This is a genomic window from Pararhizobium capsulatum DSM 1112 (assembly GCF_030814475.1).
GTDB lineage: Bacteria > Pseudomonadota > Alphaproteobacteria > Rhizobiales > Rhizobiaceae > Pararhizobium > Pararhizobium capsulatum.
Genome location: NZ_JAUSVF010000004.1, coordinates 1 through 57,671, shown reverse-complemented (window position 1 = coordinate 57,671; position 57,671 = coordinate 1). Strand labels below are relative to the sequence as shown.

The 57,671-nt window shown below is 57.9% G+C and carries 46 protein-coding genes and 8 pseudogenes (1 of these 54 running past the window's edge); 23 read left to right on the top strand and 31 right to left on the bottom strand.

From position 1 onward, the window contains the following. From QO002_RS28615 to QO002_RS28585, 7 genes are all read right to left on the bottom strand, one after another. On the bottom strand, window positions 1–832 hold the 5' portion of the coding sequence (locus QO002_RS28615) for a zinc-dependent alcohol dehydrogenase (RefSeq protein ID WP_307236393.1). The gene continues 197 nt to the left of window position 1, outside the view; the window shows 832 of its 1,029 coding nt (coding positions 1–832); it begins with the start codon at window positions 830–832; its stop codon lies beyond the left edge, outside the window. 2 nt (window positions 833–834) lie between these two features. After that, window positions 835–2,151, bottom strand: coding sequence for a histidinol dehydrogenase (hisD, locus tag QO002_RS28610; protein WP_307236391.1), 1,317 nt, complete (start codon window positions 2,149–2,151; stop codon window positions 835–837). 43 nt (window positions 2,152–2,194) lie between these two features. Next, window positions 2,195–2,995 (bottom strand): ABC transporter permease, encoded by an 801-nt coding sequence (locus tag QO002_RS28605; protein ID WP_307236389.1) that lies wholly within the window; start codon window positions 2,993–2,995, stop codon window positions 2,195–2,197. Further along, the gene (locus QO002_RS28600; protein ID WP_307236387.1) at window positions 2,992–3,936 is read right to left on the bottom strand and encodes an ABC transporter permease; all 945 of its coding nucleotides are present in this window, start codon (window positions 3,934–3,936) and stop codon (window positions 2,992–2,994) included. The genes QO002_RS28605 and QO002_RS28600 overlap by 4 nt, the downstream gene beginning before the upstream one ends. A 158-nt stretch (window positions 3,937–4,094) precedes the next feature. After that, window positions 4,095–5,210 carry an ABC transporter substrate-binding protein gene (locus tag QO002_RS28595; protein ID WP_307236385.1) on the bottom strand — a complete coding sequence of 372 codons (1,116 nt, stop codon included), beginning with the start codon at window positions 5,208–5,210 and terminating at the stop codon, window positions 4,095–4,097. Between the two features lie 35 nt (window positions 5,211–5,245). Then, window positions 5,246–6,295: an ABC transporter ATP-binding protein gene (locus QO002_RS28590; protein WP_307236653.1), complete on the bottom strand. Its 1,050-nt coding sequence runs from the start codon at window positions 6,293–6,295 to the stop codon at window positions 5,246–5,248. A gap of 41 nt (window positions 6,296–6,336) precedes the next feature. Next, entirely contained in the window at window positions 6,337–7,110 is a 774-nt protein-coding gene (locus tag QO002_RS28585) for an SDR family NAD(P)-dependent oxidoreductase (RefSeq protein WP_307236383.1), read from the bottom strand. A gap of 848 nt (window positions 7,111–7,958) precedes the next feature. On the opposite strand from QO002_RS28585, the gene QO002_RS28580 reads away from it, so the two are divergent. Together QO002_RS28580 and curA are read left to right on the top strand one after the other, a co-directional pair. After that, complete coding sequence (locus QO002_RS28580) at window positions 7,959–8,180, top strand: hypothetical protein (protein WP_307236380.1); 222 nt, start codon at window positions 7,959–7,961, stop codon at window positions 8,178–8,180. Between the two features lie 581 nt (window positions 8,181–8,761). Next, the gene (curA, locus tag QO002_RS28575) at window positions 8,762–9,790 is read left to right on the top strand and encodes an NADPH-dependent curcumin/dihydrocurcumin reductase (RefSeq protein WP_307236378.1); all 1,029 of its coding nucleotides are present in this window, start codon (window positions 8,762–8,764) and stop codon (window positions 9,788–9,790) included. A gap of 1,537 nt (window positions 9,791–11,327) precedes the next feature. Here the strand turns inward: curA and QO002_RS28570 are convergent. Next, on the bottom strand, window positions 11,328–11,669 hold the full coding sequence (locus QO002_RS28570) for a hypothetical protein (protein WP_307236376.1): 342 nt from the start codon (window positions 11,667–11,669) through the stop codon (window positions 11,328–11,330). 73 nt (window positions 11,670–11,742) lie between these two features. Next, window positions 11,743–11,979 carry a hypothetical protein gene (locus tag QO002_RS28565; protein WP_307236374.1) on the bottom strand — a complete coding sequence of 79 codons (237 nt, stop codon included), beginning with the start codon at window positions 11,977–11,979 and terminating at the stop codon, window positions 11,743–11,745. A gap of 202 nt (window positions 11,980–12,181) precedes the next feature. Between QO002_RS28565 and QO002_RS28560 the strand changes: the two genes are divergently transcribed. Together QO002_RS28560 and QO002_RS28555 are read left to right on the top strand one after the other, a co-directional pair. Further along, window positions 12,182–12,739, top strand: a complete 558-nt coding sequence (locus QO002_RS28560) for an NADPH-dependent FMN reductase (protein WP_307236372.1) — start codon at window positions 12,182–12,184, stop codon at window positions 12,737–12,739. Between the two features lie 1,844 nt (window positions 12,740–14,583). Further along, entirely contained in the window at window positions 14,584–14,805 is a 222-nt protein-coding gene (locus QO002_RS28555) for a hypothetical protein (RefSeq protein ID WP_307236370.1), read from the top strand. 182 nt (window positions 14,806–14,987) lie between these two features. On the opposite strand, the gene QO002_RS28550 is transcribed toward QO002_RS28555, so the two are convergent. Beyond that, window positions 14,988–15,284, bottom strand: coding sequence for a hypothetical protein (locus QO002_RS28550; protein WP_307236367.1), 297 nt, complete (start codon window positions 15,282–15,284; stop codon window positions 14,988–14,990). A gap of 648 nt (window positions 15,285–15,932) precedes the next feature. On the opposite strand from QO002_RS28550, the gene QO002_RS28545 reads away from it, so the two are divergent. After that, window positions 15,933–16,106, top strand: coding sequence for a hypothetical protein (locus QO002_RS28545; RefSeq protein WP_307236365.1), 174 nt, complete (start codon window positions 15,933–15,935; stop codon window positions 16,104–16,106). Between the two features lie 310 nt (window positions 16,107–16,416). Here the strand turns inward: QO002_RS28545 and QO002_RS28540 are convergent, their stop codons facing one another. Next, on the bottom strand, window positions 16,417–18,564 hold the full coding sequence (locus QO002_RS28540) for a beta strand repeat-containing protein (RefSeq protein ID WP_307236363.1): 2,148 nt from the start codon (window positions 18,562–18,564) through the stop codon (window positions 16,417–16,419). 427 nt (window positions 18,565–18,991) lie between these two features. Here QO002_RS28540 and QO002_RS28535 point away from each other — a divergent pair, with 427 nt between their 5' ends. Next, window positions 18,992–19,345: a hypothetical protein gene (locus QO002_RS28535; RefSeq protein WP_307236361.1), complete on the top strand. Its 354-nt coding sequence runs from the start codon at window positions 18,992–18,994 to the stop codon at window positions 19,343–19,345. A 406-nt stretch (window positions 19,346–19,751) separates the two neighbouring features. Continuing rightward, window positions 19,752–21,029, top strand: a complete 1,278-nt coding sequence (locus tag QO002_RS28530) for a cation:proton antiporter (protein WP_307236359.1) — start codon at window positions 19,752–19,754, stop codon at window positions 21,027–21,029. A 157-nt stretch (window positions 21,030–21,186) separates the two neighbouring features. On the opposite strand, the gene QO002_RS28525 is transcribed toward QO002_RS28530, so the two are convergent. From QO002_RS28525 to QO002_RS28515, 3 genes and pseudogenes are all read right to left on the bottom strand, one after another. Beyond that, the gene (locus QO002_RS28525) at window positions 21,187–21,771 is read right to left on the bottom strand and encodes a hypothetical protein (protein WP_307236356.1); all 585 of its coding nucleotides are present in this window, start codon (window positions 21,769–21,771) and stop codon (window positions 21,187–21,189) included. A 159-nt stretch (window positions 21,772–21,930) separates the two neighbouring features. Continuing rightward, complete coding sequence (locus QO002_RS28520) at window positions 21,931–22,050, bottom strand: ABC transporter (RefSeq protein ID WP_307236295.1); 120 nt, start codon at window positions 22,048–22,050, stop codon at window positions 21,931–21,933. A gap of 166 nt (window positions 22,051–22,216) precedes the next feature. Further along, a pseudogene (locus QO002_RS28515) lies at window positions 22,217–22,804 on the bottom strand (L,D-transpeptidase). A 173-nt stretch (window positions 22,805–22,977) separates the two neighbouring features. Here QO002_RS28515 and QO002_RS28510 point away from each other — a divergent pair. The 3 genes and pseudogenes from QO002_RS28510 (at window position 22,978) to QO002_RS28500 (ending at window position 24,992) form a co-directional block, all read left to right on the top strand. Further along, window positions 22,978–23,733: an SDR family NAD(P)-dependent oxidoreductase gene (locus QO002_RS28510; protein WP_307236354.1), complete on the top strand. Its 756-nt coding sequence runs from the start codon at window positions 22,978–22,980 to the stop codon at window positions 23,731–23,733. Between the two features lie 82 nt (window positions 23,734–23,815). Further along, window positions 23,816–24,391: pseudogene (locus tag QO002_RS28505) on the top strand (ABC transporter ATP-binding protein); the annotation flags it as partial. 208 nt (window positions 24,392–24,599) lie between these two features. Beyond that, entirely contained in the window at window positions 24,600–24,992 is a 393-nt protein-coding gene (locus QO002_RS28500) for a hypothetical protein (protein WP_307236352.1), read from the top strand. A gap of 342 nt (window positions 24,993–25,334) precedes the next feature. On the opposite strand, the gene QO002_RS28495 is transcribed toward QO002_RS28500, so the two are convergent. After that, complete coding sequence (locus tag QO002_RS28495; protein WP_307236350.1) at window positions 25,335–26,204, bottom strand: LysR substrate-binding domain-containing protein; 870 nt, start codon at window positions 26,202–26,204, stop codon at window positions 25,335–25,337. 118 nt (window positions 26,205–26,322) lie between these two features. On the opposite strand from QO002_RS28495, the pseudogene QO002_RS31160 reads away from it, so the two are divergent. The 5 genes and pseudogenes from QO002_RS31160 (at window position 26,323) to QO002_RS28465 (ending at window position 30,939) form a co-directional block, all read left to right on the top strand. After that, window positions 26,323–27,104, top strand: a pseudogene (locus QO002_RS31160) (IS5 family transposase). A 52-nt stretch (window positions 27,105–27,156) separates the two neighbouring features. After that, a complete protein-coding gene (locus tag QO002_RS28480; protein WP_307236348.1) occupies window positions 27,157–27,579 on the top strand; it encodes a tautomerase family protein in 423 nt (140 codons plus the stop codon). A 184-nt stretch (window positions 27,580–27,763) separates the two neighbouring features. Further along, a pseudogene (locus QO002_RS28475) lies at window positions 27,764–27,988 on the top strand (IS5/IS1182 family transposase); the annotation flags it as partial. Beyond that, window positions 27,985–28,365, top strand: a complete 381-nt coding sequence (locus tag QO002_RS28470; RefSeq protein ID WP_307236346.1) for a hypothetical protein — start codon at window positions 27,985–27,987, stop codon at window positions 28,363–28,365. The pseudogene QO002_RS28475 and the gene QO002_RS28470, both read left to right, overlap by 4 nt. Before the next feature lie 291 nt (window positions 28,366–28,656). Further along, window positions 28,657–30,939, top strand: coding sequence for a PBP1A family penicillin-binding protein (locus QO002_RS28465; protein ID WP_370878623.1), 2,283 nt, complete (start codon window positions 28,657–28,659; stop codon window positions 30,937–30,939). Window positions 30,940–31,533: 594 nt separating this feature from the next. Here QO002_RS28465 and QO002_RS28460 read toward each other — a convergent pair. Next, the gene (locus QO002_RS28460) at window positions 31,534–32,211 is read right to left on the bottom strand and encodes a glutathione S-transferase family protein (RefSeq protein ID WP_307236647.1); all 678 of its coding nucleotides are present in this window, start codon (window positions 32,209–32,211) and stop codon (window positions 31,534–31,536) included. Window positions 32,212–32,284: 73 nt separating this feature from the next. Between QO002_RS28460 and QO002_RS28455 the strand changes: the two genes are divergently transcribed. Beyond that, window positions 32,285–33,343, top strand: coding sequence for a LysR family transcriptional regulator (locus QO002_RS28455; protein ID WP_307236344.1), 1,059 nt, complete (start codon window positions 32,285–32,287; stop codon window positions 33,341–33,343). A gap of 256 nt (window positions 33,344–33,599) precedes the next feature. Here the strand turns inward: QO002_RS28455 and QO002_RS28450 are convergent. Together QO002_RS28450 and QO002_RS28445 are read right to left on the bottom strand one after the other, a co-directional pair. Continuing rightward, window positions 33,600–34,202: pseudogene (locus tag QO002_RS28450) on the bottom strand (alpha/beta fold hydrolase); the annotation flags it as partial. Window positions 34,203–34,273: 71 nt separating this feature from the next. Beyond that, window positions 34,274–34,960: a hypothetical protein gene (locus QO002_RS28445; RefSeq protein ID WP_307236342.1), complete on the bottom strand. Its 687-nt coding sequence runs from the start codon at window positions 34,958–34,960 to the stop codon at window positions 34,274–34,276. Between the two features lie 526 nt (window positions 34,961–35,486). Between QO002_RS28445 and QO002_RS28440 the strand changes: the two genes are divergently transcribed. Further along, complete coding sequence (locus QO002_RS28440) at window positions 35,487–36,053, top strand: BA14K family protein (protein WP_307236339.1); 567 nt, start codon at window positions 35,487–35,489, stop codon at window positions 36,051–36,053. Window positions 36,054–36,269: 216 nt separating this feature from the next. On the opposite strand, the gene QO002_RS28435 is transcribed toward QO002_RS28440, so the two are convergent. Together QO002_RS28435 and QO002_RS28430 are read right to left on the bottom strand one after the other, a co-directional pair. Next, complete coding sequence (locus QO002_RS28435) at window positions 36,270–37,232, bottom strand: DUF2950 family protein (protein ID WP_307236338.1); 963 nt, start codon at window positions 37,230–37,232, stop codon at window positions 36,270–36,272. A gap of 24 nt (window positions 37,233–37,256) precedes the next feature. Further along, the gene (locus QO002_RS28430; protein WP_307236336.1) at window positions 37,257–38,666 is read right to left on the bottom strand and encodes a DUF3300 domain-containing protein; all 1,410 of its coding nucleotides are present in this window, start codon (window positions 38,664–38,666) and stop codon (window positions 37,257–37,259) included. A 129-nt stretch (window positions 38,667–38,795) separates the two neighbouring features. Here QO002_RS28430 and QO002_RS28425 point away from each other — a divergent pair, with 129 nt between their 5' ends. Then, on the top strand, window positions 38,796–39,140 hold the full coding sequence (locus QO002_RS28425; RefSeq protein WP_307236334.1) for an MFS transporter: 345 nt from the start codon (window positions 38,796–38,798) through the stop codon (window positions 39,138–39,140). Here the strand turns inward: QO002_RS28425 and QO002_RS28420 are convergent. Beyond that, the gene (locus tag QO002_RS28420; protein WP_370878622.1) at window positions 39,134–39,547 is read right to left on the bottom strand and encodes a BA14K family protein; all 414 of its coding nucleotides are present in this window, start codon (window positions 39,545–39,547) and stop codon (window positions 39,134–39,136) included. The genes QO002_RS28425 and QO002_RS28420 overlap by 7 nt on opposite strands. A gap of 671 nt (window positions 39,548–40,218) precedes the next feature. Here QO002_RS28420 and QO002_RS28415 point away from each other — a divergent pair. Continuing rightward, complete coding sequence (locus QO002_RS28415; RefSeq protein WP_307236330.1) at window positions 40,219–43,290, top strand: bifunctional diguanylate cyclase/phosphodiesterase; 3,072 nt, start codon at window positions 40,219–40,221, stop codon at window positions 43,288–43,290. 170 nt (window positions 43,291–43,460) lie between these two features. On the opposite strand, the gene QO002_RS28410 is transcribed toward QO002_RS28415, so the two are convergent. Then, window positions 43,461–43,592, bottom strand: a complete 132-nt coding sequence (locus tag QO002_RS28410) for a hypothetical protein (protein ID WP_307236328.1) — start codon at window positions 43,590–43,592, stop codon at window positions 43,461–43,463. A gap of 149 nt (window positions 43,593–43,741) precedes the next feature. On the opposite strand from QO002_RS28410, the gene QO002_RS28405 reads away from it, so the two are divergent. After that, window positions 43,742–45,040, top strand: a complete 1,299-nt coding sequence (locus QO002_RS28405) for a glycosyltransferase (protein WP_307236326.1) — start codon at window positions 43,742–43,744, stop codon at window positions 45,038–45,040. 24 nt (window positions 45,041–45,064) lie between these two features. Here the strand turns inward: QO002_RS28405 and QO002_RS28400 are convergent, their stop codons facing one another. Continuing rightward, window positions 45,065–46,066 (bottom strand): ABC transporter substrate-binding protein, encoded by a 1,002-nt coding sequence (locus tag QO002_RS28400; protein WP_307236324.1) that lies wholly within the window; start codon window positions 46,064–46,066, stop codon window positions 45,065–45,067. An 11-nt stretch (window positions 46,067–46,077) separates the two neighbouring features. Continuing rightward, complete coding sequence (locus tag QO002_RS28395; protein WP_307236643.1) at window positions 46,078–48,669, bottom strand: MFS transporter; 2,592 nt, start codon at window positions 48,667–48,669, stop codon at window positions 46,078–46,080. A 406-nt stretch (window positions 48,670–49,075) separates the two neighbouring features. Between QO002_RS28395 and QO002_RS28390 the strand changes: the two are divergent. Both QO002_RS28390 and QO002_RS28385 read left to right on the top strand, forming a co-directional pair. Next, window positions 49,076–49,397, top strand: a pseudogene (locus QO002_RS28390) (tyrosine-type recombinase/integrase); the annotation flags it as partial. Between the two features lie 236 nt (window positions 49,398–49,633). Then, complete coding sequence (locus QO002_RS28385; RefSeq protein WP_307236322.1) at window positions 49,634–49,957, top strand: DUF1294 domain-containing protein; 324 nt, start codon at window positions 49,634–49,636, stop codon at window positions 49,955–49,957. Window positions 49,958–50,225: 268 nt separating this feature from the next. Here QO002_RS28385 and QO002_RS28380 read toward each other — a convergent pair whose 3' ends face one another. From QO002_RS28380 to QO002_RS28350, 7 genes and pseudogenes are all read right to left on the bottom strand, one after another. Continuing rightward, window positions 50,226–51,278, bottom strand: a complete 1,053-nt coding sequence (locus tag QO002_RS28380; RefSeq protein ID WP_307236320.1) for a DUF2332 domain-containing protein — start codon at window positions 51,276–51,278, stop codon at window positions 50,226–50,228. A 214-nt stretch (window positions 51,279–51,492) separates the two neighbouring features. After that, window positions 51,493–51,708 (bottom strand): annotated as a pseudogene (locus QO002_RS28375) (transporter); the annotation flags it as partial. A gap of 29 nt (window positions 51,709–51,737) precedes the next feature. After that, window positions 51,738–52,484, bottom strand: coding sequence for a hypothetical protein (locus tag QO002_RS28370; protein WP_307236640.1), 747 nt, complete (start codon window positions 52,482–52,484; stop codon window positions 51,738–51,740). Window positions 52,485–52,678: 194 nt separating this feature from the next. After that, window positions 52,679–53,242 (bottom strand): annotated as a pseudogene (locus tag QO002_RS28365) (hypothetical protein); the annotation flags it as partial. Between the two features lie 19 nt (window positions 53,243–53,261). Next, window positions 53,262–53,597, bottom strand: coding sequence for a hypothetical protein (locus tag QO002_RS28360; RefSeq protein WP_307236318.1), 336 nt, complete (start codon window positions 53,595–53,597; stop codon window positions 53,262–53,264). A 16-nt stretch (window positions 53,598–53,613) separates the two neighbouring features. After that, window positions 53,614–55,032, bottom strand: coding sequence for a terminase large subunit domain-containing protein (locus QO002_RS28355; protein WP_307236316.1), 1,419 nt, complete (start codon window positions 55,030–55,032; stop codon window positions 53,614–53,616). Then, on the bottom strand, window positions 55,029–55,571 hold the full coding sequence (locus QO002_RS28350) for a terminase small subunit (RefSeq protein WP_307236314.1): 543 nt from the start codon (window positions 55,569–55,571) through the stop codon (window positions 55,029–55,031). Before QO002_RS28350 ends, QO002_RS28355 begins: the two co-directional genes overlap by 4 nt. Window positions 55,572–56,322: 751 nt before the next feature. Between QO002_RS28350 and QO002_RS28345 the strand changes: the two genes are divergently transcribed. Continuing rightward, on the top strand, window positions 56,323–57,671 hold a 1,349-nt coding region (locus QO002_RS28345; protein WP_307236312.1), incomplete at its 3' end, for a calcium-binding protein.

Here is a 57,671-nt window from a genome sequence, read left to right as displayed (position 1 = left end):
TGAGCGCGATTTCGCGCTCGACGAGCATATTCGGGTCGAGATCGATGCGACCATGCGAGATGCCGACCAGTGTCAGTGAACCGCCGCCGCCAAGATGTGCGATAACCCGCATCAGGACCTCAATATTGCCCGTCGCGTCTAAGGCGTAGCGAAGCACCCGTCCGGAAAGCGCGTCGCGAAAGGATTCCGTGTCGAGGGTGACGTTTGAGGCACCGGTCACCCGCGCAACCAGCCTTGCGCGATCCGCGTTGCGGTCGCAGACGAGGACAGGGCCATCATGCAGGTGCGACAGCAGAAGAGCCGCAAGTCCGCCGATCGGACCGCAGCCGACAACGAGAACGGGCTCGCCGGACGGAATCGCCTGCCGTCGCACCGCATGCAGGGCGACAGCCAGCGGCTCGGCCATGGCCGCAATCGCCGGATCCAACGCCGGATCGTGCCTGACCAGCAGCCGTGCCGGCAATGCCGACTGCTCTGCAAAGCCACCGTCGCAGATTTCTCCGACGAAGCCGAGATGATGGCAGATGTTGTGTCGGCCGCTTCGGCAGGCGGGGCATTCGCCGCACCAGAACCGGGAATCGGCAACGACGGTATCGCCCTCAGTAAATTGCGAAACGCCCGCTCCGACCTCCATTACCACACCAGCGAACTCGTGCCCTGCTACGGACGGCGATCGCGTGATCCACTGCCCGGTGCGAAAATTGTGAAGGTCAGAGCCGCAGATGCCTGCTGCGGCAACAGCAACCCGGACCCAGCCGGGGGCAAGCGGGCCGGGGATGTCAATGTCCTCCACCCGGATATCGCCCACTGCATAGAGTCTTGCCGCCTTCATCGTCACAGGTATTCCTTGCGAACATCGGAGACCGCGTGCTCGTGTGAGGAGAAGCCCTCGTAGCGGGCCAGGGTGCGGGCATGTCTTGCAAATTCCGGATAGGCCGACGCCGTGACGTAGCCGATCGACGAGCGCTTGACAAAATCAGTCACCGACAGCGGTCCGTAGGTGCGCGCCCAGCGACTTGTTGGCAGAACTGCATTAGGCCCGAGACCGAAATTGCCGATCGAGACCGGCGTATGCGGCCCCATGAGGATTTCCGCAGCTTCCGTAATATGGCCGAGATGGGCGAAGGCATCGGTCGACAGGATTTCGAGATGTTCCGGCGCATAGTCGTTGACGAAGCGATAGCTTTCTTCAAGCGAGGAGGTGAGCACGATGCCACCGCAGCGGCCGGTGAGCACCGCTTTCGAGAAGGCGACGCGTTGTTCGGTCATGCGGGCCCAGTGATCGGGCAGGGCGGCGAGGGCCTCTTCGGCCACGCGGCGGCTGTGCGTGACGAGGTAGGCGGAAGAATCCGGACCGTGCTCGGCTTCGACCAGAAGGTCTAGCGCCGCCAGGCCGCCCTTCACCGTTTCGTCGGCAAAGATGACCGCCTCGGACGGGCCAGCGGGCAGACCGGGATCGATGGTGCCGGACAAAAGCCGCTTGGCCGCCACCACGAAGGGACTTCCCGGACCGACGATCTTCAGCGCCGGCCTGACGGTCTGCGTGCCGTAGGCCACAGCTGCAACGGCCTGCGCGCCGCCGACTTTGTAAACGTTGGAGACGCCGGCGAGGCGGGCTGCGACCAGTGTCGCGGCATCCACGGATCCATCTGGCGCCGGCGGTGTGACGATAGCAATCTCCGGCACGCCGGCGACCACGGCGGGCACGGCCGTCATCATGGTCACGGAGGGGAATGCGCCCTTGCCGCGGGGAACGTAGAGCGCAACGGAGCGGATCGGCGTGAAGCGGTCACCAGCATAGGCGCCGGGGCGCATTTCCTTTAGCCACATCGGTTCCGGTTTCTGCACTTCGTGGAAGCGGCGGATGTTGTCGATACCGAATCGGATGGCCTCGATGACATCGTCCTCAACCAGATCGAAAGCTGCGTTGAATTCGACTTCCGTTGCCTTCAGGCGGCTCTCGTCCAAATCCGCCTTGTCCAGTTCGCGCGCGTAACGCACCAGGGCGGCGTCACCCTCGACGCGAACCGCCTCGATGATCGGCTTCACCGTTTCCATGAAACCGGAGAGGTCGGTCTCCGACCGGCGCAGGAGCGCTGCGCGGCTTGGCGCATCCAATGTGGAGAGATCGTGAAAGGAGACGTCTGACATGGCTGTTTTCCCGTTTCGCCAGTGCATCGCGCCGGCTTCTGCATCATTTGGATCTGAGGAAGATTTCAAGACCGACGAGGCGATCGAGCAGAACGATCGCCAGCGCCGCGCAGGCGATGAAGACCACCGAGATCGCCGCCAGATCGGGCGTGATGATGGAGCGGATGGAATTGTAGATCTGGACCGGCAGCGTCACGATGCGTGCATCCGTCAAAAGCAGGCTCACCAGAAATTCATTCAGCGCCAGAATGAACATCAGCAGCGACCCGCTGATAACTCCGGGCATGACAGCGGGCAGGGTCACATGCAGGAAGGTGGAGAGCGGTGGCGCGCCGCAGCTGGCGGCGGCGAGTTCAAGATCCGGATCAAGGCTGGAGGCGCTTGCCGTCACGGCCCAGATCATGAACGGCAGGTTGATGACGCAGCAGGCCAGCCCGACGGGCCAGAGCTGGCCCAGCAACCGTGCCTCGCCGAAGATCAGCATCAGTCCGATGCCGGAACCGATGAGCGGGATGGTGAAGGGCAGCAACAGATAGAGCTGGACCGATTTTTCAAAGCGGATCGCATATTTGGCAAGTACGATACCGGCCAGCGTTCCCACCGGGATCGCAACGATGGTGCAGATTGCCGAGACATAGAGCGAACGCAGGAAGGCGTCCCACAGATCGCGCGAGGTGGCGATTTTCTCGTACCATTTCAGCGAAAAGCCCTCTGGCGGAAAGGTGATGATATTTCCGGACGTGAAGGAAGCGCCGAGGATCACGATCGTCGGTGCCGACAGAAGAACGAGCACCGCGACGACGAAAATCCAAAGAACGATGGTTTTGCTCAACGGGACAGTCATCGGCGCCCCCTCCCCATGGCCAGAGTGCCAGCGCCGAACAGGGTGAAGACCAGACCGACAAGGAGCGAGCCGACGGCGACCAGCAACAGCGCCAGCGTCGAGCCCAGTCCCTGGTCCGATGTGCGGAAGAACTGGTCGTAGATAGCGTTGGCGATGAAATCCTGGCTTCCGCCGCCGAGGATGGCGGGCATGGCGAAATCGGTGAGCGACAGGGTGAGCACGACGAGACCCGCACCCACCAGGCCCGGCCTTGCGAGTGGCAGGACGACATGGCGGAAGGTGCGCACCCAGTCGGCGCCGAGAGAGCCAGCCGCAGCTTCCAGCTCTTCCGGAATGGCGGTCAGCGCCGGTGCGAGCATCAGGACAGCGAACGGCAGCATATATTGGACAAGGCCGAAGAGCACGGCCCAATAATTGTAAAGAAGCCTGATCGGCGCGATGCCGACAAGGCCGAGCGCCTCGTTGACCATTCCCTGATTGCCCAGAATGACCAGCCAGCCATAGGCCCGCACCACCTGCCCGATGAAGAAGGGCAGAAAGAGCGCGATCAACAACAGCTTGCGCGTTATCGGCGAGGATGTTTGGACCATCACGTAGGCATAGGGAAAGGCTAGAACAAGCGTCACGGCCGTGACGATCAGCGACCCCACAAGGCTGCGCCAGGCAACGACTGCAAACAGGCTTTCGGTAAAGGCACGCTGGTAATTTGAAAGCGTATAGGTCTCCGACATCAGAAAGGTGGTCGTATCCAGTGTCCGCAGGCTGGCATCGCCGATCTGCCAGAGACCGAGCACCAGCAGGCCGACGAGCAGCAGGGCGGGCGCCAGCATCAGCCACGGTATCGCGCGGCCGAAGCGCGCAGGCCAGACTAAAGCCGCGAAAGCTTCCAGAGCATCCATGATGCGCCAGGTCAGGGGATAGGCCGATTTCGCCGTTCGCATGTCAGTCCTTGATTGGTGGCAGTGTCAGTGCGCCGGAGCGCCTCTTATCTAGCCTTTTGGCCACCTTCTCCCGCAAACGGGGAGAAGAACCCAGTGGCAACCTTTGTCGTTCCCTCTCCCCTGGGGGGAAAGGGCTGGGGTGTGGGACATCCGAGAGGTCAACCCTGCATGATCGCCTTGAACTTCGAGAACCACTCGCTCTCGTTTTCTACCTGCACCTTGGAGGAGATGCGGATCAGGTGCTTGAAGGCATCTTCGGTGGTCGGATAGGAGGGATCATCGACGAGATCGGCCGGCGGCTTTACGCCCGGCACTACGCCCGGCAGACCGAGGCCGTCGAGCCAGATCTGCTGGGCTTCGACCGTCAACGAGTGATTGATATATTCCTTCGCCCAATAAAGCTCGTTGGCCGGCAGGCCCTTGGGGATCCAGAGGCCGTCGGTATCAAACTTGGCGCCTTCCTCCGGCACGATCCACTTGATGTCGATGCCGTTTTTCTTGGCCTCGCGCGCATTGGTGGAAATCGTGCAGGCGGCGTCGATCTCGCCCTTCTGGAACCACGTGGTGAAATCCGGATCTTCGCCGAGCAACGGCTGCTGCTCCTTCATCTTGGCGACGAAATCCCAGGCCGGCTGCATGTTGGCCGGAATGTCCTCCAGCTTGCCGCCGCCGGCGACCTGTGCGGGGAAGTGGAAGCCGATGCCGTCATTGTAGAGTGCGATGCGGCCCTTGTACTTGGGATCGAGCAGGTCCTTCCAGGACTTCGGCGCACCGTTCGGAAACGCTTCCGGGCGGTAGGCAAGTACGTAAACATAACCGTAGGTGTTGACGATTGGATAGCCGTCGAGACCGACCGGCTTTGCAAGATCGGTGGTGTTCTTGAGGTTGGGAAGATCCGACAGATCCTCGGTTACGCCGCGCAGCGCCGATTTCGTGGCGTTGGTGGTCGTGTCCCAGTTGATGTGGATCGGTGGCGCGCGGCCCTGAGCTACGGCCGCCCAGACCTTCGGCTGGATTTCGTTGTCCTCGGTCAGATCGTGGCGGACAGCAATGCCGGTCTTTGCGGTGAAGCTATCGGAGACGCCGGCCTTCAGCGCGTCGACCCAGCTGCCGCCCCAGGCGCGAACGATCAGTTCCTTCGGCTTTTCAGGCTCCTGCGCTAAGGCGCTGGACAGGCCCAGTGACGACAGGCCCGCAGCACCGCCGATCGTCGCCGCGCCCTGTAGGAACCGGCGGCGGCGGATAGTCAAGGATGTCAGTTTATCTTCGCTCATGTTCATTCTCCTCTGGTTTGACCGGTTTCTCCGGCTTACGGCTTGAAGTGCAGGACGTCTCCGGCGGTCCAGCCGAGATGAACAGCGGACCCTGCTTCCAGCTGGCTGTGTGCAGACGGATCATGATCAAAAACCCGCAGCAGCGCATCGCCTAGCGATGCTACCCGAACCTCGTAGACGACCCTCTCGCCCTCGAAGATGGCATCCGCCACGACCCCCTCGACGATCGTATCGGCACCGTCCAATCCGTCGCGGGTCGGCGCGATGCGGATCTTTTCCGCGCGGATTGCCCGGCGTTCGCCGTCCGGCGCATCGAGGAAGTTTGTCACGCCGATGAAATTGGCGACGAAGGCGTTGGACGGGCTTCGATAGGTCTCGGCCGGCCTCGCCTTCTGCTGGATTTCCCCGCCGTCCATAACAATGATCTCGTCGGACACGACGAGGGCTTCCCGCTGATCGTGGGTCACATTGATCGTCGTCACGCCGAGTTCGCGCTGGATGCGGCGGAACTCGAGTTGCATTTCCTCACGCAGTTTCCGGTCGAGGGCTGCGAGTGGTTCATCGAGCAAGAGCAGGTCGGGCTCGAACACCAGCGCGCGGGCAATCGCCACGCGCTGCTGCTGGCCACCCGACAGTTCGTGCAACCGGCGGGTGCCGTAGCCGCCAAGACGCACCATGTCGAGATAGCGCTCGACCCGGGCGGGAATGTCACGCGCATCGCTGCGCCGCATCTTCAATGGAAAGGCGACGTTCTCTGCGGCGGTCATATGGGGGAAAAGGGCCAGCTTCTGGAACACCATGCCGATCGACCGCCGATGCGGCGGCACGGCGCTGACGGCGGCGCCGTTGATGAAAATCTCGCCGCTGGTCGGCCGCTGGAAGCCCGCGATCAATCGCAGCAGTGTCGTCTTGCCGGATCCGGAGGGGCCGAGGATCGTAAGAAACTTTCCCGTTTCGAGATCGAAAGACGCCGAACGCACCGCATGGACGCCGTCATAGACCATGTTCACGGCCTTGACGGATACCGCAATTGCGACCCCCTCCGGTTTTGCCTTGATCGACGATCCCCTAAGTGCAACCTGCATCATGCTTTCCTTGCGCGGCGACAACGCCGCATGTAAAACGTTCAGATCGAGGCGAGGTAGCCGCCATCCACCGGTATGCAATGCCCCGTGACATAACGGGACGCATCGCTCGAAAGGAAGACGACTGCGCCCGCCATGTCCTCCATGGCGCCGAAGCGCCGTTGCGGAATCTTTGCCAGCATCGCCTGTTGCCATGCTTCGTCCTGGTAAAAAACATCCGTCATCGCCGTGCGGAAATAGCCGGGAGCTACGGCGTTGACGCGAATGCCATGCTGCGCCCATTCTGCGGCAAGCGCATGCGTCATGCCCATGAGGCCGGCTTTCGAAGAGCCGTAGGGAACCGCGGTCGGAACACCGACATAGGAGGTCAGCGAGCAGAGATTTACAATGGAGCCGCCAGTGCCGAGCGCGACCATGTTGCGCGCCGCGGCCTGCGCGCAGAAGAACGCACCCTTCAGATTGATTGATACGATCCGGTCCCACAACGCCTCGTCGACATCGAGGGAGGGCCGGATTTCTTCATAACCGGCATTGTTGATCAGGATGTCCAGTCCGTTCAACGCATGCGACGCGGCGTCGATGACGGAAGAGCAGGCATCGACATCCCGAACATCTAGCGCATAGGCAAGGGCCTGTCTGCCCGCGTTGTCGATGCACGTTCGGCTTTCTTCCAAGCCCTTAACGTCGCGCGCAGTAATCGCGACATCCGCCCCGGCGGATGCGAGCGCCTGGGCGATCGCCTGCCCGAGACCGCGGCTGGCACCTGTTACAAGTGCCTTTCGCCCGGTCAGATCGAAGAGTGCCGGTACATTCATCAGGCCCTGCCATTGATCTGCTGTTGTCAGATGCCGAGGACATAGCACCATCTTTCATGATTGTTGTCTATACATATATGTACAAATAATAAGCTTCACCGATTGTGTGGGCAAAAATCAGTCAATTTTGAATCGATGGAAGGAAGACGTATCTATTAAACCGGCCGCGAAACTATGGGGACGGCAGTCGCGATGTCAGGCCACCTGTCAGTCAGATCACGGCATCGTCAACTTAACGGAACATGGAATTTAATGTGCGATGACTGGTCTGGTCTGCCCCCATGGGGTGATCCGGGTTTAGTGTTAGTGCATGCTCGGCCTTGCCGCCACTGCTGGCGTTGAAGCCGGGCCGTTTTGCCGAGGCCACACGATGGCTTCCCTTCGCCAGTCCCCTTGGTGTCCGTCGCGATTATTACTTCATGTTGGCGAACTACTACACATATGCCCCGTCATCGGATTTGAACTCCCTTGGAAATAGCTGTCGTCGCAATGGCACTCATGACCCCCGCGATGGTGACCCCAATCGCACCGATCGTTGCCCTACCGAAGATGGCGGTGAAGATCGGGAGAAAGAGGGGGTCGCGGCGCGCAATCGGATAAAGCGTCGTGGTACGCCGTAGGCTGTATTCCCAGATGTGGCGGAGACAGGGTCACTATATGAGTTGGCATAAAATCGCTCATCTCTCAGCATATGAGCCTCGCATGGACAATAGCGGCAGGCACGGCAATGCCGCCCGCCTGGGTGGTGGCGGGGGTAGTCATGATTGTCCTTTTGTCGGTCTAGTCGGTGGCCATGCGGGCCTCCTAGAAATGGCAGCCTGCGTGGTGGCGGCTTTCGGAGGTGGAGCATGTTTGGGTGGTTGAAGGCCGTTATTTTGACCGCAACGTGCGCCGTAGGTATCGCGTGCGGCGCCTACCTCGCTTGGAAGGAGAACGGCGCGGCGAATGCCGAGGCAAAACTATACGAGCAAACGGCAATGCGATCCGTATGCGGAATGGCCAAGACCGACCCCACGCTACTGGCAATGAAGCAGCACTGCATCGAAGACGGCTACATCACGGAGGACTAGCCGTCCCGCGCAACAGATTTTGGGCAACTGTTCAGCGGCCGGCGCCGTATCAACCAAAAGCCCCTATCGTCTTCCCATCCGTCATAATCATAGATGCACGCCCGCAGAGGCGCCCAGTGACGCACGCAGAACGGCCATTGCAGCAGGCTTCCGATGTCGAGCGACGCTCTCTCTTTGACGCCTTGGGCACTCTACTCGGAACTGCTCGGTGCGCTGAGGCGCGCCGGAGGTTGCGAGATCGGCGGGTTCGCCGCCGCGACTTCAGAATAGTTTCCACGTGACCCATCCGCAACCCTATGACACCCGTGTTCAGTCGCAGAATTGATTGTGGCTGTTGCCTGTGATCTTGGTGTTTTGACCGCTGACGCAGCGGGGGCACTCCTGTCGGAGCCAAGCATTGACGCGAGGCGAGCCCATATGGATAAATTCGGCCGCCGGTAGAAGTCGAACGCTCCGGCATTAGGGTCCTTGCGAAGATCAGATGCAGGGGCCCTTTTTATGTCCGGATCGCGCGCGATCTTGTCTTGGTTACGATGGCCCCGGCGCGATTGATCCTCCACTCGCTCAAGGAGCCACAAATCATGAACGGAAACCAGCGAATATTGCTCGCATCACGCCCGACTGGTGCTCCGACGATCGCCGACTTCACCATCGACACTGGCCCCGTCGCGGAACCCGCCATAGGTCAAGTCCTGCTCAAGATCCTCTACCTTTCGCTCGATCCGTACATGCGCGGACGCATGAGCGCCGCCAAATCCTATGCCGCGCCGGTCGAGATAGGCGCGGTTATGGAGGGCGGAACTGTCGCCCGGGTTATAAAAAGCCGAAACCCCGCTTTTGCAGAAGGTGATGTGGTTCTGTCCCATTCTGGATGGCAGAACTACGCGCTTTCAAACGGAAATGAATTGCGTAAGCTCGATCCAGCCGTCGCGCCCGTCACGACCGCGCTCGGCGTGCTCGGCATGCCTGGGTTCACCGCCTGGGCGGGCCTTGCCAATATCGGTCAGCCGAAGCCTGGTGAAACACTCGTCGTCGCAGCGGCCAGCGGCGCGGTCGGCTCGGTCGTCGGGCAGATCGCCCGGCTGAGGGGTGCCCGCGCCGTCGGTATAGCCGGCGGGCCGGAAAAGTGCGCTTACCTGCAAGACGAACTTGGCTTCGACGCAGCCATAGACCACCGCAGCCCCGATCTTAACGAGCGGCTCGCCAAGGCCTGCCCTCAGGGCATCGACGTCTATTTCGAGACTGTCGGCGGCAAGGTCTGGGACGCGGTTTTTCCGCTTTTCAATCCTTTTGCACGGATCCCCGTCTGCGGCCTCATCGCCCAATATAATGCGCGTCCCGGCCAAGCGGCGCAACAGGACCGGTTGCCCGATGTTATGCGCACCGTCCTGACGAAGAGCCTGCTGATCCGCGGCTTCATCCAGCGCGAGTTCGTCCATCAGCGGGAGCAGTTTTACAAGGAAGTGAGCGAGTGGATCGCCTCTGGCGCCTTGCGCTACCGGGAGGACATCGTCGCCGGCCTGGAGCGGGCTCCCGAAGCGTTCATCGGCCTCTTGGAGGGAGGGAACTTTGGGAAGCTTATCGTTCGCGTGGGCGAAGACGCTATTTGATAAACTACTGAAGGCAGGACGGCAGGACGTCAGGATAACGGACGGCGCTTGGGTGTCCCTCTAATTCTAGCGTGGACGGATGGGGTGTCAGGGCTCTGGGGGCGCTTGTCTGCGGAGGCCTGTGAGCACCCAGCGGATTACCAACCCGATCAGCAGAAGGACGATGGGAGGCGACAGCGCAACTTTGATTGCGTCGATGAATCTCTCCCACCGCTTTTCGCTGATCAACTTCAATTGTGCAGCTTCAGCTTGCTCATGATTGGCTTTCATTAGCCCAAATTGGTCGGCCTCCGACATTGCTGTCGGGAAGAAGTAGGTGGTTGACTTAGGCAGGGTCTCGCTCGTGGCGGCGCGCGCTCCGGTGCAGTTCTCCGATCGGGGCGGAATGAATGGGCGCGAGTGCGAGGGCGGCAACATATTCCGCACAACACCGCAAAAACGGTAAAGTTTTTCTCGCGGGTGCGTTTTCGCACCCTTAAGAAAAACATGTGCTGCCGCTGAAGCCGGTGTGCTGGAATGGACGATCTAGACTTTGAAGGCCGCGCCCGTCAGTCGGGAAAATTTTGGCGAATGTCTAGACCAAAAAGAACAATCACCTTTTCGGAGTGGGCGGGCATGACTGATATCGAGTCCAAGCAAAATCATAGACTAATCGAACCATTCACGCTTGAACAATTTCGGCAGCGATACTGCCTCAGTTGGAACGAGGCCAGAGAACTTTTCGAAAAGGTCGGCCCGTCGGGTGTTGAGCTAAGTCTGTTGATGGCGTCGAAAGGCAGATTGCTTGTTGATTAAGGGAGACTAAATCGCCCGGTCCCAGGCTTTTTCGTGGGTCGGAAGGTTTTTGTACACGAGGTGCGAATGGATGGCGGCGATGCCCTGGCCGGATGGTCCGAGACCGGTCGACACCCCTCCCGGTCTGCTCGGCAACCATACTTATTGATCTCGCGATTACATAACCACAGCGTGACCTTTAGCTTGTGAGTAAGGCGCAGTTGGTTTCGTAGTCAGGAATTGAGGACATTGCCCCCCTTCAGGCTCACGTCAGAAAAGTTCAGTTTGATCGTGTGATAGTGAAAACTATCGCTGGAGAAGATCCCCGTCTTTGCCGGTGTTCTCTCCGCCACCAAATCAGGCGGGGTAAGCCAGTGGGAGCCGCAGCCACTGGCTTTTTAATCTCCATCATTTTCTCAAATTCTGGTTTTAACCGGCCACACGTTTTCGAACGGAAATGTAAATGCCGCCATGCTAAAGCACATTCTTCACATTGTCCTAGCCGGATCGATTGCCATAACAATCGGGCTAATGGTCGTTATTATTTGGGGAAATGGAGAAGGTGCGGGTATGCCTCCATCCACTCACGGAATGATAAACGCGCAGGCGAATTAATGGTGTCGCCTCGCTGCGACGCCGATGGCAATGCGATGCCCACACGACCCTGGGCCTGCGGGACCGTGCCCTGGCAGTCGCTCTACTTAGTCCGTGGGTGATCCACTAACGGCTCCGGCGGAAAGCACTGCAGGGTCATGCTGCATCTTCAGGGTTCCTCGATATGCTCATTCTTTGCGTCCAACACCATCTTGAGCGTGCGGATCGTGTCGGCTGCATCGAGCAAGGCGTCTTTCGCCTGATCGGGCGGTAGTCCCCTTGCTCTGGCCGACGCAGTCTGAAGGTAGATGACGACGTCACGGCTTAGGCGGTTCTGCTCGACGCCGATTTGCTGGCGCATGTCTCGTATCGTATCGATCGACCGATCCAGCAATCGGCTTACCTCGGTCGCGCCCAGCGTCTCGACGTTGTTCGCGACCCTTAAAAGCTCAGCAATGAAGTCGGTGGTGGGGTCATGCCAATGACGCTCCCTCCAACGCAAGCGGTTCAAGGCCGTGCCCTCATCCTGCCAGGCGGCCTGATGCTATTCGATCTGGTCGTTTGCCTCGTACCACTCGTTGGACTCAGCCTTCAAATGTTTCCAGGACAATCCGGGTAACAATTGCAGCTATGTGTTCAAGTTCACTGGAGATTTGCGTTGGGGCAAGCGGTTGCATGCCCAATGCCTTGTCGTTCTCCGACAGCGGAGCGAGGTCGTATTTAAGGCTGAGCGCGATCGCGTTGATTTGGGCAAGATCGCGTAACACCGCTGCGAGGGCTTTGCCTTGGAAGGGGCGATTGGTGTTGGCTGCCTCAATCATTAGCCGTTCCCACAAACACCCCGAATTCCGAACGGGCAAGCCCTCGCAGCTCGCGACCTCGCCGTCAGCAAGAATATGGTTGCCGATATAGCGAAGCGAAACCGTGTGTCAAAGTCCGCCCCACTACCACCTTTCAGGTGGTTCCTCAGCAAGGAACTAACGGGTGACATAAAAGCGATTGCGCATCGCGATCGGTGAATTCATGAAGATACTCGCAATTTCAGGCAGCGCGCGCCGACTGTCCACCAACACTGCATTGTTGAAGGCGATGCAGGGCATGGCGCCTACGGGTATCGTCATCGACGTATTTGATGGCATAGGGGATTTGCCTGTCTTTTCGCCCGATCTCGAAGGGTCTGACGAGCCGGATAGCGTACGGATGTTTAAACAGGCGATTTCGGCGAGTGACGGGTTACTCATTTCCAGCCCGGAATACGTTCGCAGCATCCCCGGCGGCTTGAAAAATGCGATCGATTGGCTCGTTTCAGGGGATCAGGTGATTGGGAAATCCATTGCTCTTGTCCATGCCTCACACCGCGGAGACGACATGTTAAACATCCTGCGAACGGTGCTTGCGACGGTAAGTTCCAATTTCAATGAAAGCCTTTTCTTTCGACTTCCGGTGATGAAGGACACGCCGGAACAGATCCTCGAGAATCTCAAGGCCCCATCCAATCGAGAAAGGGCCGAAAGATTTCTCGCGGACTTCGCTTCCTTCTGTCAAAATCCAGGTGTCAATAGTCCGAACTTCCAACTGTGATGTCGAGAGCGTATCCGAAGGAAGAGAGCCGGTGGCCCCCAACGCCACTGCCTCACCAGAGGAACCAAATCGTTTTGATGTGCATTTTAACACGTTGAAATTGAAAGGAACCCGTCATGAACCGCATCATCTATATCGTTGGACTGATCGTCATCGTCATTGCCGTGCTGTCATTTTTTGGCTTGCGCTAATTGGGGTGAGACCTCGACTAACACGTCCAAGCGTCCAAGCGTCCAAGCGTCCAAGCGTCCAAGAGGGTCGTGTCTCGGCACGACCCCCCGCGTAGGATAGAACCACAAAGATAGATGCCGTGTCGCCGTCCTGCGTGCGTCTTGCAATTTTTTAAGCACCGCCGATTGCGCCTAGCCGTGTCTTGATTAATATCGCCGGTGGAACGGAAGCGCCTGAACAACCTTCTAACCAGTGGCCGTTGTGTGATCCCATCACGCAACGGCCTTTCGCTGCAAGGAGGTTTGGAGCGCCTGATGCTCCGCTTTGAACGCGACCAACGCGTTACGAGAGCGGTCTGGCAATAGCCCAACTCTGTTCAACGCACGGTCCACGGCAGGAACTGCATCAGGGAAGCGAAGTTGTCGAACGACAGTCCCAGCACATGCAGCATATGTCGAGACAGAAAAGCGGATTGGCGCTGTTTGCTGACTTGGACCAACCTCGGTGAGCCTGGAGCGTAAAACCTCCCGATGAGTAAGCCATCCAAGCCAAATCACCGAGGGCCTTCTGCGCATACGCATTATGAAAATTAGCACACGCTGAAGTTTTGCCAAGCCTGCACGCTCGGATGATGAAGAGGTAGGGGAATAGACTATTGGGCGAATTGATCTCCTGCCCGTCAAAGCACAACCTGTGTGGAGGACGAACGCCCCATGGGATCGAGCCTTATTCTGTTAATCCCTTGTTTATTGGTCACGATAGGTCTCTTCACGCAGGGCACCGTAAAGCATATTCCGCCGCTCAAAGGCGGGGAATATTGGGATTGAAAGCAACGCGGCGGCGACAGCTCCCTTCGCGTCAATGTTTTGGCTCCGATCAACAGGTGTAAGACCTCCCCCAATTGGGTGAGGTGTGAATATATCATTTAGCTAAAATACCTCTCATTCTGAGAGATAGCGAGGCGATCGTGGAAACAATTGACGCCGAGTTGGAGAGCGCCTTCTTTGTGTACAATCCGGAGCGCCGAACGATAACGATCGTGCTGGATGATTCCCTCACGGTGCTTGGCCCGTTTAAAAATGAAGACGAGGCATCCACCGCGGCCCTCGAGTTCTGTATGGGACACCACGGTGCCCCTCATCGTTCCTTGAGGCACAAGAGGTTGCGAGCGACGCTCCACTGAGCGATTCCACATTCCATGATGGCGGTTTCCAGAGCCGGAGTTTGCGACCGTACTGGTCCTCATCGCGTGCTGGTCACGCTGCAAGCTCCAACGGGCCGAAATTGAGCTTCTCTCTGAGCCGCTCCCCCCACCGCATAACGATAACCGGTAGCATTCACAGTTGGTTGCGTGGCCTGTTGAGCCGCGGGGTCCGTGCATCGGGCGAGACTTATGTGAACACCGTATCCCTCGTCACCGACAATGTCGCCGTAGCCTTTTGGGCCGTCTATTGCTTCCGGCTTATTTTCCGTTATTCATATACAAACTATCTCCCCATATGTGCAGGGCGACGATGTTTCACGAATCCGATACTTCAGCGGAGTTAACCGATCTAGCCCACGGCAGCCGGTTCGGAGAGTGTGGATCACAGGACCTTCTGGACCGTCTGGGGACAGCCGTCGCCAACGGCAAGGCGGCTCTCAACTTTGATCCACCTATGGATGCATGAGGCATGGAAAAATCCGAAACCGAGAATGCCATCCGCTCCCTGAGTGCGATATGGTTTCGAACTCTGACCGATAAAGAAATGGATCATCCGACCTTCAGATCGTTTAAAGCCTGGCTTCGACAGAACGGGCATGGCCATACCCTCGACTTCCACTCCGCAGGGGGCGCAGATCATGATGCCGAAGTGTGGTTCAACGAGGCGTTGCGCCGGCGTTGGCGGTGGTAAATGCAGACGCAATCTACGCCCGTGGTGAGGCGATATGCTGGCTTCTGTCGCCCAGCGGTCGCTGCGTTCGGGATTCTAGAAGCTCGGCGACCGCCAGCGGGAAGACGTCGGAGCTGATCGAGAGCACCCGTGGTCCAACCCGTTGGCGCAGATCCTTTGCCTCTGGGAGATAGACCTGGATTTCATACGGTGTGATCCGGCGTGGTTATCCGTGCGATTTCCGCAAGAAGTTCATCTTCCGAAGTGAACGGTACAGGCTGGGTCTGACCCTTGCCCGATGCTACCGAAATTCGCTTCTGCTTGAGCCGCTCTTTGCAGATGATCCGATACCGCCGACGCACTTCTACCATGTCGACGTCTCCTTCAATCCAGAGTTCGACCAATGCCATGAAGTCCGCATCGCGGTCGATCGCATGACCCGCAGCTGCTTCCGTTGTTATCAGGTGCTGCATTAACGCGCGGCGACGATCCGTGCTCATTATGTTCTCCGCTTGATCCATGAAAAGTCCCGGCGAAACGCCCCGTGCTTTTCACTGCATGGTGAAAATATCAGGCGACCCTCTTTTTGACAGTCCTCACGATCGGCCGAACGTTCGCCAATCGCCTCGGGGGTCGTTGCGGCCTTGCGCAGGGCGGTCATCTGCATCGACAAAACCGTCAGGCCACGTGGCCAGACTTGACGAACGTCCCGGTCCGTATCCGACAACAATCGGGGGTGGGTTCGATCGTTGCCATGATCGGCCGACAGGAAAAACCCCGCCGTGTGAGGGCGGGGCAAAGTGCCATCCCACACTTGGCTGCAATGTGGGTGAGGGGAGGCGGCGTCCCAGAGAGGGAAACCAGAATGAAACCTTAGGTACCGCGGTGTGGAATGGGAAGCCTGGTTTTCCCGATTCCGGTACGCTGGCAAAAAGAAACCCGCCAAACTGGCGGGCGAGAAACAGAGGTGCGCGTACGTGATACTTATCGCGCTTGGCAACAGTGTGCTTCATGAACTGTAAAGAGCTGGTAAAGGGAGGCGACGTTCTGCGGACGCCCCCCAGCCCGATGTGGCTGCTGGATGTGAGCACTGGCGCCTCGGTTTTCGGGCGTTTGCTCGCTGAATTTTGGCCTGCCAGAAGATTGTTATGGCTGAGGTGAAGACCGTGAGCATCCGCGATGGCAAGAGCCTCCGCAATACACTTCTAGCCCAGGCCGAAAAGGAAGCCGACGACACAAGCGTAGCAATCCACTACGGCGGAGGAAAAATGGGTTATGATGCATTCGTGCTTTTGGGAAAAGTTCTCACCGGGCGCGACTAGGGGGAGGATATTCAATCTCACCTCCCCCAACAACGCTTCAACGCCCAGGATTGAGTTGTCACCTGACCTCGAATGTCGGTTTAAATGATGCCGGAGCGAGGCTTTTTTCAGATCGGGGGTCCTGATGCTCTGCTGATCGACAATGACGATGACTGGGCCCGGCATGCGTTTTCGTGAGCAAGCGGTCCAATATCCGCCAGAAGCGGCGATGGCCAAGACTGGCCAAATGACCGCTCCGCTCCATAAGGACCGAGCGATGCCTCGGCCATACGTCGGTCGGTACGTGACGCGACGTCTACCCCACCACTCATCAGATCAAAACGAAATCTGCGGCAGTCAGTGTCGCGTTGTTGAAAAGCATTGCGAATTGCACGCCAGCGGCTCCCCCATTGCCGTCGGCATCATAAAGCAATCCGCCGGTTTCGTTGTTGTAGACGATATAATCATTGGCATCCTGCGCCTGCGTCGACAGCTTGAAATACGCTGCGTTCAACGCCTCCGTCTCGCTCCCAAGCTTGGTAAAGATAGCGTTGTCCAACTGGAACACATCGTTGTTGGTGGACGTGTTGGAGAAGTCGGTGATGATATCGCGGTTGGTTGCGGCAGTTGGTCTGGTATCGAACACGAAAGCATCGTTACCCGATCCTCCGAACAGTGTATCAATACCCAAGCCGCCAGCCAATTTGTCGGCGCCGCTTCCCCCTTCGAGAACATTGATGCCTGCATTGCCGCGGATGATGTTAGCCAGCGAATTGCCGGTGCCGTTGATCGTTGATGTTCCCGTCAATGTCAGATGCTCGATATTGATCCCGAGCACATAGGTTGCGCTCGACCGGACAGTATCTGTGCCTTGATTGCTGGCCTCAGTGATCGCATCGCCACCGTCGATGATATAAGTGTCGTTGCCGTTGCTGCCAAAGAGACGATCGAAGCCTGTTCCGCCGTTCAGCACGTTTGCCGCGCTGTTGCCGATGATGGTATTGTTAAGCGAGTTGCCCGTGCCGTTGATCGCGTTTGCACCGATCAAAGTCAGATTGTCCACATTGCTGGACAAGGTATGGTCGCCGCTCGACTGCACCAAATCGATACCCTGATTGGCAGCCTCGACGATCGTGTCGCCGCTCTCAGTTATGTAGGTGTCGTTGCCGTTACCGCCGACTAGGCGGTCAATGCCGGTGACACCGTTCAGGATGTTCGCCGCGCTGTTGCCGGTGATGGTGTTGGCAAGCGAGTTGCCGGTGCCGGCAATCGCAGCGCTCCCGGTCAGCGAGAGATTTTCGACATTGGCGTCCAGCTTATAATCGACGCTTGCCTTCACTGTGTCTGTGCCCTGATTGGCAACCTCGACGATGGTATCACCACCATCCGTGATATAGGTGTCGTTGCCACTGCGTCCCACCAGACGATCGATACCGGTTGCACCGTTCAGAGCATTCGCAGCGCTGTTGCCCGTGATGGTGTTGGCAAGCGAGTTGCCTGTGCCGCCAAGTGCCGATAGGCCGGTCAGCAAGAGATTTTCGATATTAGCGCCTAGCGTATAATCGACGCTTGACTTCACTGTGTCTGCGCCTTGATTGGCAGCCTCGACAATCGTGTCGCCGCCTTCCGTGACATAGGTGTCGCTGCCGAGCCCGCCGACTAGTCTGTCCGCTCCCGTGACACCGTCAAGCACGTTCGAACCGCCGTTGCCGGTGATCGTGTTGTCGAAATAGTTGCCGGTGCCATTGATTGAGGCAGTGCCCGTCAGTTTCAGATGCTCGATGTTGTCGCCAAGCGCGTAGGTTACGCCAGATTGCACCGTGTCGGCGCCACCGGCCTCACCCGAGGTGATCTCGGTGGCGACGTCGCCCGCGCCGACGATATAAAGGTCCGCGCCGTCGAGGCCGGAGAGCACATTTGCGCCGGTGTTCAGCAAACCGTTCAATATATTGGCGACCCCATTACCGGTGCCTATGACGCCAGCGGTCCCGATCAGCGTCAGGTTCTCGAAATTAGCGGAAAGCGTACTGGCAACGCTCGAGCGGATGGTGTCGCTCCCCGCGTTCGCTGCCTCGACGATCGTGTCGCCGCCATCAGTGATATATGTGTCGTTGCCAAGCCCACCCTCAAAGCGATCCGCCCCGCCCGCACCATCCAGCACATTTGCTCCGTCATTACCGATAATGATATTGGCCAGCAGGTTCCCCTTACCGTTGATTGCCGCCACGCCCGTGAGAGTCAGGTTTTCAACATTGTCCGACAGAGCCTGCGTGGCACCGGACCTCACCAAGTCGGTACCACCGTTGAGAGACTCGATGATCGTGTCACCCTGGCTGGCGACATAGGTGTCGTCACCGCCGCCGCCGTTTAGCCAATCCTCAAAATTTGAACCTATCATGGTGTCAGCAGCAGCTGTCGAGGTAATCGTTGCGGCCGATGTAAGTGCAGAGCAGTCGATGGTTAGGGAAAAGGTATTCATTCGCGTCGAAAAATCGACTGTGCCGCCCGCATCGGTGAGATAAAACGTGAAGTGTTCTCCAGCCAAATCTATCAAAGAGAAGCTCGATAACTGAGCGATCGACGCGGTTAATGAACGAAACATACTGACGGAGAGAACTTCAAAATTGTTGAACACTATCGTTCCCAAGGTCGGTCTTGTTTGGAACACGGCCCAGACATCAACACTGTCAAGCCCATCACCGCCATCAGCCGTACCACCTGGGATATGGTCCGCCCCGTTATTAGGATCCGAAATGCGCAAGTTATCATTGCCTAACCCGCCTTCGATCTTATCGATTCCGCCGGGATCTCCACCGCCAAAGAACGGGCCATACATACTGTCAAATATATCATCGCCATCAGTTCCAGTGAGGATGTCATCGCCGGTCGTCAGGATGTATGTTGCCATGGAAATATCGTCCCGCCTCAGCATGATATTCTGGGCACGTCCCGGTCCGGAATATCAAAAAGTTAATGATCGTTTCGGCAACCAGCACCGCCACGTTGTTTATTTACGGAAAAGTGCGGATATCATCGATTTCAACTTCTACGGCAGAAGCAAGGAAACACCAATACGTCAAATGACGCACCAAACACCGATTGGACGCAAGGATCTTCGCGCCGACGTGACCGCTTGGCCAACAAAGGGACCCAGTGAGCAGGAGACTATGCTGACGATAGCCACCGATCCTACGCATCTCGGGGCCTGTATCGGCATCACCGAAAGATGGACATCTTCTGTAATGAACTTATGCTGCTAGCTCTAAACGTAATGTTTCTCACGAGGTGTCCAACGCAGTCATTCGTGCCCACACGCTCTCCGCTTTCTCACGACGTGGTCGCCGCCGTTTTTGGCTTGACGCCAAGGGTGCATTCCTCGGGAGAAATGGAAAAGATTGGTCGCATCACGTGCCCGTTTCGACAAACATCTCAAGCGATCAGGTTATCTGGCCGAGGGGGGGCAGCGACAATGCATGCATTGCGCCGAGATCGGGAAAATGGCAAAATTTGTCTTCACGCCCGTTGCGCACTCGCCGTTTCGGCCCTATCGGCAGGGGTCGTTGTTCGCTGTTACCCTTGAATAACAAGACCTGCATTGGCCAGGTGTGTTGTAGCACTGCTTACGTGTAAGCGTATCGCCAATCCGATACAATTCACGGAGCGGTCATGGACCCTTACATCATAACGCTGAGCATCCTGGGGATCGTCATCCTTTTGACCGCATGGCTGCCGATGGTGTTACGGCGGATGCCGTTATCGTTACCGATTTTGTGCATCGTCATGGGCATGCTCCTGGCCTGGTCTCCGTATCCGCTGCTGCCGCCGTTCAATCCGCTGGAAAACCGGGAATTTACGGAACGGATGACCGAAATCGTCGTCATCGTCGCGTTGATGGGCGCCGGTCTTAAAATCGACCGACCGATCGGCTGGCGACGTTGGAGGACAACCTGGCGACTGCTGGGAATCGCGATGCCACTCACGATCGCCGCGATTGCCTGTCTCGGGTACTCTATACTTGGCCTTGGGCTCGCGTCTGCCCTTTTGTTGGGCGCGGCGCTGGCTCCAACAGATCCGGTTCTTGCCAGTGATATCCAGGTTGGACCACCCCGGAGCGGGATCGAAGATGAAGTTCGGTTTGCGCTGACATCCGAGGCCGGCCTGAATGACGGATTGAGCTTTCCCTTCATCCATCTCGCCGTAGCTATCGCGTTGGCCGCCAAAGACGGTTCAGAAGTCTTTCAGCACTGGGCTGCCGTCGATATCGTATGGCGGCTTGCAATCGGGGTGGCAGTGGGATGGGGGGGCGGAAAACTGTTCGGTTGGCTGGCGTTCAAGATCAGCGTGCGAAGTCTGTCGCGGACCAAAGACGGGTTTGTCTCTCTGGGGATAACGTTCACGGCCTATGGAATCACGCAGCTCTTGGGCGGCTACGGGTTCCTCGCCGTCTTTCTGGCTGCGGTGGCTTTCCGTCAAGCGGAAAGAGAGCACGACTTCCATCAGCAGCTCCACGACTTCGCGGAGCAAATAGAGCGGCTTTTAATGATGGTTCTACTCGTCTGTCTTGGAGCCATTGTAGCCAGCGGACCATTGTTCGCAAACATTGACTGGAAGATCGTGACGGTAGCCGTCCTGACGCTCGTGATTGTCCGCCCTGTTCTCGGTTGGCTCAGCCTGATGGGCACGGGTCATACGCTTGGCGAGAGCATGATCATTGCGATATTTGGGATTAGAGGTTTGGGATCGATCTATTACCTCGCCTATGCGACCGGGCAGGCCAACTTCGACAAGGTTGAGACTGTTTGGGCCACTGTCCTCTTAATTATACTCGCTTCCATCGTGGCTCACGGTTTGGCGGTCACACCGACCATGCGATGGATAGATAGAAAAATGGCGCACGCCCGCCGAAGGGGTGCCTTGCCGGCAGGGCCTTTGGGCGAACGATAGAACTCAGGCTTGGCGGGCCTTCCGGTTTGCATAGGGGCGATCGCGTTCGGCTTTACGGGCTGCATCATCTTCCTGTCGCCTCGAGCGTCGACGACAACGATGTCGCCCGGGGCTTAAAGGGAGGCGGGCATCTGCGTTCTTGGATGCCCGTGCGCCATCAACCTGTGTTCATTTCCCGGAGCTTTGTAATGAACTGTTGCGGCCTTAGCCAGATGCCGGGCGCCTTGTAGCCCATATGCCGTGCGATATCCGCAACAAAGGCGTTGCAATTATAAACCGATGCCTCCCAGTGATGGGATTTTGCCTGCAGTTTGCGTATATACGCAATTGTGTCTCTATATTCATCATCAGTCAGCATCACGCGCCAGCTTGCCGACCTGTACTGCTCTTCCAGGTCACCGTCTGTTGCTCCGGTCGAGGCCTGAACGGGTATGAAGTGGCCGACGACATAGGACGCGGCATCAGGAGAAGCTGGGGCAAGTCCTGCGACTTCGGGATTGATCATATTTCCGTTCTTATCCGTCCGGCCGAAAACGACATAGGTGTGGCCGTAGGTGAGCGCATAGCGGGAGCGGAACTCGATGAAATACCGATTTGATTTGTTTTCGGCCGCATTGGTTGGAGCGAGGCCCCTGCCGTTGGACGTATAATGCGGTAACGGTCTTTGATCTTCTGTCTGGCACGATGATAGAACAACCGCCATCACAATAACTAGCGGCACACCGCCTCTTCCAAGCGCCATTAGTAAGCTCCAGATGCAGGCCCTGACGAACACGAGCCCGAAGTCAGCATTAAGTCCACGCGTGCGCTGTGAGTTGCGAAGAAGCACAAGCCTGGCGGTTTATGGTGTACGAAGAGGAAGGGTCAACGTGACCCTTCCTCAAGTATCAAACGCGGTATGCTACTTGTAGACTGCTTCCGCCGGCGGTGGGGCCTTCCCCTTGCCTTTGCCAATCGTCCCACAAGCGCTCAGATTGGCCACGGCAACCATCGCAACGATCACGAATAGAATTCTGCTTATCATGAAGTCCTCTTCTCATAATGGGATAGCTTTCGAAGGCTACACCTTAAAGTTTAGCGACAATCAGCACCCTGAATAGGGCAGATATGCATGAACCATGCAACGAATCTACACTAGCAGATGCATATCAAAATACTCAATCTGGCGATTCAAATGGTAAACAGCGTCAGATAACCACCACGCGTGTACCAACACGAGCTCGAGAGTAGAGGTCGAGAATGTTCGCATTCGTCAAGCGAATACAGCCATTCGAAACTGCGTGGCCTATCGACCACGGAGCGTTCGTTCCGTGCAAGCGGAACAAGGTGTCTTGTCCGTTCTGGTAGAGATAAAGGGCCGCTGCACCGAGAGGGTTGAGTGGCCCTCCCGGTACCCCATCGGCATACTTCGCCAGCCGGGGCTTGCGCTCAATCATGTCTTCGGTGGGCTTCCACGAAGGCCACTCCGCCTTGCGGCCGATGGTGGCCTCACCCTTGAAACTCAGTCCTTCCTCTCCGACGGCAACGCCGTAGCGGGTCGCTTGTCCACCCGCCTCCACAAGGTAAAGGTAACGGCTCGCCGTATCGACGACGATAGTTCCAGGCGGTTCCCTGCCGCTATACGCAACCTCCCGTCGTCAATAGCGGGGATGGATGTCCGGATCCATCGAAAATGCGTAGCGCAATGGCGGCCTATCGTCCGAAGCGCATCCAGAAAGCATCAAAGCCAGGCTACCAAGCACGAGCCCGCGGCGTGTAATATGTGGTCTGTCCATTCCCACCTGCCAAGTGATTCGGTCGATCCCGTTCATTCCTAGTTAGACTACGCCATCTTTTGACAAAACCGGCAACAGCTGGGTGATACCATGCCCTTCCATTTATCCGTAAAACCTTTGCATCAACAATCGTGCTCTGATCGAACATTAGCACATCAACGGGGGCCGAAACGATGAAGCTTTGCCTGGAAGGAAAGGTTGCGATTGTAACGGGGGCAGGTTCGGGAATTGGTGCCGCCGTTTCCCGGCAACTCGCTGACGAGGGGGCCGAGGTTGTCGTTGCCGATATCAATGCGGAAGCGGCAAACGAGATTGCTGCTGCGATCAGGTCAGAGGGAGGCCGCGCCCGTGATTTTGTCGTCGATGTCGGCGACAGTGACAGTGTCCAGAGACTTGTCGATTTTGCGGTCGAGACCTGTGGCGGTTTGGATTTGGCGGTGAACAACGCCGGAATTGATGGAGTTCGCGCGCCAGTCGGAGCCTATCCGCTCGACAATTGGCACAAGGTGATGAATGTCAACCTCAACGGAGTTTTCTATTGCATGAAGTGCGAAATTGCCGCGATGCGTAAGCTGAGCGGCGGCGCAATCGTGAATATGTCTTCAACGCTCGGTTCCGTTGGATTGCCCACCGCAGCGGCATACACCGCAGCCAAGCACGGGGTTGTCGGACTGACGAAAGTCGCTGCGATGGAGTATGCAAGATTCGATATTCGCATCAATGCTGTCGGTCCCGGCTGGATTGAAACGCCACTTCTGTCAGAGCATATCGAGGCGGCGAGTACGCGACGCGCGGCATCACTTCAACCGATGGGCAGGCGTGGAACGCCGGAGGAGGTCGCGGCTCTCGTGTGTTTCCTCCTGTCCGAGCAGGCCAGCTTCATCACGGGGGCGCACTATCTGGTGGACGGCGCCTATACCGCTCACTGAAGAAGAACCAGGCGCGCAAATCGACCCTCAATGGCGTGTTCAGGTGTGAAGACGCGACCTCGCGCATTCTGAGCTCAGTTAATTGCTGCGCTCGATTGCCGGCCTTGAGAGCATCACCTCCGGCGACCTCGTCATCGACGGTGAGCGGATGAACGCCGTCGCTCCCTCCAAGCGCGGCATCTCCATGGTGTTCCAGTCCTATGCCCTCTGTCCGCACATGACCGTCTACGAGAACATGGCTTTCGGCCTGCGTATCGCCGGCACGCCGAAAACCGAGATCGATGCACGGGTGCGCAAAGCCGCCGAAATCCTGCAACTCGACAAATACCTGCAACGGCAGCCCAAGGCGCTTTCGGGCGGGCAGCGGCAGCGGGTTGCGATCGGCCGGGCGATTGTGCGCAACCCGCGCGTCTTTCTCTTCGATGAGCCGTTGTCCAATCTCGATGCGGCGCTTCGCGTTGCTACGCGAATCGAGATCGCGAAGTTGAAACAGAGCATGCCGGATGTGACCATGATCTACGTCACGCATGACCAAGTCGAGGCGATGACGTTGGCGGACCGCATCGTTGTCTTCAAGGACGGTCGCATCGAACAGGTGGGCACGCCGACTAACCTTTACCGGAAGCCCGCGAGCCTGCAGCTAAAAATAGGCGGACCGCGAAAGTGCAAAAAACCAAAGCGGTTGGGTCACGCTGCGTTTGGGGGCACCCATGGTTGTTCAGAAACGATGCACATCTGTATGACAGTTTTGTGAATGTCGAGGGCGGCCTTTTCTTGTCCGTTTATGAGTTTTACGTGAACAACGGGTTCAGATCGAGTTCATAGCGAAACGCTCAAAGTCCATCATCACCTCGAAAGGATGGACTATGAAAAAGATGATTTCAGCACTCGGTGCGGCCGCCATCGCGGCAATAGTCGGATTGACGTCGGTTTTTCCGGCTTCGGCAGCCCCGATCGCACCGACGCGCGTTCAGGTCACTTCCGATGTAGATCTCGTCGAGCACCGCCACAGTGACAATGGCAAGTCGGAATGGAAGAGGCGCCACAACAATCGCCACGACCATGCGGAGCGCCGACATGACCGGAGGCACTATCGCGCAGAAGGGCGCCACAATCGTTGGGACGACCGTGCCGAGTGGCGTCATGAACGTCGCGGCTACTGGCACGGACACCGCGGCTATCGCGAATACCGTCGAGGATACCGTCGCCATAACGACGGCTATTACTACTCACTCGATGTGTTCCAGCTTTTTCTTTAGGCTTATCCCACAAAAAGGGCGGTAGCCACCTCGAAACAGCTTCCCAACAGGAAGAGTAAGCCTGCCAAGAAACTTGCTGCCGAGACGACTGACTTCATACGAAGAAGACGCTGATGCGGGTACCGCCATGGTGGAGAACGGAAGCCCCGCCTCCTTCAAATTAAACTTCGGCGACCTGCAGCCCCGAAAAGGTAGCTTTGCGCCTGCTGCGGTCAACATTGCTTCTTCGTGAAAGCAGACGTAGCCGGCGCACGTGCGGGAGGCGGAAGCGGCGTCCGCCGATACTCGCGGCAGGGGGTGGTCGCAAAACCTGTTGCGCAGTTTTTTCAATAGAACACAAGCCTAACCGTCGGCTATCGCCTCGATGAGCAGTGCCTGGAACTTCGCAACGGCTGGGCTCTGTTCGACGTCTGAGCGGTGCAAGGCGAGTTCGATACGGCCAAGAGCTGGCAGGCCGGATATGGCGGGATCGAGGACGCACAGATGCGACGGTACACCTTCGGCGGTACGCAGGGTGACGCCGAGACCGGCAGTTACCGCGGCCCAGAGTCCGCCAAGACTGGGGCTGGCGAAGGCATGACGCCACTCGATCTCATCATGGTCGAGTGCCTGAAGGGCAGCACTGCGAAACGCGCAGGGCGAATCGAAAGCGATCAGCGGCAGCGGCTCGCCTTCGTCCCGTTTAAAACCTTCGAGCCCGATCCAGACGACGTGCCGTGTAGAGATGATCTCAGCCTGGACGTTGCCCATTCTGCCCCACGTCAAAGCGAGATCAAGGTCGCCGCGCGCCACGCCTTGCGCCAGGTCTGAACCGCGATCGACGCGGGCTTCGACGCGCACCTTCGGATGGGCGCGGGCAAAGCGGCCGAGGAGGGCCGGAAACCATGTCTCGGCGAAATCCTGCGGCAGACCGATGCGTATCCAGCCCTGCATCGCTGAAAGACCGGTCATGGCGCTGCGGGCTTCGTCGTTGAGCTCGAGGATGCGCTTGGCGTAACCAAAGAGAATGTCGCCAGCCTCCGTCAGCGCCAGCCCACGCCCCTGCTTTTGGAACAATGTCTGGCCTGCCTGTCCCTCGAGCTTACGCAATTGCAGACTGATAGCCGATGGCGATCGGCCGAGCCGATCGGCGGCCTTGGCAAAGCTACCGAGATTGACCCCGGTCACGAAGGTGCGCAGCACATCCATGTCGATGTTAACCGGCAAAACCATTCTTTTTTTCCAAACTATACATTCAATAAATCAAAATTTTCAAAACTAGGTCCTGTTGACAAAGTGGGTTTGCAAATCACCTGAAGCATGATTCAACGCTGTCTTTTAGGAGGCTGCTTTGGCTCGTGGCGATCTTTCGGATGTCGAATGGCGGATTATTGAAGGGCTTTTGCCTGCGGAGCGCGGACGAAAATCCCGTCCTGCCCATGATAATCGGCGCTTTCTAAACGGGATGCTGCACGTTCTGCGCGTCGGATGCCCTTGGCGGGATATGCACGAACGATACGGCAAATGGAATTCGGTCTATGTCCGTTTCCGGCGATGGGCTGAGCACGGCGTTTGGGATGCCCTTCTGGAAACATTGGTCGGCCTTGGCCTGACTGACGACTGGCAGCACATGATCGATAGCACCACAGTTCGCGGCCATTCGCAGGCAGCGGGCGCTAAAGGGGGACTCATAAGGAGGCTTTTGGTCGATCACGCGGCGGCTTTACGACAAAAATCCATGCCAGAGCGGACGGTCAGGGACGCCCTCTTGGCTTTATCCTGACGGGTGGCGAGACCTCGGACTACAATGCCGTTCCGGCTCTGTTGGCCATGCCAGTCAACAAGCCCAGGCTATTCCTGGCAGATAAGGGGTATGACGGCGACTCTATCCGGGAAGAGCTTTTGATGCGCGGCATCCGTCCCGTTATTCCGCCAAAAGCGAACCGGAAGAACCCGCCTGCCTGTGACTACCGAGCATACAAGGATCGCAATCGTATCGAGCGGATGTTTAATCGTCTCAAGCAGTTTCGCAGGATCGCCACCAGATACGATAAGACCAGAGCTTCCTTTGAAGCCTTCCTCGCGTTGGCTGCCGCAAAGATTTGGCTACCCTACTTTGTCAACAGAACCTAAGTTGCAGCAGTAATCTGCTCCCGTTAACGCATCCAAAAAAAGGAAAACGCACATGCCCTTCGTCCATATCCAGGTTGCCGGAGCTCATATCGGCACGGGGGAAAAGCAGCAACTGCAAAAGCAGGCCACCTCCTTCATGGTCGATATCATGCGAAAGCGGCCGGATGTCACTGCTGTTTTGGTCGATGTGGCCGAGCCTGGCAGTTGGGCGATCGGCGGCGAACCGGCAACGGTAGCGGCCCATCTCGATGTCAAGGTGACGCGCGGCACCAATACACATGAGGAAAAGGCACGGTTCGTCGCCGAGGTGGCGGCAATGTTCAGGAAAGTTCTGGGGCCTGATCTGCCGATTGCCACCTATGTGGTGGTCGATGAGATCGAGGCTGACGCATGGGGCTATGACGGCGTGACCCAGGAAGAGCGGCGCCTATTGCGTCCGCAGGCTGACGCTGCAGAAACCGCCCGTACCGCATAACGCTTTCAACACCTCCCTACAGTAAGACGGTGTTAGAAGGGGAAGACGATTTGCAGGCGAGCTACAAAGTGCGCAATGGCTTGAGAGCCAATATCTTTTCGGATGGGAATTTCAACGCGCATGTTGGGGTTGTTTTTGTTGCCGGGGAAATTTGAGGATCCTTTTTACACCGAGGATGGCGGATGGTCGCCGCTCCGCCATTGACGGGCGCACGACGCGCCATTCCGGCTATGGGTTCAGCTTGCGTATCCTCAAGCGCATCGAGGAGGCGTTCGGCTGGATCAAGACTGTCGCGGGGCAGGACTAGACGAAGTTCCGTGGTCGCGACCGCGTCGGATGGGCCTTCACCTTCGCGGCTGCCGCCTATGATCTGGTGCGGTTACCGAAACTGATGGCGGTGCCGTCATGAGCGCGGCCTCGAACTGCCGCCTGATTGGCCGCTGGCGGATCGTCGAGGCCGATCTATGGGATCGGGATTATCTCGACCTGGTTGAACCCGCCACGATCACCATCGGAGCCAATGGACATGGAGAAATCGCCTTCGGTGCGATGCAAGCGGGCCTCCAACTCGGCTACAGCACGTCCATGGTCTCCTTCACTTGGGCCGGATGCGACGAAATGGACGAGGTCTCGGGTGACGGTCATGCCGAATTACTCGACGATGGCGCAATCGAGATCGCGTTCGCTTATCACAATGGCGACGAGGCCATCCTGAAGGCCAAGTCAGAGACTTCTTCAACAGCCTGCAAGGAACGTCGGCGCGACCGCGCGCATCCTCAAATCTGAAGAATGCGACCGTTGGAGCGTTGCGACCAGGTATCCAGAAGTCCAGTCTTCGGGCGGTTAATATGCAAGGCATCCAGCGTTTCGGAATTAACTCCAGCACTCTTGTGGTGTGAACAGGTCGCAGACGTTTCCGACGGCTGCCATTACGACCATTGCCCAACCGCAAGAATGGCAATCGTTTCGCAGTGCCTCCCTTCACTACCTCACGTCCAGCGCTAGATTGTGACTACACAAAAGAGCGGCAGGAATGTCGAGCACGATGAAGTCTTCAAAAGCAAAGGCAGTGGCTTAGTGCCTGACACAGGGAAGGCGGACAATCCGCAGACAAATTCCGGGAAAGAAGAACCTTCGCCTCGCGCGGAGGCCGACGCGTCTGCAGATTCCTCCGAATTAGAGAATGAAGCTCCAGACTTTCGACGAAGCGGGCGTGCCGTTCGCGAACTCGCCTGCGCGTTGCGCGACGACCTTGGCGCGATCTGGCGCCGCGCTAGCGCTTGTCATTTGCAAGCGCTTGGCCTTCTAAAGGAACGATCAAAGACCCTCGAAACTGCGCAGTTGCGGTCGAAACTTCAAGGGTTGCTGCGGCGGCTTGGCGCACACGCCGGCAGCAGTTGGTCACTGGTTTCTGGGGCTTACAACAAAGCAGACTCCCAGCGATCGCTGAAATGGGGAAGATGGCGATCCTGGCGCGCTGCTTTCGCTTTGGCTTCGCTGAGCTGTTTTCTAGTTCTGATCGGCATTTTTTTCTGGGCTTTGAAGGACATTCCTTGGCGAGAGATCGCTGACGGATCCCTAAAGCCGACCATCGTGCTCGAAACAGCGAACGGCGAGCCATTGGTCCGACAGGGACCGTTCCAAGGCTCCTATGCAAGCTATGACGAATTTCCTCCGCATCTAGTGGATGCGGTCCTCTCGATTGAGGATCGGCGTTTCCTGGATCATTATGGAATTGACCTGAAGGGAATATCGCGCGCAATTATCCGAAACTTCCAAGCCGGCGAAGTCGTGCAGGGCGGTAGCACGATCACCCAGCAGTTGATCAAAGTCCTTTATCTAGAAACTGACCGGACTGTGAAACGCAAGCTCCAGGAATTGGTTATTGCTTTCTGGCTGGAATGGAAGCTCAGCAAGCGCGAGATCCTGGAACGCTACTTGAATGCCGTCTATCTCGGCGCTGGCGCCACGGGAATGCCGGCGGCGGCGCGCATATATTTCAACAAAGACATTGGCGCTGTGGACATCAGAGAATCGGCAATGCTGGCAGGTCTCCTCAAGGCTCCGAGCCAGCTGAATCCGATCGACAATTTCGAAGGCGCAAAACAACGCACCGTAACCGTATTAGACGCGATGGTTGAAAACGGTAAGCTGAGTGTGGATGAAGCCATGGTGGCAAAAGCGGAATTTGCCGCATTGCAAGTGACGAGTCCTACACCACGTTCCGGCAGTTGGTTTGCAGACTGGGTTTCCGGACAAGCCCGCGAAATCGCGAGTTCCTCACCCGGTTCGATCACGGTGCGCACCACCCTGGTGCCGCCCCTTCAACGAGCTGCGGAGAAAATAATCACCCGTGTCCTTGACGAAGAGGGGAAAGCGCTTGGCGTATCGGAGGCGGCGTTGGTGGCAATGACACCGGACGGAGCCGTTCTCGCGATGGTCGGCGGACGGGACTACAAAGCCAGTCAGTTCAACCGGGCAGTCACGGCCATGCGACAGCCGGGCTCCACGTTTAAACTATTCGTGTATTATGCGGCCTTGAAGAAGGGCTACAGTCTGCGTGATAAGATTATTGACAGGCCCATATCGATCGATGGCTGGTCTCCGGAGAACTCCGGGGGTGGTTTTCGGGGCCGTGTTTCAGTCGCGGAAGCCTTTGCGCGTTCCCTCAACGCTGCTACAGTGGGGCTTGCACAAGACGTTGGCATTGAGAACGTCGCTGCCGCCGCCAAGGAGCTTGGCATAGACGCCCCCCTTACGAAAGGGCCAGCTCTTTCGCTTGGAGCGTCGGAAGTCAGTCTGCTGGACCTGACGGGCGCATACGCATCGGTGCGCGCCGGAATTTCACCTATTGAGCCGTGGGGTATGATCGATTTTCAAGCAGAGGCACAACCCCGTGCCTTTCGTCTCGGGCCACTAGTCAAACCGTGGGTGGATATTTCGGAGTATCAACGTGACCTCGTTGCACTTCTCCAACTGGTTGTTGAACGTGGAACCGGACGGGACGCCTCTCTGGGGGTGTTTGCGGCTGGCAAGACCGGTACAAGCCAGAATAACCGGGACGCTTGGTTTGTCGGCTTTACCGAGACATTGGTCGCCGGTGTGTGGGTCGGTAACGACGACGGAACCCCAATGAAAGGCGTAACCGGCGGCGGTCTACCTGCCCGTATATGGCGGGAGTTTATGGAGGTCGCCATGACCCAGTCTTCGCCTCGTACCGATAGCGAAGAACAGGCAATAACGGCCGGGCAGGGGCCCGCCTGCAATATTCGTGCATGCTTGCGAAACTATCGCTCGTTCCGCTCCTCGGACTGCACCTATCAGCCCTACCGTGGCCAACGACGGCTTTGCGAAAAATAAGTGGCTTGAAGGAAAGATAAATTTCAGCTGTGAACCGGGCGTGTTTCAAGTGGTGTTGACCTTTCTAAGCCCGAAGAGACGCGCGAGCAGATCGCTCTGATTGACGGACCAAAGGAATTCGAAGGATTCGCCGGAAGGCAAGTGCCTCACGTTGTAAGCAGGCGTACTTATTGGCTTCCGCCAAGCGACCATTCTGTGCTCTGCCGCCATAGCGACAACCCTCGCCATCTAGGGCGTGAACGAACAATTAGCTCTCCGTATCGAGTGGACCGAGCAGGTTCTGAATGGCTTCGAAGACCGTGTGCACGACGGCCGTGGTTTCAGTCTTTAGGTTCGTCCTCGCCGTGACTTGTTATCCAGCCAAACGGCGGACAGGCCGACGTCGGTGGGGCGTTTGCACGCTACAAGCCAGCTTTCCCATCTGCTGGCTTGACAGGAATGGCGGTTACGCCCGGATATTGGCCAAGATGTGTTGCTGCCGATCTGGAGTCGAGTGCGGCGATATCTGCCAGAAGGCCGGATCGGATCTCCGGTGCAACGTAATCGCCAGTGATCATCGGCACGGTTTTCATCCTGTGCTTGGTGGTACAATCCTTATCCAATTTTCTCCTGTTGGCCAAGAAGCGTGCTCATATAACTGTTCTGGCCGGCGAGAAAGACACGCAGTTTTTCGGGATAAGTGTTGCAAGCCGCTACCTGTACGCTTGGTCGTTCGGACAACGCCCGGCGCCAATCTTGAACTTTCGGCAAGTCCTTGACGATTTCCAAGTCGACAAAGGTGTCGAAGACATCGAAGTAGCGAAAGACAGGCGCGAAGGCGGCATCGACAAGGGAAAAATCCGAGCCGGAAAAGTACGGCCCACGATCCAGTGTTGCTTCGAGTTGTCTAAGACGTGCCTTTAACCCAATGCTAGCAGCGATAAAGCTGGCTTCATCGGGTGCCGAGTATAACCGCCAGATATCGTTTAGGACAGCAGATCCGAACTCGATCCAGCCACGATGGCGCGCGCGCTCGAATGGATCTGATGGATGGAGACGCGGCGCAGTGGTTTCATCCAGATAGTCACAGATAACCGCGGATTCAAAGAGGACGCGGTCATCGACCTTTAGAAGTGGTACCTTGCCGAGAGGAGAAATCACCTTGAACCAGGCGGGCTTGTTGGCAAGATCGATATCGATGCGCGTGAACGGGACGTTCTTTTCGGCGAGTGCAATGGCGGCCCGCTGCACGTAGGGGCAAAGCCCATGGCTGATAAGTTCCAGGCGAGACATAAAAACCTCCAGATGAAAATTCGAAGCGTTAACCGGCACGCACCCGGCGATGAAACGGAAGCAAGAGAATCCTTTGACGCCCGACGCCATCGTGGCCCCGGTAATGAGAAAAGTGCCATCAGCTAATCCGCAAATCCATCGTCGATTTGGCAAAGCGAATTTGCAATTTTGCAAGTCAGCCTGCATGAACCTGGATGTTAAAAGGATTAATCACTTGTCTCAGGAGCTCGCCATGGACGACTGGAACGACCTGCGCCTGGTGCTGGCGGTGGCCCGTGCCGGCAGCCTGACAAAGGCCGCCGAACTTTTGCGTGTGAACCATTCGACGGCGTTTCGCCGCTTGAGACATCTGGAGGACGGAATGGGCGTCCGGCTTTTCGAACGCCTACCAGGTGGGACCTATCGTCCCACCGCTGCGGGGGAGCGTGTGTCGGCGGCAGGAGAACGTATCGAAACAGAAGCGGCGACAATCGCGCGCGACATTGCAGGACGCGATCTGAGCCTAACGGGCCGCCTTCGCGTGACCTCTTCCGAGACGCTGGCATACCGTCTACTGACGCCCGCAATAGGTCGTTTCCGCGATGCCCATCCTGACATTATGATCGAGCTCGCCATCGACAATCGAGTGTTGAGCCTGTCCCGACGTGAAGCCGACCTTGCTCTCCGTGTCACCCGACCGCGCGAAGGCGACCTTTATGGCCGCAAGCTCTCGGACATTGCATGGACCGTTTACGCAAGAAGAGACCTGGCGGCGAAAGTGGGAGTTGGACCCGATAAAATTACCCAACTGCCGATTATTGGTTGGGAAGAGAGTATGAGCGACGTCAATGCAGCGGAATGGATCAGCAGCCATGTGCCGAATGTGAATATCGGCTACCGAACTAATAGCGTCGTAAACCAGCTCGTCGCCGTACGTGCTGGCATCGGTGCTGCCGTCCTTCCCTGTTACCTCGGTGATCCAGAGCCGGACCTAGTGCGCATTATCGACCCCGTGCCAGAGCTTGTTCGAGAACTCTGGATCGTAACTCATACGGATTTGAAGAATACTGCCCGTATCCGAGCTTTCTTTGATATTGTCGGTGAAGACCTTTTGGAGAAAAAGGCGCTTCTGGCTGGGATCCGAGTTGAGTAACCGTTCAGACCGATGGTTCGCCCACTCGAGTGCGGCGATGGTTCTGGTTTGGCATGAATAGCATGAGCTCGCTGTCCGAGATCGAGCAACGCCCGGCGCCGATGGGAAATCGTCCCGGACCGCGCCAGCCGATTGGCATGTCGGAAGACGAGATGGTGCGTTACCCCGCATTCCTGAGCCCTGTGGGACGACCTCTGCCTGCGAAAGGCCACCCTCTTTCGAGCGACGGCCTTTTGCAGATTGTGGCCGACATGACCTACCGTGCAGCTTCTTCGATGAGATCGGCCACGGCCTGGGGCTGGGAGACCATCACAACGTGGGATGCGCCTTTGACGACGACGGTGTGCCTGGAGCCGGCGCGTTCGGCCATGAAGCCTAGTGCCTTGGCCGGGATGTTCTTATCGCCATCCCCATAGATGAAGTAAGATGGCAGCGCCTTCCAAGCCGGATCTCCGGACTTCTCCGTCAAGGCGGCTTCGGTGATCGGGCGTTGGCCCGCGGCCATCAGGGCAGCGTCGTCTGCTGCGACATCATGGGCGAACTGATCGTGGAACTTGGCTTGGTCGATGGAGAGATCCACGCCACCATCAGCAAGCTTTACAGGAGCAGCAAGGGCCTGCCCGAGCGTGCCACCGGGGAACTTGCCTGCGAGCTCTGCCGCAGCTTCACCCGCTTCTGGAGCAAAGGCGGCCACATAGACCAGTGATTTCACATTCTCGCTGCCTCTGGCGGCGTTCGTGATGACCTGGCCCCCATAAGAGTGCCCGACCAGCACCACCGGCCCCTGGATGCTTCCGACGATAGCGGAAACATAAGCAGCATCACCTGACACAGTGCGTAGCGGATTGGCGGCGGCAATGAACGGGGGCCACTAAGCCATTCGCTAGACGATCCAGTCGTTGATCTGGACGCTGTCAACCGACCCGATGCCTATTTCCCACCTTCGTATCCTGATTTGAACTCATCGACTACGTCAGTGATAGGTTTTGTGACGCCGTCCCACCACTCGCTTACCTCGGATGTCGCCTGGCCCACCTCCTCGCCGACAATCCGCACGCTAAGTGGCTTATTCTTCGCCAAATATTCCTCATGCATAGTAATGCGCGCGTGGAAGCGGTCTGCACATTCACGCAACTTGGCCTTTGAGTTTGAGAGATAAGGTTGCCACTGCCTAAAATCAGAATAGGCCTTCCGCCACTTATCATTGATGTCTTGGGTGAAAGTGTCGCTGTCGGTTGAAACCAAGCTGACCTGGTTGAGACAATCTATATCCGCCATCCTTTCAAACACAGTCGATTGGAGCGGAAAAGTGTTCTGATGGCGCAGAAGAACATGGTCGAGCACCCGATTGCGAAGAGGGTTGAGCGGGTATTGCTTGTCAAAGGCCGATTGTCCCACATTTGCGGAGATGACCAGATCGATAACCTCTTTGCTTTTTTTGCCGTCAGGGTCTGAGGACGCTTCGATCTTTTCGACGTTGCCGATAAATTCACTCAGTTTCGCATCTTGTTCCACTTGTACCGCCTGCCTTGCGATACGATCATGAACCAAACTGACAGTGAGGAGCCCAGCAATTCCCACTACAAGCGCAATAACCATAACGTGTTGACGGAGCATATATCGTCCCTCCGGTTTATCGAACGCGTGGGCTTATTTTCGTAACGTCGTGGTTATCGGCATACAAGACAAAAATGTCGCTGAACAGTCCCGCGCATGCTTCCATGTCAGTTCCTTTTACGAGGCGACCGGATGGCAAAACGCAGCACTCCATTCACCTCTTTCTCGCCGACTGAAGGCTTCGCGACCGGTGGATCGACAATGGGTACGCATAGACCATCAAAACCTGGCCGGAAGGCCGTACACCTAGCTGGTTGCGCGGCAAGACTATTTGAGGGGCTGGACCTACGTGGCGTCGAAGCCGCCGGCGTTTTTTATACCTGATACCAACTGAGTAATGGTGAGGTTAGCAGGTTAGCAAGACCGCCCATCACCCAGTGCTCGTGACCGGCACACGGCGTTCCAATTCCGTGCTCACGCTAGGCTCAACAATTGCTGGACGAGGAGGCAACTTGGAAAGGAAATACCGAGGGGTAGGTGCAGAGATCAGCCAATCACAATTGAGTGACTAAGTTGGGCCGGAACGATGCGAGGCTTGAAACGTTTGCCCATCGAGAGGCAGTATTGGCCTCTGCAAGGCAAAGTGGTGAAGCAAATGAGATTGCTCGCAATCATTGGGCTTTCGCTGACAACTGCATTTTCAAGCGTTGCGCCAGCGCACGCCTTCCCGGCTGTTGACGGCCCTAAGCTGCAGAACTCTGACATTCAGGTTATCCGCAATCGTGGGAACTCACGGTATGCGCAAGGCCGAAATTACTACCGCCGCTCAATGGGAATGAACAGGTGGAGTGGGAATAACGCACGGCGCTATAGTCAGTACCATGGAGGCTACAGACGCTATTATCCCCGTCATTACTACAATAATTATAACAACTACAACAACTATGGCGCCCCGTGGGGCAGCTTCGGCACCGGTGTTATCGTGGGCGGCCTGTTAGCTCATCCAGGCTACTATAACTACTCCGAGCCGGGATACTATGGGGACGGTTCCCACGCAAACTGGTGCCACTCGAGATATCGTTCGTATCGGGCCTATGACGATACGTTCCAGCCGTACTATGGACCGCGGCGCCTGTGCATTTCGCCGTATTAGCCGGACGGGTAGTCATCAAGCCATTTCTGTAAATCCGGCTCGCTGATGTCCGCGGCGCTCCAGAGGAATAATTCCGTCCCGAGATTTTCAGCGATAGGTGCCGGCTGGCATAATGCCCGGCCCCGCAAATGCGGAGCCGGGCATTACAGTTCAGCTATTTCTTGTCGACCGCGGCCGCTGTCTGGTTCTCTCCCTTCTCGCGACCGAGTCACCGCGTCAGTCCTCCACGATCTGCCAATCGTCGTTCGGATTGAAGGTTTCGATTTTCGACGCGATTTTCGACGTGTCGTCGCCCAGATCGGCTTCATAGACGATGCCGTTCTTGTTGACGACGAAGGTCTTGACCCCGGTTATGCCATAATGGACGGGCCAGGCCACGAGGCCGAAACCGGCGATCATGTTGCCGTTGATGACATAGTCATAAGCGCCCCCGGCAATCGCGTCGCCTTGTCGGGTGAGGATCTTGTAGCGGTAGCCATTGAAGCCTTCGCCTGCCTTGGCTGCCTTGAGCGCATCCCCGCCGGCAAGCGCTGCGCCGGCCGGGCTTTCCTCGCCGTCGAACGCCTCGGCTGGCCAATAGAGGCCGTCCTGGGTGCCCTCGGTGCTGATTATTTTCTGCGCATATTCGAGAACGCCATCGCCATCGTGATCGGCAAGGGCATATTGCTCCTGTGCTCCGACATAGTCGCTGATGGTGTCGATGGTCGAAAGTTCATTTTCTCCAACCCGGCGATTTGCGACCTCCTCAAGCCCGACAAAGGTATCGAAGGCCCATTTGCCGTCGTCACCCTTGGAGATCGGGAAGGGGAAAGGCCAGCGCTCGTTGCCGATTTCCAGAACCTTGCGGTTGTTCACATCCGTGAGATCAAGCTTTTCCTTCAGGCGGGCTTTGATGTCTTCGTAGGTTTCCGCCACGCCACTGGCCGCCTTGGTTTTTGCGGCATCGAGACCGAGCAGGGCGGCGAGCTTGTCGATATCGCCACCTTCGACGGTCGACTTGAACGCCGCGACAGCCTCTTCGGGGGTGGCGAAAGTCGGTGGTTCCTGTTTCGACGCGAAGTCCGAAATGGACATATTGTCGTCAGCGGTCTGCGCGTTGACAACCGGTACCAGCGTTGTGCCTGCAAAGACTGCGGCGCAGGCCAACGTGCGAAGAATAGTTCTGTATTCTGTTTTCATCGTCGTTTCTCCTTTGCGCCCGAATTACCGGCGACGTCCGCCGCCACCGCCATGTCTCACCACCTTATGACCGCCACCACCGCGATGGCCGCCGCCCATCGACTGTCTGCCGCGATTGGATGACATGTTCGTTTGGTGGCGATTGCCTGGATTGCCGAGCACGGAGTTGTTTTTCGGGGAGCGATTCTGGGTACGAGCACCTGCCTTTGGCTGCTTGACCTGCCGGTTGACTTGCTTGTTCGAACGGTTTGCCCCCTGTGAAGCTTTTGGACGATTGGCACCAGCGTTCTGTGCTTTGCCCGGCCGCTGGTTGGCAGCGTTCTGCCCCTTGCCCGGTCGCTGATTTCCGGCATTAGCGCTCTTGTTGCGAGCACGATCCGCATCGACCTTGCTCTTGCGAATGTCGTTTGTGGTAACCTTAGGCCGATTGTTGGCGATGGTGTTACCGCCGTCGCGACGCAAATCCTTTGCCTTGACACCGATGTTGTTTTCGCGATTTCCCTTGAAATCGTTACGCATCTTGGTGCGATCGATATTGTTGAACTGGTTCTTGTCGAACTTGATCTTGGAACGGTCGACATTCTTCCAGTCGACATCACCCATCTTGAACTTGTCGCGATCTATATCGACGTTGTTGAAGCAGTTGTCGCAGTCGATATCGACATCGCCGCCGCCCCAGTTTCCGCCCCATACACCCCAATCGTCCCAATCGACCGCTGAGGCCCAGATTGCACCCGTCACCGCGCCTGCAAAGAAGGTTGCCGTCGGGTAGTAATAATTGGGGTAGGGTTCAGGATAGTAGCTGATCGGAGCCGGAGCATAGCTCGGTTCATAGAGCATTTGCGGCTCGTATTGCGGCACGTAGACCTTTTCGGGGTTCGTGGACTGGATGACGACATTGTCGCCCTCATTGACGACGGTAATCTTGTCGTCACTCTTGATGACGTTGTCGGCGACCGCCTTGTCGCGCAGCGTCTGTATGGCGATCAGCACATCCTTCTGCTGATAGGTGAGGGCGCTGCCGAGCGACTGTGTCCACTCGAGGTCGTCGCTCATCATCTTGACGACCTGGGGGTAATTCAGAAGGGAGATGACGCTGCCGTCCCAGCTGTCCTTGGGCTTCAGGTCCTTCTTGGCCTTCGATTGATCGAGGAACCGCTGCGCCTCCACGATCTGCAGGGGGAAAATCGAGGCGGAGGTGATGACGGCGACCAGCTCGTCCGGATAGAGGGCGATGCGGGCGACGAGCACCTCCAGTTCATCTTCTGTCAGAAGATCGGGCGTGTCTGCATCAGCATCTGCGCTCGGGGCAGCTGCTGCGGCCTGGGTGTCCTGTGCCCTGGCTGCGGGGATTGAAATCGGCGCAGCTGCGACCGACAGCAAAAGCGCTGCCGTGCCGAGTGAGCGTCCGATAAGGCTGAAAATGTCTGGCATGCTATCAACTCCTAATCCGTGGATTCTGAATGCACCTTTTTAAGTCATGCGTCGATGGGCGAAACCCTGCGGCGATTGCAACAATGGATGCGAAGTATTTGTTCCCGCATCTGGGGGGCGGGAAGGGTGATGGCGGTCGGATCGATAGGTTCGGCGCTGACGGCGATCTCGTCGGGACCGGTGGTTTTCGCAGTATCGCTCACGCTGATGCAGGTGGTCTCCGCCGGGGACCTCTATTCGAGCGCCTTCACCGCAATCGTGCAGGCTGGAGGCAGGAAATCGCAGACCGCGATCGTCCGTCTCACCTTGATTGCGGGTTTGGCCTCGTCCCTGTTCTGGCCACTTGCGACATGGATGCACGGCTGGATGTCCTGGCGGAAAGTCTTGCAGATGTACGCCGCCATGAACCTTCTCGCCTGCCTGATCGACAGAGATCACATAGCAAGCGCGCTTGAACGTGAGCTGCTTCAATAATACGGGGAAATGCACTGCTGACGCGGACCATTGTAGGGCTGGAAGCTGTTGTCGTAGGCACTATACGAACGATAGCGCGAGTAGCACCAGTCAACGTGGGCCGAGGCTGAATTCGAATAGGCCGGACGCCGTGGCGACGCAATCGATCCACCGATGATAAGGCCTGTTCCAAATGCTGCGAGTGGATACCACCAACCGTCACTATGCTGATGGTAGCCGTTCCGACTATAGCGATAGCCCCTGTAGCCGTTGTGATAGCCGTATCGTGTACCAGTGCTGTAACGTGTACCGTTGTAGCGGCTATATGTGCGTGCGTGCGGCGGGCCACCGGAGTGACCCGGCTTGTGGTGAACCAAGTCCACGCCCTGAGCGCTCAAATCCGGCACCTGTATCTTTAATGCAGGCATCGCTTGGACTGGACCCACACCAGAAAAAGCCGTGACAACCGCAGTTAGCATTGCACCAATCTTCTTCATCCCAATCACCCAACTTTTTTCCGTCGTTCATTTTGGGACGCTTGGCATGAACCCAAGATGAATGTGGCGATAGTGACGGGGTGCACCGTAACCGGGCCCGAAGGGCGCAGTCTACGCGATACCTCCCGGCACTAAGGAGCAAGGGCGGATTTCACCAGCAGTGCCGTAAATCAACGCGCGCAAAAAAGCAAAATTGTCCTGGCGTTCGGGCAACGGATGGCCAGTGACAGGAAACGCAACACCGGTGCGCCAATGACCGAAAATGGCGGAAGCAGTTGAAAAACTCCTGTCTTAATTGCACTGCAAGCATAATTCCGAAGCTGGCAGGGAGATGGTTCATTCGCCAAGGCCTACCCCCTTCGGCCCACTCGCTGGTATGACGGAACGATTGCGGAGGTTCCTCAAATAGGTCTACAATTCCCAGCGCCTACCTCGGCACTTGGATATTAGCCGGAGGAATTGAAACACAACTCGCCCAGGACGCGGCTCAGCTTGACGAGGCGGTTGGTCAAGCCGAAGGAGCACTGCACCCGAGGGTCAGTTTTGGGTGGAAGCCAACAAATAAGGCCTGAATTTCTCAGCGTGCAACCAGGGAGTCGTCTATGGCGGACTGGAACCTTGCAGATGCCCGTCGGTGGGCCGACCGGGTAATACCCGACGTTGTGAGGCTGGCCCGGTTCAAGTATTTCGGCCGCTGGGAAATAGCCGTCGCGCTCTTTTCGCTGGCGCTGGTCGCTTTGCTCTGGACTTACTCCATCGACCGCGCGCGCTACGAACTGAAGCAGACAACCGACACGGCGGTCAGGCAGGCGCACACGCTGGCCCGGGCGCTGGACGTCCAGACTACCACGACGCTGAAGAACATCGAGCTCGCCCTGGAGCTGGTTGCGCGCGACTATATGGCGGGCAAGAAGGACTTCCAGCTCAACGAGTCGCTCGCGACCAAATTGATCGACCGGAGAATGTCCAGGGAATTGGCCATTCTGGATGAGCGCGGACAGATCGTGCTGACTGTCAGCAAGGTCCAGGATGCCGACATGAGCGGCCGCGAATACTTCACAACGCTGCGCGACACCCCCGCCCTCGACCTCTATGTCGGCAAGCCAATACAAAGTCGCAGTACACAAAGATGGGTGATCCCGGTGGCACATCGCATCGACGGGCCTCGGGGCGAGTTCAAGGGCGTCGTTGTCTGCGGCGTTGATCCATCTTATTTCATCGACTTCTATAACCGCGAGGACCTGAAGCAGAAGGGCGCCATCACGCTGGTGGGCACGGATGGCTTCGTCCGCGCCCGGCGCGCGGCAGGCGGGGATAGTTTCGGCCAAGATGCGCGTCCTTTGCTCTACTCGAAGAAAGAGCCGACGGCGGACATCGTTTACAAGAGCGGCATCGACCAGATTACCTACTATCTCAGCTATCGCAAACTGGCGAACTACGATCTGATCGTCACAGTTGGCCTCTCGGTGGACGAAACATTGGCCGAGGTGCGCGGCCGCCTGCGCGGGTACCTTTACCTTAGCATTGCGACAACCACCGGCCTTCTGGCGTTCGGCGCCGCGATCGTTGTCGTGTCGGTGCGTCGCCGCTTGGAGCAGGAACGGACGCAAAATCAGGAACTGCTGCGGCAGGCCATTCTCGACAACATATCCGAGATTGCGTGGTTCAAGGACGCGCAGTCGCGCTTCCTTGCGGTTAATCAGGCCCTAGTCAAGCTGTGCAATCGGCCGCTCGATGAAATCATCGGAAAGACCGATGCCGATCTCTTCCCGGCGCACATCGCTGAGGCTTACAAGGCAGGCGATGTCCGCGTCCTGCTCGAAGGCGGAAGCAGTGTGACGGAAGAAAAGATCGCGCTCGCTGACGGAACGACCCAGACGATCGAAACCATCAAGACCCGCGTCCAGGATGTCGACGGCCGGGTGCTCGGCACGGTCGGGACCGCACGCGACGTCACGGCTCGCCTTCTGGAGGATAAAGAAAGGCGCCTCGCCGCCAAGGCTTTCGAGAGTCTAGCCGAAGGCATCATGGTGACGGACAAAGACAAGCGCATCGTATCTGTCAACAAGGCGTTCAGCACGATCACGGGGTACGCCCCCGCAGAAGTGCTGGGGCTGTTTCCGAGGCTACTGCAATCGGGGCGGCAGGATGCCGCGTTCTATGAGGCCATGTGGAAGGACATCGACAGCACCGGGTTCTGGCATGGCGAAATCTGGGATCGGCGCAAGAATGGGGAAATCTATCCCGAACTGTTGAGCATCAGCGCTGTCATTGATGATGGCGGAGAGGTCAGCCACTATGTCGGCGTCTTCACGGATATCTCGTCGCTCAAGCGCTACGAGGAGAGACTGCGTTATCAGGCGCAGCACGATGCGCTGACCGGCCTCCCGAACCGGTTCCAGTTTCAGGAGCGCTTCAATGGAATGCTGGTCCGTGCCAACCGGCAAGGCACGCAGGTCGCGGTGATGATGCTGGACCTGGACCGGTTCAAGCACGTTAACGATTCGCTGGGACATGCCGCAGGCGATCAGCTTCTGCAGCAAGTAGCCGAGCGGTTGACGTGCTGCGTGAGGAAAGGCGATGTCGTGGGCCGGTTCGGCGGTGACGAGTTCGCCGTGTTGCTGGAGAACATCGACAGCGTGCAGAGCACGGCCGGCATCGCGAAGGAGCTGTTGAACGCGTTTGCGTCGCCCTTCTCTCTTTCTGGGCACGAAATCTTCGTTTCGAGCAGCATCGGCATTAGTTGCTATCCGGCCGACGCGACCGATGCGGAAGACCTGCTGAAAAATGCTGATGCAGCAATGTACCGAGCCAAGGCGGATGGGCGCAACAGTTACAAATTTTTCGACGCCGACATCAATGCGCGTGCGATGGAAAACCTGCTGATAAGCAGTGCCCTCCGGCTGGCACTGGAGCGCGACGAACTGGTTTTGCATTACCAGCCCCGTGTGAATCTGAGCACCGGAAAGATCAGCGGAGTTGAGGCCCTGGTCAGGTGGCAGCATCCCGAACTGGGTCTGCTGCCGCCGCTGCGTTTTATCCCCATTGCCGAGGAAACGGGGATGATCGAGGCCGTCGGGGAGTGGGTGCTGAAGGCAGCCTGCCGCCAGATGCGTCAGTGGCGCGACTCCGGCCTGGCGTTGGAGAGCGTGGCGGTCAACCTCGCCGCGCGGCAATTCAGCCGGCCCGACTTCTCCGAGCGCATTGCCGACCTCCTCGAGGAATGCGGCCTGGAAGCGCGCTACCTGGAGCTCGAATTGACGGAATCGATGGTGATGCGCGAGCCGGAACGTGTGGTGCAGGTGCTGCGCGAGCTGAAGAGTATGGGCGCCACGGTGGCCATTGACGACTTTGGCACCGGCTATTCTTCGCTGAGCTACCTCAAGCGTTTCCCTATCGATTTCCTCAAGATCGACCGCTCCTTCATTGCCGACATCCCGGACGATGTTGACGACGTGGCAATCACCTCGGCCATCATCGCGATGGCGAAGAGCCTCGGTCTGCAACTCATTGCCGAAGGCGTCGAAACGCAAGCGCAGAGCGATTTCCTGCGGCGCCTGGGCTGCGACCACGGGCAGGGTTATCTATTCAGCAAACCCGTCCTGGCGGGGGAAATAGAACGGATGCTGCGCAGCGAAAATACCAATGACGCCCAGGCCTATTTGAGCACCTAAACACCTAACGCTAGTGTATCGGGATAAAAAGTCACATGTGCAAACGGGCGGCTATTGAAAGCATTTGAAGCCGTCCGAGGAGACACCAGGCGGCTTCTGCTTTTCGAGGCGAGGGCCTCCGGTCGCGTCGGCAGCGGCATCGTCCATACGGGGCGGTACAGGGCCGCGCCTCAAAAAATGCCAGCCAGACGGGCAGCGAAACCGTGCCCGTGGGGGCCACCGGAATAGACGTCCTCATATGCGGCCAGAAGCGCCGGTGCGAGATCCACCGCTCTGACCTCCGCTTCTTCGAAGCGATCCATGGGCCAGCGCTTCGCATCATGAATGCGATCCGCACGTTCGGATGAAGTTCGTCAAATATCTTGCGTCGGCAAGGTGAAAATATAGGTATACTGTTGTTTCAATAGTTCGCAGGATATGGATTCAACCAATTCAACATCGTCGAATTTTGATGGTATCCTTCGGTACCCGCGGCGATATCCGGCCGCTCTGTCTGCTGGCCGTCGCGCTGAAGGGCAATGGCCATGACGTCGCGATCGTCGTCAATGAAGAATATGAGAGCCATTGCAAGTCGTTTGGGATTGAGACGATTGCAGTCAGATCGCTCTTTGATCCACAGGCTGACTCAAGAATTATAGAGAATCTTAATTCCAATCTTGGGAAAACAACCCAGCGAGTTCTTTCTAAAATAGTGGAACGCCTTCGAGCAGTTCAAGTCGGTTTATTCTCAGCAATGGAGGTTTGCTATAAGCACGTTTTAACCTCGGACCTCGTTATTTACAACACGTTCGCGTTCTTTGTTGGTGAATTGGCTCGCGAACTAAGAAAGCCAGCGATACATGTTTCCTTCCAGCCACTTCTACCGAGCCAGAAACATATACTTTGTCTCTTAGGTGGTGCACGGCGTAGTGCCTTCGTCAACAAGTCATCCTATCAGATAGCACGCGCCATCCCGCTGTTGCTGCAGCGGGCTTTCCGGACATTCCGCGCCCAATATGGAGTAGGAAACCGCCTGCGCGGCTGGACTAACCCGCTAACGCTCGGAATAGATTCGTCGGTACAATTATTGGCCTTCAGCGCCGCGCTCAGTCCCGATCCAGGCGACTGGCCGTGCGAGACCACCATGACAGGATTCTGGTTTGATAATATTGCGAGCGACAAGGAGCAGCTTCCAGCGAAAGTTTGCGCCTTCCTGGATGCGGGGGAACCGCCGATTTACGTAGGGTTCGGTTCAATGTTTTGGGGAAAGCGCCACAATACGCAGGTAGTCCTCAAAGGGCTGGAAATGTGGGGCGGTAGGGCGATCATTTCCTCGGTCGGAGAAAGCTTGAACCTGCAAGGAGGCCTGGCGCCGAACATTCTCGAAATCAAATTTATCGAGCATTCGCGGCTTTTTCCGCATGTATCAGCCGTGGTTCACCATGGCGGCGCCGGAACAACAGCGCAGGGCCTTCGATTTGGCCTGCCAACCATTATCTTCCCGATGATCGGCGACCAGTTTTTCTGGGGTCGCCGTGTTGCCGCCTTGGGGGCGGGGGATGCACCCATTGCCTTGAAGAACGCGACGCCGAAACTGTTTGCCTCACGCGTCAGAACCGTGCTTGCCGACACATCTTACAGGTCTGCCGCAATGGAATTGTCGCGTCAACTTCAAGAGGACGCCGGCATAGATGTTGCTGTGGAACGCGTCGAACAAACCCTCGCGATCTACCCAGTGATGCGGCACGACCTGCACCACCCAGACTGTTAGTGCGGAATTAGTGAAACACGCAGCCTATTCAACCTTCTCGACGAATTGTAGAAACTCGACGGGCGGAAACAGGTTGAGTTGCTTGGCAACTCGCATGTTCACCAGATAGGCGAACTCTTCCATAGCGAGCACCGGGAGGTCGCCTGGCTGGGCGCCGTCGACGAGGATCTTACTTGCCTGCCGGGCTGCAAGCCTTCCGACATCGTAGTCGCGCGCCGCCACGGACATCAGCGCGTTGGATTCGGTGACCAGATGTTCATAGGGCGACAGCACAGGCAGACCCGCTTCCAGCGCAGTCCCCGTGAACAGGTCCTGCTGCTTCTCCAGGAACGTGCTCGATCCCAGATATACGAACTGCACGCCAGCCTGCTTCAGTTCCTGCATCTTCGATGCGACCGACGCCGGGTCCGGCGTGCCATCGGCCTTCGCGGTGAGCGGAAGCGCCGTCAACGAGAAGTTCAGCTTCCCCGTCAGTTCCTTGATCTCGTCCACCTTTGCGACGGAGTTCGCTTCGCTGGTGTCGTAGAGGATTCCGAGGTGTGCGAAGTCCTTCATGTAGCGGCGGATGCTCTTGATGTTTACGCTTTCGGGCACCCGGTTGCGCGTGCCGGTTACGTTCGGCCTGCCAGTCTGCTGCAAACTTTCAATAATCTTGGTGCCGACCGGATTAGAAACCACCGTGAACACCACCGGGATATCGCCGAGGAAGCGCGGATCGTTCCGCTCGTCAAGCGAGCCGACGACGCCCAGCGTCACCTTGGTTCCCCAGGTAATCACCAGGTCGGGGCGCATCTTGCGCAGTTTCTCGACGATGCCCGGTAGCTTCGACGGATCCTCGGCTGCATCGAATACGGTTACATCGGCATCCATCCCGCTGTCGGCCACAAAATCCTTCACCCCCCGACAGACATCCTCGCAGCCTATCCAGACAACCATGGCGATGGTCTTTCTTGCTGCCGCGGCAGGACTGGCAAACCAGCCGACGACAAGCCCCAAGGCAAGCATAGCTCCAATTATGCGTCTCATGACGGTCCTCCTCAACGATTTTTTCCGACGGTTTGAAGCAAGGCAAAGGCAACGGCCCCGAACAGGACAAGGCACCCGATCATTCCGACGGCGCCGGAATATCCGATGTAGCCGGTGAGCAGGCCTGTCAGCACCAGGCCGGCGACGGCGCCGCCTCGCTCCAGCAGGCGCGTCGTTCCCAGTACGACGCTCGATCCGAGATGTGACAGCCGGCCTTCGGCAAGGTCCATGACCAGCACCGCCTGTGGTCCGCCGGACAGCCCCAATCCGAGCCCGGTTCCCGCAGCGGCGAGAAACATGCTTGCGCTCGACGGGAAGGCGGCGGCAACGAGCAGCACTGCGCCCGAGACAACCGACGATGCGAAGGCGACCAGCGTCGGATTCGAATATCGTTGCGGCACCTTATCTTGGGCGGCCCCGCCGATAATCAGCATCAGGAAAAAGCACATCATGGCGCGGCCGATCCCAGCGGCCGACGACCCCAGTGCATCCATCTGCAGCGATAGCAGGTAGGAGACGAAGACATGATCTACGATCTCCAGCGGAACGATAATGCCGAAGGCGACGGCGACAAAACGCGCGCTGCGCATTGGCGCTAGAAGGTTGAACGAGAGCCGGGTGTCCTCCTGCTCACCGGTCTGACCGATGCCGGCGCGGAACTGTGGCACGTAGTGCCAGATCAAGGCGGACGACACAGCCGTCACCGCCGCGCAGACGATGAACACTGCCCGCTGGCCCATCCGGTCGGCGATGATGCCGCCGAGCGCTGTGCCCGCGAAGACCCCGCTGAACATTGCGGTTCTGATGAGGCCGATCGAGCGCGACCGCACGGTCGGCGGAAGCATGTCCAGAACGTAGTCCTGGCAGGAAAGCGAGGCGAGGACGAAGCCGAGGCCGTTGAGTGCGAGGCAGGCGATCAGGTGGACGATGTTGCCGGCAGCAAAAAGGCCAACATTGGCGAACATGCACATGCCGGCACCCGCGAGGAACAGGTTCCTGTAGCCGAAGCGGCGTTCGAGCGGCCGCACCAGCGGCGCCCCGAACAGGGTCGCCAGCAAATAGGCGGCCAGTGGCAGGCCGATCACTATGCCGGGGCTTATCCAAGTGATCGGGTTGTCGGCGTCCCTCGCGTAAAGAGAGAAGAACGACAGCGGCAGTTCGTCAGCCATCGCGAAGAGGAAGAGCGGGAGGCGGACGTCGGACAAGCTGCAGAAACGTAGGACCTCGGCGCCCGACGTGCGAAGCCCGAATCTCTGTCCTAGAGACTCGAGGAGTCTCGTCCTTTCCTCCGGATTCTGTCCGGCCATCGCCGATCGCCAGGCCTCGGCAAACATGCCATCTAAGCGAACGGCTCTTTCGGAGATCCTATTAGCCAGCCTGCCGATAACGTTCATGCCGGAGGTGGCCAAGCGCTTGGAGAAGTCGCTCGCGGCCTGCAGCCCCGCGACATGCTGGAGCCCGTCGATCGGTAGCGTCACCGACGAAGCCATCATCACGACCACCAGTTCGTACGCAAAGAGGACGATCACGAGAAGCACGACGCTAAGGTCGAGCAGTATGTCGCGGAACTGCGCAGCGAAATAGAGCGGATCGGTTTCGGTGACAATCGTTCCGATCGTCTCCCCGTCAAGCAACAGCGGAAATTCTGAGACGCCGTCCGCGGCTGAGCGTTTCCTGCCGATCTCGAGGATTGGCTTCCCCGGCAGGATCCCCAGATAGGATATCTCCGGAAGGTTCTGCGTCAGATCCTGAAAATAGTCCTGACCGCCAACCAACTGTTCAAGCGGCACGCCGGCCTCGAGGGCACGCTGTATGTTGGCGTTAGCAACAGTACCAATGAGCTCGGTGCGTTTCGCAATCTCGGGCGAGAAGGATTCGTCGATGCCGAGATAGGCCACATAGGCGAGCGCCAGCGCCGAACCGAACACCATGGCCGCGACCAGCGGCATCAGGCGCCTGGCGATGTTCCTGGCGAGGTCTGTCTCATCGATGCCGACGAATCTGACTGAGGCGGTGGCATCGTTGCCAGGCAATGCGTCCGGCGCCGCTGAAGCGAATTTTGCGAGTTCCGACACCGCGGATCGGTAGGCGAATGAAGCCCGGTCCAGCATCTCTGAAAATACCGGGAAGGAAACCGTCGCTGCGGAAGCCTCCGCCGGAACCTGTTCGTCAGAACTGTCCAGTTGCTTCTCGATCCGCCTGAGCTCGCTGATCGGGCCGCGCATTCTGACCCCGAGTGCGAGGTAAGACACCACAGAAAAAAGCACGAGCAAGATGACCGAAACCAGCAGCATGCGCTGCCTGATCGCCCAACTGCGCGCCTCCAACTCGTTCCTCGGGTATGAGGCGACAACGCCACCTACCGGACTCCCTCCTTCGTCGAGTATCGAGTAGCCGCTGATCAGGTCGGTATCGGTTTCGGCGGTCCACCTGCCGTCCACACTGTCAACCAGAGCACGGACGATCTCGCGCGGCATCGGTTTGACGTCGCCGGGGAGCGTCGAATCGACGACTATCCCAGAGGGGTTGATCAGGTGGACGGCCTTGATCAGGGGGTCGGTTTTCTGGGCGCGCAGGAGCAGTTCGGTGGCATTGCGCATCATCGACACCGGAAGCCCCAGCTCGACGACGGAACGGAAGGGCGCGGCAGTCGACCCGACAACGACAGAAAGCCTCTGTCTGATTAGATTCGACAATATGGCGTCATGCTGGAGAACGGCCAGGATGGACAGGGTCGCGAGAACGATCGCCATGACTGCCGTAAGGGCAAGCCAGATACGCCTAAGCAGCAGCCCCACATCCGTTCCCCCCTGGTAGCGGCTCATAGTATCGTCGGCCGCTAGAAATTCGCAACAACAAGGTGGAACCCAGACAAACTTCGAGCTTCTCGGCGTCTTTATTTGGACGATCTCGTCGGGGTGACACTGTTGGCCCCTGGCGGGCGTGGTTCGGGGCGCTGCCTATGTCGTACGTCCGAAAGCTGGCTGACAGTTTACGGCTCCGTTCCCCGAGGTGAGGGTAAGTTTGCTCGCATGGCTGGGAAGGCGAGGTGAACAATCGACGATTACGCTTTTCCAAGTCGATTCGACCGCACGGTGTACCCGCCAGTATGCCCGATTGGTCGAGGAATGGGTGACCAGTTGGGCTACGAAGTGAAGACTATGGCACGCACTCGCGTCGGCGTACGAAGGCGGCAATGATGTACAAAGCGACTGGCAATCTTCGCGCTATCCAAATCCTGTTGGGGCACACCAGGATCGAAAGTACCGTTGAGTTCCTTGGCGTGGACATTGAAGATGCGCTGGAACTAGCTGATCATACAGAAATTTGAAAGAGGGCGGCCCTGCACCAAGCGAGGCCGTGCCATCTGGAAACGGTGTTCCGGTGTAGTCGTTTATTTTACGGCTATGCGCCTGCGTTCCAGACGTTAAGTGGATAGGGTACCAAAATCCATAAGCCGCCGTTCGTTTAAGGTCGCAGCACGCTGCGTCGCATAGATCAACGCGACGATCATCGAACTGTAGGTTAACCGGAGATTAACGCCTGCGTGCGTGCAAAAATCCGACCATGCACCTTTCGACACCGTTCACACTCCTTCTAATTTACCTCCTCGTCAACGTCGTGGTCTACTGCGTCTATTGGTGGGACAAGCAAGCCGCGATAGAGGGTGCTTGGCGCGTTAGGGAGAGCACGCTGCTCTGGCTGGCTATTGCCGGTGGAAGCCTCGGAGCGCTTACCGCACAGCAAGTACTTCGTCACAAAACGCGCAAGGAGCCGTTCCGCAGCATCCTGATGACAATCGGAGTGCTGCATGTGGGTCTCGGCATCGTATGGATTACTGCACCAAATTTTGTTGTCGAGGCGTTATCGCGAATGAAGGCTTCCATTTGAGTTAGAGATCCGGCCTGTGTAGATTTCCAACGCAGCGACGGCCAGTTGCTTGCGACTTTGGCTAGAGATGGTTTCCGGTCAGGAAGGCGCCGCCACAAATGCGGTGACCGCGGCTGCTTTGCGCTAACACCGCAGTGCGAGAATGGTGCGAGGTCGTATCTTCGCAGCCCCGCCTGTGAGGCGCGGAACATCGCCGAAGGGCTTTGGCATCGGCGGGCGGTGCGGGCGACCCATTAGCGGAGCCGCCGCGGGTCGCTGGGCTCTGTTCCTATAGCCACTTGATCCAGCGACCATGGTGATCGCAGGCGGCGAGTTGCCTGGTTTCGCCGCCTGGCCAAATTGTTAGCCGCAGCACCGCATGTGGCGCCCCCGCGGCGAGCGGTTCTACGGAAAGCCAGGCGAGCGGAGATCGTGCCGTGGCGACAGTGCCGGCTTGGCGTACGGCCGCCTCGATTGCATCCCGCGTTGGGTGGGGCATGTAGTCCCACACAGCCGAATGAAACATCACGAAAACCGACCCTTCTAATCGCGCGGCCAGTTTTTGCAGCACGAAATCGGCCGCGTCGGCTTGAACCAGCATGACAGGCGCTGCCACCGCCAGCCCAGTCGCCGCGTCCAGTCGCTGAAGTCGAGAGGCCTGGTCGGCCCAGATAAAAGATCTGAGGCGAAGCCGCGCAGCCTCGTTCGAGAGATCGACCGGCGCGATGTCACAACCAGAGCGCGCCGAAACCGTTAGCGCTCCATCGAGCGGCGGGACATTGCCGCGGAGGTTCGGTGCGAGGTGAACCGGCGAAGCGGAGTTGCCCCATTGGGCAGTTCCATAACGATAGTGTAAACGGTCGAAGTTGAGGTTAAGTCCGGCGCTCGCGCCGATTTCAGCAATTTCCAGCGGCAAACCGGTCTCTCGCGCTATCGAGAGGAAGCCCGGCAACAGCATTGCCGACCGAGCGACCTCGTTGGTCTGCGGCACGCTGTCAAGCGCCTGACACAATCCCTCGTCGTGCTGTCGTATCGCAGCAGTGATCGCGTCGCGAAGCCTGGAATCGCCAACCTCTCGCGGCGGATACACTGCAACGAGTCCTTCGTCAGCGCCGCGCAACACGAGCCCATGCAAGGCACCCAGCAGCCTGAGCGCCAGTGCGTCGGCCGTCGCGTTGCCAGGCCAGCGGAGCGCGCGTCGGCCGGTCGCGCTCGAGTGATCCAATCCCTCGGCAAGCGCTCGGCAGACCTTGGCAGAGAAGGGCGAACCGAGCGCATCGCATATGGCGGCTTGGGCTTCGAGGGTTCGCAGGACTGCGGCGGAAGGGTCAGTCTGGTCCATCGAGCAACCTACTTTCCATTGATATAAGGTGGTCACGGCCGTGTAGGATCAGGTTCAACTTTCTCATCATATTTCAACCTACATCGGCCTTCGCGGCCGCGCTGCAAATCCTACAGAGGCGTGCCGAATAGTCCCGTATGGTCATCGGCCCGGAACCAGCGCAAAGTTTCGGGCGGATGCGCCTAACCGGCTCAGTTCTGCGTGAAAACTAACACGGGATGACGGGCTGGATGTTGAGAGTCGATTTGTCGCCCTCCAGCGGACCATAGCCGTGGTCGTAGTTGTACTGAAACGGAACGCTTATCAGCGAAGCGATCGGGTTCGACAACTTCTTTGCCAGGTCTGAGCTGGACTCTTGAGCTTGGAGCAAGGTCGTCCAAGCGAACAGCACCAACAGACTGATGAAGTTCCTCAAAGCCGAGAATGTCATTGTCGGTCTCCATAAGTTGTTGGTAGGCGCTAGAATTTTATCGAAACGCCGAGAATCGGACCCTGCTGCACGGCATTGAAGACGAAGCCGTCGTGGCTGTAGTCGACCCCGAGTGCACGATACCCCGCTATCGCCGAAATCCGTTCGTTGAAATCGTAGCCCAATCCAAGCGCGACATCCCAATCAATGTCCGCTCCGCCCGCGCCTAACAGCCCCCAACCGGTCAGATAGATTTCCGGTGTAAGCGAATATTTCCCCTTTAATCCGAACATGCCATCAACCCAGGTCGCACCGTCGCTTCTCTCAATGCCGCCAAGAAGTCCACCGTCGAACGAGAGCGTCGTATCGACCGACCAGACCTTGACACCTCCGACGATGTCAAGGTGACCCTCGGGTCCGTCCAGAACCGCGTAGCTAATGCCAAGCAGGCCGGAGAACGTGCTCGTCGCCACATCCACATTATCGGCAAGGATTCCACGTGGTGTCTCTGCGTCGGCGGACAACTTCGTGTAGACGACGTCGCCTATCACGCTGAAGCGGCCGTTCCGTGCCTCCCCGGCTGCCATGAACGCAAAGTCAAGATTGTTCCAGACGTCGCTGAAGTCGGAGTCCATATGGACGACAGGCAGACCAAACTGCGATGTGTCACCAGAAATTCCGGCCATCCAGAAATAGGGCGCGACTGCGAAGGTCCAGCCGGATTCCGACTCGATCACTTGAGGTTTCTCGGTCATCAGCGGCGGAAGATCTGCCGCGTGGACGTCGCCGCAGACCATCGCGGCGAAAGCAACAGAAAGAGTGAGCTTGATGTAGTTCGTCATTGCGTGCTCCGCTTCTGGTCGGTGAGTTGCCAAATGCACATCATTTCCGCGAGATCGTACCTGGGTAGCAAACGCGACGAGCCAACGTCTTGTCCGCAATCGAATATGGACTATCGGCGACGTTGACTGCCCCACTGTGTATTCGCTCATCATTTGTTGTCCTCGCCAACAGCCAGCAGTTGTCTCACGAGGTCTGCAACGTTTTGATCCTCCGGCTGCAAACGTGACAGCGCCATCGCAAAACTAAGTGTCTCCGCATAGCGGCGGAGTTTGAGCCCTATCTGAATGGCCGTGTTTAACAGGTTGGCATCCGCACCAGTCGCCTGAGCCGGATCAAACAGCTCAAACGCCTCTTCCGTCCGTCCAACCGAATCGAGTGCGACGGCGGCGGTCATCCTGTAGCGCGCGTTGGCTGGGTCCAACTGGACGGCCATCTCCAGTTCTCCTATCGCCTGTGCCGTCGCCTTCTGGCGTACGAGGGACAGGCCATGGCCGAAACGAAGGTCAGCCCGGTCAGGATTTCCCGCGACCGCTTCGGCATAGGTCTGTTCGGATTTCAGTCCGTCCCCTGTGGCGCGGTAAAGTTCGGCCAGATTGATGCGTGCGCCCGGAAGGCCTGGATCGAGATCAATTGCCTTACGGAGGCAATTTGATGGCAATGATTTCAATGTTTTGCGGCGGCAGCCCCAATATAAGACCCAATATGTCGCCTGCAGAGAAGGTTCGACGGTGTCAGTGCAGCAAAGCTGCCAGCCTGCGCCTGAGAGCCTCCAAGGCGTCATCGGCACGCTCGGCGGCGAGGTGATCGCCTCGTGCGATGGCGTCGAGACGATGCTCCGCCATCAGGTCGAATGTGGCACGTAGGCGATCACAGATTTCGTCAGGATCAACGGCACCCTCTAGCACTTCATCGACCCAACGCCCGGCGAGGTGAGGACAGAACTCGATGTGGTCATCGAGCGTTGCAAGTCGCTTGAAATAGTCGAGGAACGCTTCCTGGTCACCGGCATTCCGCGCGGCGTCCAGGTCCTGCTGTGCCTGCTGCCTGCGGCGGAGAAGTTCAGCCATCGATGCCCTCATTGCTTCAATCCCGCAACTCCGAAAACCTGAATGCGTTCGCGACAAGGTATGGCGAGCGGGAGGTTTCGTCTTCGAAGGGTTCGTGTGCACGGTAGGGGCGTGAAAGACAGGCATAGCGAACGCTATCCCCGCAATGGTCGTCACCGCCCGTGTCAACGTCTTCATTGTTGTGCTGGTCATGCTGGAGAAGTGGCAAGGTTCGGACGATGTCGCGGCATGTCGAGAAGAAGTAGATGAGGGGTCGGCCATTGCCATCGCCCTTGAGGCGGGCGCGTAACTGATCCCAACCGCCCTTGCGGCGGTCATGCGAAATGGCGGATGTTCTTGTGTTGTCGGCCCGTCGGAACACCGCCCCATGCCGCATGAGGGTTTCGGCAATGCTGGGTCCGCTCTGGACGGCAAAGGCGCTTGGGTCGAGCACACCATAGGAAACGTGCTCCCGCCTACCGTCCCGATCCGTCTCGCGGGCGACGATCCCAGCGGCGACCTCCTCGGCGGTGAGCTTAAGTCCGATATTCGGGGCAGATGCTCCGTACCATTCCCTGTAAACCACGAGAGCCCCGCGCGGGATGGTGCGGCCATCATGTTCGAAGTCGTCCTGAACGACCGTCAGCCAATGCACGGCGAAGGGCGATGCAGAACCCCAGTCCATCGAACGGAATCTCGTCCAGTGCTGAGGCACCGCAAACGGCGGGATGCTGTGTCGCGCCGTCGAGAACTCGCTGAAGAAGGCACCTTCAGTTACGTTCCAGTCACCTTCGAGCCATGCGCGAACCCGCTGCGGGCTTCCGGTGGACTTCAGGCGGTCGATATAGCGCGGGTCGGCCTGAAGCAGGGCCGGGTTGTCCTGAACGCGGGCTGGGATGAATACCCAACTCAAACCCTCCTTCCAGGTGACGTTGTAGGCACCGAGATCAACAAACTTAGACTTCACCTCGTGGTGCGACGGCCCACCTGGATTGCAAGAAAATTTCGCTTGCGACCTGATGCCCTTCGCCGACCTCAGGGTTGCCAGGAGCCGCAGAACCGGATCGAGCGTGGTCAACTGGGTCAGCTCGTCAAAATAAAGCCGTGTAAGGCTCCAGCCCTGATAGTTGGCCGCATCGGCTTCGCGTTCGAGATAGCCGCAGTAAAGCTTCGCCCCGGTGGTGAATTTGAAGAAGTTCCCCTTTTCCGAATATCGCGCGCTCCCGGCAAACATGTGACCGGCGGTGTCGATGAAGTCTTTCAGGTCTTCACGGGTCTTGCGCAGGATGAGACCCCGGGCATCCTCGCCATACCGTTCCGCATGCAGCCAGAAGTCAAGCGCAATGGCCCATGACTTTCCGCCGCCGCGAGCGCCGCCATAGCAGACGACATCGGCGATGCACTGGATGAAGGCTGCCTGCGGTCCCGGTTGCGGTTTGACGATCTGGATGTTCATCCCCGGTCATACTCCTTCGGAGGCGTTCCGGGCTTGTGCTCGATCAGTTTGCCGCTGCCGATGCCGTTCATGACGGGACCGCCGCCGCCATACTTCGCCTGCCAATCCTGAAGGCTCATCTCTGTTGGGGCGTTCTCATCGGCGGATGGTTTTCGCAAAGTATGCTCGACCTGCACCTGCTGACGGTCAACCATGAACCCGAAGAGTTTTGCCTTCATCGCCGTGGCCTGAACCGCCGCGCCCACCTGATCGACGCGCAGCGCGTGCGCCCTGCTCTCATCGAATTCCCGGGCAAGGCTGTCGAGGGTCACCATGGCCTTCACGGCGGCTTGCGCCTGCAAAGCCTTCACCATGGCCGAAACCCTATCATTCCCTAGCAGCCTCGCGGCGTTGGCATCCGCCGCCTCTGGCGTGGTCTTATACCCGGCCTGAAGGTAGGCATCGCGGTTGGATCGCCCCTCAGCCAAGAGACGGCAAAACGCAGCCTGCCGCGCAGTGAGAGGGGTCTTTTCATTAGATTTCGGGTCGGCTTTCGGCATGTGAGTCACTCTACTGCAATTCCTCTGCCCAGTGCATCTGCTGCATCGGCACGGGCCTGGCGCTACCTGTGCCAATCAACAAATCCTCAGAAACCCTCAGATGTGCTCATCTCGACTTCGACACAATTCAGGATGTTCATACTGACAAGCAGGACGAGGGCATCGAGCGTCTTGGAGTGAGCATATGACGGTACGCATGAGATTGACCGGATCGTGGCCACATTTTCAGGATATCTCGCGTGCTTCCCGCCGGGTGCCTCAGCCGAAGGTCCGCCAGACTATCGGCGTCCGAGACACTTGGGGCTCGCGGTGCGGGGCATGCCAATACCCGTCCCTGGCGTCAATCTTGCCCCGAAGAGCCGCCCATCCGGCAGGTATCGACTCAGACCGTGGCTAGTGCGGCGCGGGCCACTCGCATCATCTGAGGTCTGGGGCCCGCCAAACTCCACCTCCGCTTTACAATGATTAACACTCGGCAGAGACTGGCTCCTGTTTAGCTCAGGGGGATGTAAAACATGTTTTATATGTGCTTAGGGCATTGGCCATTGTTACACCGGGACCGTCCCGGCGTCGGCTGCGACGTTTACATCGACAGGCACCGTGCACGATCAACACTTTTCCCTGATTTATCAAATCCAATTGCTTCTGCAGAGCAGACCGGTCTTGGCACGTTTTCGACCCTTACTTTAGGTGCTGCGAGCTTGACTGTGAGCCCAGACAATTTTCCATTGCGGCGCTTAAGAAAGTAGCAATGCTGTTGGTGATGTCGGAATACTGTGGTCCGTTGAACGACAGTGACTATCAACGCATCCGTTCTAATGGGGCAGCGGCTATTGCCGGCGAACAAGGGGGACAATCCGTCATGGCGCTCAATTCACCGCATCAGCCGTTGAACATGTATGAGATGGGTTTCAGGCAATATGACGCCGGGAGCGTGCCGGTCCTCGAATTCGGCGAAATCATGATCGATCATCTGCCTGTGCAAACGGCGACCCTCAGGTGGAGTGCGACGGAATACGTTCGGTTTGAGGCGTCCACAGTCCATCCTGAAATTGGACCGATCTATGAATATGCCTATGGTTTCGCGGATGGAATTCAGGTCTACACGTTCCTTGGTCAGCTTTCCGACATCGCCACGGCCGCCGACGGGCATATTTTTCTTGAAGGAGAGCCTATTTTGGTTGAGGGAAATGCCGCGTTGGAGGCTGTTGCACTGAGCGGCGACGGGTTCGCTCTGTTCGAACTTTTGTTCAATGGATACCCTGACCAGGTGCAAGTGCCTGGGCAGTCGAGAACGTTAGTTTCTGGTTCAACCGGGAACGACTTGTTGTTCGGGCTAGAATACTCGGACACGCTCCGTGGGTCTGGCGGCAACGATGAGCTGATCGGAAACGAAGGCAACGATTTCCTCTATGGTGACGGCGTTGGCATCTTGGTCGAACCGGGGGACGACGCGCTCGATGGCGGTCCAGGCGCTGACCGCATGGAGGGCGGGCTTGGTGCCGACACCTACTACATCGACAATAGCGGCGACGAGATCGTCGAAGAGGACGGGGGAACCGAGGACTGGGGAAACCAAGCCTTCACCAGTGTCAGCTACACGCTCGCCGCGGGGGTAATGGTGCAGACGCTCTCGACCACAGACCAGTCCGGCACGGACGCCATCGATCTAACCGGCAATGAGCGTGACAACTGGCTTGTCGGCAATGCGGGGAACAACAACCTTTCTGGCGGCGAAGACGACGACGTGCTGCAAGGATTGGGCGGTAGTGACATTCTCACGGGCGGACCCGGTAACGATATCTTCTGCTTCAGCGCCCTGCTCTACCCGCCGACGCCGGTAGCAGTCGTCACCGATTTCACGACCGCGGAGTTGGATACTGTTGCATTGGACGGCACCGTGTTCGCCGGGTTGACGACCGGCGTGCTGGCCAGCGCGGCATTCCGTATTGGCACCTCTGCGGAGGATGCCGACGACCGGATAGTCTACAACGCTGCGACCGGCGCTCTTACCTACGATAGCAACGGAGGGACCGGCGGGGGAGACACCATATTCGCGATGCTGCCGGTGGGTCTGGCCCTGAACAATACGGACTTTTT

Coding starts and splice junctions, on each gene's coding strand:
- QO002_RS28470 (WP_307236346.1), top strand. CDS start 27,985: ATGAGCGCGGCCTCGAACTGCCGCCTGATTGGCCGCTGGCGGATCGTC.
- QO002_RS28510 (WP_307236354.1), top strand. CDS start 22,978: ATGAAGCTTTGCCTGGAAGGAAAGGTTGCGATTGTAACGGGGGCAGGT.
- QO002_RS28440 (WP_307236339.1), top strand. CDS start 35,487: ATGCGAGGCTTGAAACGTTTGCCCATCGAGAGGCAGTATTGGCCTCTG.
- QO002_RS28360 (WP_307236318.1), bottom strand. CDS start 53,597: ATGGCTGAACTTCTCCGCCGCAGGCAGCAGGCACAGCAGGACCTGGAC.
- QO002_RS28380 (WP_307236320.1), bottom strand. CDS start 51,278: ATGGACCAGACTGACCCTTCCGCCGCAGTCCTGCGAACCCTCGAAGCC.
- QO002_RS28350 (WP_307236314.1), bottom strand. CDS start 55,571: ATGCCGAAAGCCGACCCGAAATCTAATGAAAAGACCCCTCTCACTGCG.
- QO002_RS28540 (WP_307236363.1), bottom strand. CDS start 18,564: ATGAATACCTTTTCCCTAACCATCGACTGCTCTGCACTTACATCGGCC.
- QO002_RS28400 (WP_307236324.1), bottom strand. CDS start 46,066: ATGAGACGCATAATTGGAGCTATGCTTGCCTTGGGGCTTGTCGTCGGC.
- QO002_RS28410 (WP_307236328.1), bottom strand. CDS start 43,592: ATGGATCGCTTCGAAGAAGCGGAGGTCAGAGCGGTGGATCTCGCACCG.
- QO002_RS28605 (WP_307236389.1), bottom strand. CDS start 2,995: ATGACTGTCCCGTTGAGCAAAACCATCGTTCTTTGGATTTTCGTCGTC.
- QO002_RS28480 (WP_307236348.1), top strand. CDS start 27,157: ATGCCCTTCGTCCATATCCAGGTTGCCGGAGCTCATATCGGCACGGGG.
- QO002_RS28555 (WP_307236370.1), top strand. CDS start 14,584: ATGGAAAAATCCGAAACCGAGAATGCCATCCGCTCCCTGAGTGCGATA.
- QO002_RS28580 (WP_307236380.1), top strand. CDS start 7,959: ATGTTTGGGTGGTTGAAGGCCGTTATTTTGACCGCAACGTGCGCCGTA.
- QO002_RS28395 (WP_307236643.1), bottom strand. CDS start 48,669: ATGATGCGCAATGCCACCGAACTGCTCCTGCGCGCCCAGAAAACCGAC.
- QO002_RS28495 (WP_307236350.1), bottom strand. CDS start 26,204: ATGGTTTTGCCGGTTAACATCGACATGGATGTGCTGCGCACCTTCGTG.
- QO002_RS28415 (WP_307236330.1), top strand. CDS start 40,219: ATGGCGGACTGGAACCTTGCAGATGCCCGTCGGTGGGCCGACCGGGTA.
- QO002_RS28525 (WP_307236356.1), bottom strand. CDS start 21,771: ATGGCGCTTGGAAGAGGCGGTGTGCCGCTAGTTATTGTGATGGCGGTT.
- QO002_RS28500 (WP_307236352.1), top strand. CDS start 24,600: ATGAAAAAGATGATTTCAGCACTCGGTGCGGCCGCCATCGCGGCAATA.
- QO002_RS28445 (WP_307236342.1), bottom strand. CDS start 34,960: ATGCTCCGTCAACACGTTATGGTTATTGCGCTTGTAGTGGGAATTGCT.
- QO002_RS28425 (WP_307236334.1), top strand. CDS start 38,796: ATGGCGGTCGGATCGATAGGTTCGGCGCTGACGGCGATCTCGTCGGGA.
- QO002_RS28550 (WP_307236367.1), bottom strand. CDS start 15,284: ATGAGCACGGATCGTCGCCGCGCGTTAATGCAGCACCTGATAACAACG.
- QO002_RS28560 (WP_307236372.1), top strand. CDS start 12,182: ATGAAGATACTCGCAATTTCAGGCAGCGCGCGCCGACTGTCCACCAAC.
- QO002_RS28385 (WP_307236322.1), top strand. CDS start 49,634: ATGCACCTTTCGACACCGTTCACACTCCTTCTAATTTACCTCCTCGTC.
- QO002_RS28585 (WP_307236383.1), bottom strand. CDS start 7,110: ATGAATGTACCGGCACTCTTCGATCTGACCGGGCGAAAGGCACTTGTA.
- curA (WP_307236378.1), top strand. CDS start 8,762: ATGAACGGAAACCAGCGAATATTGCTCGCATCACGCCCGACTGGTGCT.
- QO002_RS28370 (WP_307236640.1), bottom strand. CDS start 52,484: ATGGTCTGCGGCGACGTCCACGCGGCAGATCTTCCGCCGCTGATGACC.
- QO002_RS28545 (WP_307236365.1), top strand. CDS start 15,933: ATGGCTGAGGTGAAGACCGTGAGCATCCGCGATGGCAAGAGCCTCCGC.
- QO002_RS28600 (WP_307236387.1), bottom strand. CDS start 3,936: ATGCGAACGGCGAAATCGGCCTATCCCCTGACCTGGCGCATCATGGAT.
- QO002_RS28595 (WP_307236385.1), bottom strand. CDS start 5,210: ATGAGCGAAGATAAACTGACATCCTTGACTATCCGCCGCCGCCGGTTC.
- QO002_RS28355 (WP_307236316.1), bottom strand. CDS start 55,032: ATGAACATCCAGATCGTCAAACCGCAACCGGGACCGCAGGCAGCCTTC.
- QO002_RS28460 (WP_307236647.1), bottom strand. CDS start 32,211: ATGTCTCGCCTGGAACTTATCAGCCATGGGCTTTGCCCCTACGTGCAG.
- QO002_RS28565 (WP_307236374.1), bottom strand. CDS start 11,979: ATGATTGAGGCAGCCAACACCAATCGCCCCTTCCAAGGCAAAGCCCTC.
- QO002_RS28530 (WP_307236359.1), top strand. CDS start 19,752: ATGGACCCTTACATCATAACGCTGAGCATCCTGGGGATCGTCATCCTT.
- hisD (WP_307236391.1), bottom strand. CDS start 2,151: ATGTCAGACGTCTCCTTTCACGATCTCTCCACATTGGATGCGCCAAGC.
- QO002_RS28590 (WP_307236653.1), bottom strand. CDS start 6,295: ATGCAGGTTGCACTTAGGGGATCGTCGATCAAGGCAAAACCGGAGGGG.
- QO002_RS28435 (WP_307236338.1), bottom strand. CDS start 37,232: ATGAAAACAGAATACAGAACTATTCTTCGCACGTTGGCCTGCGCCGCA.
- QO002_RS28420 (WP_370878622.1), bottom strand. CDS start 39,547: ATGCCTGCATTAAAGATACAGGTGCCGGATTTGAGCGCTCAGGGCGTG.
- QO002_RS28430 (WP_307236336.1), bottom strand. CDS start 38,666: ATGCCAGACATTTTCAGCCTTATCGGACGCTCACTCGGCACGGCAGCG.
- QO002_RS28405 (WP_307236326.1), top strand. CDS start 43,742: ATGGTATCCTTCGGTACCCGCGGCGATATCCGGCCGCTCTGTCTGCTG.
- QO002_RS28535 (WP_307236361.1), top strand. CDS start 18,992: ATGGAAATATCGTCCCGCCTCAGCATGATATTCTGGGCACGTCCCGGT.